The 55487-nt window shown below is 69.3% G+C and carries 59 protein-coding genes, 1 tRNA gene and 1 riboswitch (1 of these 61 only partly in view); of the genes, 42 read left to right on the top strand and 18 right to left on the bottom strand.

Annotated features, from left to right (window positions below; genetic code table 11):
* The 3 genes in view from IE307_RS34795 to rpmF are tightly spaced (each overlapping or abutting the next) and all read left to right on the top strand, a layout consistent with a single transcriptional unit that may run on beyond the window.
* A protein-coding gene (locus IE307_RS34795; RefSeq protein ID WP_191303662.1) for a GTP-binding protein crosses the window boundary here: on the top strand, positions 1 to 17 show its 3' portion. The gene continues 868 nt to the left of window position 1, outside the view; the window shows 17 of its 885 coding nt (coding positions 869–885); its start codon lies off the left edge, out of view; it ends in the stop codon at positions 15 to 17.
* Positions 14 to 265 carry a type B 50S ribosomal protein L31 gene (locus IE307_RS34790; protein ID WP_191303661.1) on the top strand — a complete coding sequence of 84 codons (252 nt, stop codon included), beginning with the start codon at positions 14 to 16 and terminating at the stop codon, positions 263 to 265. The genes IE307_RS34795 and IE307_RS34790 overlap by 4 nt, the downstream gene beginning before the upstream one ends.
* Positions 265 to 426, top strand: a complete 162-nt coding sequence (rpmF, locus tag IE307_RS34785) for a 50S ribosomal protein L32 (RefSeq protein WP_071812574.1) — start codon at positions 265 to 267, stop codon at positions 424 to 426. The genes IE307_RS34790 and rpmF overlap by 1 nt, the downstream gene beginning before the upstream one ends.
* Here the strand turns inward: rpmF and IE307_RS34780 are convergent.
* A complete protein-coding gene (locus IE307_RS34780) occupies positions 423 to 1070 on the bottom strand; it encodes a histidine phosphatase family protein (protein WP_191303660.1) in 648 nt (215 codons plus the stop codon). The two genes, rpmF and IE307_RS34780, sit on opposite strands and share 4 nt — an antisense overlap.
* Positions 1071 to 1144: 74 nt before the next feature.
* Here IE307_RS34780 and IE307_RS34775 point away from each other — a divergent pair, with 74 nt between their 5' ends.
* The 8 genes from IE307_RS34775 to lepB all read left to right on the top strand — a co-directional run bounded on the left by IE307_RS34775 (position 1145) and on the right by lepB (position 8133).
* Positions 1145 to 1462: an EthD family reductase gene (locus tag IE307_RS34775; RefSeq protein WP_191303659.1), complete on the top strand. Its 318-nt coding sequence runs from the start codon at positions 1145 to 1147 to the stop codon at positions 1460 to 1462.
* The gene (locus IE307_RS34770; RefSeq protein WP_191303658.1) at positions 1459 to 2274 is read left to right on the top strand and encodes a 3-hydroxyacyl-CoA dehydrogenase family protein; all 816 of its coding nucleotides are present in this window, start codon (positions 1459 to 1461) and stop codon (positions 2272 to 2274) included. The genes IE307_RS34775 and IE307_RS34770 overlap by 4 nt, the downstream gene beginning before the upstream one ends.
* A gap of 10 nt (positions 2275 to 2284) precedes the next feature.
* The gene (locus IE307_RS34765) at positions 2285 to 3442 is read left to right on the top strand and encodes a GNAT family N-acetyltransferase (protein ID WP_191303657.1); all 1158 of its coding nucleotides are present in this window, start codon (positions 2285 to 2287) and stop codon (positions 3440 to 3442) included.
* 55 nt (positions 3443 to 3497) lie between these two features.
* Complete coding sequence (locus tag IE307_RS34760) at positions 3498 to 4481, top strand: nucleotidyltransferase domain-containing protein (protein WP_229905378.1); 984 nt, start codon at positions 3498 to 3500, stop codon at positions 4479 to 4481.
* A 19-nt stretch (positions 4482 to 4500) separates the two neighbouring features.
* Positions 4501 to 5112 carry a trimeric intracellular cation channel family protein gene (locus IE307_RS34755; RefSeq protein WP_191303656.1) on the top strand — a complete coding sequence of 204 codons (612 nt, stop codon included), beginning with the start codon at positions 4501 to 4503 and terminating at the stop codon, positions 5110 to 5112.
* Positions 5113 to 5181: 69 nt separating this feature from the next.
* Positions 5182 to 5877 carry a response regulator transcription factor gene (locus IE307_RS34750; RefSeq protein ID WP_191303655.1) on the top strand — a complete coding sequence of 232 codons (696 nt, stop codon included), beginning with the start codon at positions 5182 to 5184 and terminating at the stop codon, positions 5875 to 5877.
* Complete coding sequence (locus tag IE307_RS34745; RefSeq protein ID WP_373306064.1) at positions 5874 to 7259, top strand: sensor histidine kinase; 1386 nt, start codon at positions 5874 to 5876, stop codon at positions 7257 to 7259. The genes IE307_RS34750 and IE307_RS34745 overlap by 4 nt, the downstream gene beginning before the upstream one ends.
* 10 nt (positions 7260 to 7269) lie before the next feature.
* Positions 7270 to 8133, top strand: coding sequence for a signal peptidase I (gene lepB, locus IE307_RS34740; protein WP_229905377.1), 864 nt, complete (start codon positions 7270 to 7272; stop codon positions 8131 to 8133).
* A gap of 225 nt (positions 8134 to 8358) precedes the next feature.
* Here the strand turns inward: lepB and IE307_RS34735 are convergent, their stop codons facing one another.
* The 3 genes from IE307_RS34735 to IE307_RS34725 are packed head-to-tail and all read right to left on the bottom strand — an operon-like array spanning position 8359 to position 11509.
* Positions 8359 to 9255: a carbohydrate ABC transporter permease gene (locus IE307_RS34735; RefSeq protein WP_229905376.1), complete on the bottom strand. Its 897-nt coding sequence runs from the start codon at positions 9253 to 9255 to the stop codon at positions 8359 to 8361.
* Positions 9252 to 10205: a carbohydrate ABC transporter permease gene (locus IE307_RS34730; protein ID WP_229905375.1), complete on the bottom strand. Its 954-nt coding sequence runs from the start codon at positions 10203 to 10205 to the stop codon at positions 9252 to 9254. The genes IE307_RS34735 and IE307_RS34730 overlap by 4 nt, the downstream gene beginning before the upstream one ends.
* Positions 10202 to 11509 (bottom strand): ABC transporter substrate-binding protein, encoded by a 1308-nt coding sequence (locus IE307_RS34725; protein WP_191303814.1) that lies wholly within the window; start codon positions 11507 to 11509, stop codon positions 10202 to 10204. Before IE307_RS34725 ends, IE307_RS34730 begins: the two co-directional genes overlap by 4 nt.
* A gap of 240 nt (positions 11510 to 11749) precedes the next feature.
* Here IE307_RS34725 and IE307_RS34720 point away from each other — a divergent pair, with 240 nt between their 5' ends.
* The 8 genes from IE307_RS34720 to IE307_RS34685 all read left to right on the top strand — a co-directional run bounded on the left by IE307_RS34720 (position 11750) and on the right by IE307_RS34685 (position 19692).
* On the top strand, positions 11750 to 13732 hold the full coding sequence (locus tag IE307_RS34720) for a beta-galactosidase (RefSeq protein WP_191303654.1): 1983 nt from the start codon (positions 11750 to 11752) through the stop codon (positions 13730 to 13732).
* A 1-nt stretch (position 13733) separates the two neighbouring features.
* A complete protein-coding gene (locus tag IE307_RS34715; RefSeq protein ID WP_065914902.1) occupies positions 13734 to 14531 on the top strand; it encodes a DeoR/GlpR family DNA-binding transcription regulator in 798 nt (265 codons plus the stop codon).
* Positions 14528 to 15616, top strand: a complete 1089-nt coding sequence (galT, locus tag IE307_RS34710) for a galactose-1-phosphate uridylyltransferase (protein ID WP_191303653.1) — start codon at positions 14528 to 14530, stop codon at positions 15614 to 15616. Before IE307_RS34715 ends, galT begins: the two co-directional genes overlap by 4 nt.
* A gap of 51 nt (positions 15617 to 15667) precedes the next feature.
* The gene (locus IE307_RS34705) at positions 15668 to 17263 is read left to right on the top strand and encodes a S1C family serine protease (protein WP_191303652.1); all 1596 of its coding nucleotides are present in this window, start codon (positions 15668 to 15670) and stop codon (positions 17261 to 17263) included.
* A 168-nt stretch (positions 17264 to 17431) separates the two neighbouring features.
* A complete protein-coding gene (locus IE307_RS34700; RefSeq protein ID WP_229905374.1) occupies positions 17432 to 18118 on the top strand; it encodes a response regulator transcription factor in 687 nt (228 codons plus the stop codon).
* A 38-nt stretch (positions 18119 to 18156) separates the two neighbouring features.
* On the top strand, positions 18157 to 19017 hold the full coding sequence (locus IE307_RS34695) for a sensor histidine kinase (RefSeq protein ID WP_191303813.1): 861 nt from the start codon (positions 18157 to 18159) through the stop codon (positions 19015 to 19017).
* A gap of 5 nt (positions 19018 to 19022) precedes the next feature.
* Positions 19023 to 19523: a MogA/MoaB family molybdenum cofactor biosynthesis protein gene (locus IE307_RS34690; protein WP_089909148.1), complete on the top strand. Its 501-nt coding sequence runs from the start codon at positions 19023 to 19025 to the stop codon at positions 19521 to 19523.
* A complete protein-coding gene (locus IE307_RS34685; RefSeq protein ID WP_191303651.1) occupies positions 19510 to 19692 on the top strand; it encodes a hypothetical protein in 183 nt (60 codons plus the stop codon). The genes IE307_RS34690 and IE307_RS34685 overlap by 14 nt, the downstream gene beginning before the upstream one ends.
* Before the next feature lie 470 nt (positions 19693 to 20162).
* Here the strand turns inward: IE307_RS34685 and mscL are convergent, their stop codons facing one another.
* The 4 genes from mscL to IE307_RS34665 form a co-directional block, all read right to left on the bottom strand.
* Complete coding sequence (gene mscL, locus IE307_RS34680) at positions 20163 to 20606, bottom strand: large-conductance mechanosensitive channel protein MscL (RefSeq protein WP_191303650.1); 444 nt, start codon at positions 20604 to 20606, stop codon at positions 20163 to 20165.
* Positions 20606 to 21160, bottom strand: a complete 555-nt coding sequence (locus IE307_RS34675; RefSeq protein WP_191303649.1) for an SAF domain-containing protein — start codon at positions 21158 to 21160, stop codon at positions 20606 to 20608. Before IE307_RS34675 ends, mscL begins: the two co-directional genes overlap by 1 nt.
* 71 nt (positions 21161 to 21231) lie before the next feature.
* Positions 21232 to 21561: an FmdB family zinc ribbon protein gene (locus IE307_RS34670; RefSeq protein ID WP_191303648.1), complete on the bottom strand. Its 330-nt coding sequence runs from the start codon at positions 21559 to 21561 to the stop codon at positions 21232 to 21234.
* A 93-nt stretch (positions 21562 to 21654) separates the two neighbouring features.
* Positions 21655 to 22221: a 5-formyltetrahydrofolate cyclo-ligase gene (locus IE307_RS34665; protein ID WP_191303647.1), complete on the bottom strand. Its 567-nt coding sequence runs from the start codon at positions 22219 to 22221 to the stop codon at positions 21655 to 21657.
* Positions 22222 to 22259: 38 nt separating this feature from the next.
* Here IE307_RS34665 and IE307_RS34660 point away from each other — a divergent pair, with 38 nt between their 5' ends.
* From IE307_RS34660 to IE307_RS34615, 10 genes are all read left to right on the top strand, one after another.
* Positions 22260 to 23144 (top strand): UTP--glucose-1-phosphate uridylyltransferase, encoded by an 885-nt coding sequence (locus IE307_RS34660; RefSeq protein WP_191303646.1) that lies wholly within the window; start codon positions 22260 to 22262, stop codon positions 23142 to 23144.
* A gap of 17 nt (positions 23145 to 23161) precedes the next feature.
* Entirely contained in the window at positions 23162 to 24385 is a 1224-nt protein-coding gene (gene glp / locus IE307_RS34655; protein WP_191303645.1) for a molybdotransferase-like divisome protein Glp, read from the top strand.
* Entirely contained in the window at positions 24382 to 25035 is a 654-nt protein-coding gene (locus tag IE307_RS34650) for a GNAT family N-acetyltransferase (protein WP_191303644.1), read from the top strand. The genes glp and IE307_RS34650 overlap by 4 nt, the downstream gene beginning before the upstream one ends.
* Positions 25036 to 25191: 156 nt before the next feature.
* Positions 25192 to 25908 (top strand): divisome protein SepX/GlpR, encoded by a 717-nt coding sequence (gene sepX / locus IE307_RS34645; RefSeq protein ID WP_191303643.1) that lies wholly within the window; start codon positions 25192 to 25194, stop codon positions 25906 to 25908.
* A 59-nt stretch (positions 25909 to 25967) separates the two neighbouring features.
* Positions 25968 to 26040: transfer RNA gene (locus IE307_RS34640), tRNA-Ala, on the top strand.
* Positions 26041 to 26139: 99 nt separating this feature from the next.
* On the top strand, positions 26140 to 26886 hold the full coding sequence (locus tag IE307_RS34635; protein WP_191303642.1) for a hypothetical protein: 747 nt from the start codon (positions 26140 to 26142) through the stop codon (positions 26884 to 26886).
* A gap of 93 nt (positions 26887 to 26979) precedes the next feature.
* Positions 26980 to 27360, top strand: a complete 381-nt coding sequence (locus IE307_RS34630) for a cupin domain-containing protein (protein ID WP_191303641.1) — start codon at positions 26980 to 26982, stop codon at positions 27358 to 27360.
* Between the two features lie 68 nt (positions 27361 to 27428).
* Complete coding sequence (locus IE307_RS34625; RefSeq protein WP_191303640.1) at positions 27429 to 27983, top strand: hypothetical protein; 555 nt, start codon at positions 27429 to 27431, stop codon at positions 27981 to 27983.
* A 255-nt stretch (positions 27984 to 28238) separates the two neighbouring features.
* Positions 28239 to 30239 carry a serine/threonine-protein kinase gene (locus IE307_RS34620; protein ID WP_229905373.1) on the top strand — a complete coding sequence of 667 codons (2001 nt, stop codon included), beginning with the start codon at positions 28239 to 28241 and terminating at the stop codon, positions 30237 to 30239.
* A 204-nt stretch (positions 30240 to 30443) separates the two neighbouring features.
* Positions 30444 to 31718, top strand: a complete 1275-nt coding sequence (locus tag IE307_RS34615; protein ID WP_229905372.1) for a hypothetical protein — start codon at positions 30444 to 30446, stop codon at positions 31716 to 31718.
* A 142-nt stretch (positions 31719 to 31860) separates the two neighbouring features.
* Here the strand turns inward: IE307_RS34615 and IE307_RS34610 are convergent, their stop codons facing one another.
* Positions 31861 to 32463: a hypothetical protein gene (locus IE307_RS34610; RefSeq protein ID WP_191303638.1), complete on the bottom strand. Its 603-nt coding sequence runs from the start codon at positions 32461 to 32463 to the stop codon at positions 31861 to 31863.
* 64 nt (positions 32464 to 32527) lie between these two features.
* On the opposite strand from IE307_RS34610, the gene IE307_RS34605 reads away from it, so the two are divergent.
* Together IE307_RS34605 and IE307_RS34600 are read left to right on the top strand one after the other, a co-directional pair.
* On the top strand, positions 32528 to 33049 hold the full coding sequence (locus IE307_RS34605; protein ID WP_229905371.1) for an RNA polymerase sigma factor: 522 nt from the start codon (positions 32528 to 32530) through the stop codon (positions 33047 to 33049).
* The gene (locus IE307_RS34600) at positions 33039 to 33695 is read left to right on the top strand and encodes a hypothetical protein (RefSeq protein ID WP_191303637.1); all 657 of its coding nucleotides are present in this window, start codon (positions 33039 to 33041) and stop codon (positions 33693 to 33695) included. The genes IE307_RS34605 and IE307_RS34600 overlap by 11 nt, the downstream gene beginning before the upstream one ends.
* Here the strand turns inward: IE307_RS34600 and IE307_RS34595 are convergent.
* Positions 33682 to 35220 carry a dolichyl-phosphate-mannose--protein mannosyltransferase gene (locus IE307_RS34595; protein WP_229905370.1) on the bottom strand — a complete coding sequence of 513 codons (1539 nt, stop codon included), beginning with the start codon at positions 35218 to 35220 and terminating at the stop codon, positions 33682 to 33684. The two genes, IE307_RS34600 and IE307_RS34595, sit on opposite strands and share 14 nt — an antisense overlap.
* Positions 35221 to 35244: 24 nt before the next feature.
* On the opposite strand from IE307_RS34595, the gene rsmI reads away from it, so the two are divergent.
* A complete protein-coding gene (gene rsmI, locus IE307_RS34590) occupies positions 35245 to 36090 on the top strand; it encodes a 16S rRNA (cytidine(1402)-2'-O)-methyltransferase (protein WP_229905369.1) in 846 nt (281 codons plus the stop codon).
* On the opposite strand, the gene IE307_RS34585 is transcribed toward rsmI, so the two are convergent.
* Genes IE307_RS34585 through IE307_RS34575 form a run of 3 tightly spaced genes read right to left on the bottom strand, consistent with a single transcriptional unit; the run spans position 36082 to position 38330 of the window.
* Positions 36082 to 36795 carry an ABC transporter permease gene (locus IE307_RS34585; protein WP_191303634.1) on the bottom strand — a complete coding sequence of 238 codons (714 nt, stop codon included), beginning with the start codon at positions 36793 to 36795 and terminating at the stop codon, positions 36082 to 36084. The two genes, rsmI and IE307_RS34585, sit on opposite strands and share 9 nt — an antisense overlap.
* Entirely contained in the window at positions 36785 to 37717 is a 933-nt protein-coding gene (locus IE307_RS34580; RefSeq protein WP_191303633.1) for an ATP-binding cassette domain-containing protein, read from the bottom strand. The genes IE307_RS34585 and IE307_RS34580 overlap by 11 nt, the downstream gene beginning before the upstream one ends.
* Before the next feature lie 58 nt (positions 37718 to 37775).
* Positions 37776 to 38330, bottom strand: coding sequence for a PadR family transcriptional regulator (locus IE307_RS34575; protein ID WP_191303632.1), 555 nt, complete (start codon positions 38328 to 38330; stop codon positions 37776 to 37778).
* 53 nt (positions 38331 to 38383) lie between these two features.
* On the opposite strand from IE307_RS34575, the gene metG reads away from it, so the two are divergent.
* From metG to IE307_RS34530, 9 genes are all read left to right on the top strand, one after another.
* Positions 38384 to 40177 (top strand): methionine--tRNA ligase, encoded by a 1794-nt coding sequence (gene metG, locus IE307_RS34570; protein ID WP_191303631.1) that lies wholly within the window; start codon positions 38384 to 38386, stop codon positions 40175 to 40177.
* Positions 40178 to 40203: 26 nt separating this feature from the next.
* Entirely contained in the window at positions 40204 to 41010 is an 807-nt protein-coding gene (locus IE307_RS34565) for a TatD family hydrolase (protein ID WP_229905368.1), read from the top strand.
* A gap of 292 nt (positions 41011 to 41302) precedes the next feature.
* Complete coding sequence (locus IE307_RS34560) at positions 41303 to 42712, top strand: resuscitation-promoting factor (protein ID WP_191303629.1); 1410 nt, start codon at positions 41303 to 41305, stop codon at positions 42710 to 42712.
* A 478-nt stretch (positions 42713 to 43190) separates the two neighbouring features.
* Positions 43191 to 44021, top strand: a complete 831-nt coding sequence (rsmA, locus tag IE307_RS34555; RefSeq protein WP_229905403.1) for a 16S rRNA (adenine(1518)-N(6)/adenine(1519)-N(6))-dimethyltransferase RsmA — start codon at positions 43191 to 43193, stop codon at positions 44019 to 44021.
* Positions 44022 to 44109: 88 nt separating this feature from the next.
* A riboswitch (SAM riboswitch) is annotated at positions 44110 to 44203 on the top strand.
* A gap of 221 nt (positions 44204 to 44424) precedes the next feature.
* Complete coding sequence (locus IE307_RS34550) at positions 44425 to 45423, top strand: methionine ABC transporter ATP-binding protein (RefSeq protein WP_191303627.1); 999 nt, start codon at positions 44425 to 44427, stop codon at positions 45421 to 45423.
* Positions 45420 to 46103: a methionine ABC transporter permease gene (locus IE307_RS34545; protein ID WP_191303626.1), complete on the top strand. Its 684-nt coding sequence runs from the start codon at positions 45420 to 45422 to the stop codon at positions 46101 to 46103. Before IE307_RS34550 ends, IE307_RS34545 begins: the two co-directional genes overlap by 4 nt.
* 72 nt (positions 46104 to 46175) lie before the next feature.
* Positions 46176 to 46937, top strand: a complete 762-nt coding sequence (locus IE307_RS34540) for a MetQ/NlpA family ABC transporter substrate-binding protein (RefSeq protein ID WP_229905367.1) — start codon at positions 46176 to 46178, stop codon at positions 46935 to 46937.
* 57 nt (positions 46938 to 46994) lie between these two features.
* The gene (locus tag IE307_RS34535; RefSeq protein WP_191303624.1) at positions 46995 to 47957 is read left to right on the top strand and encodes a 4-(cytidine 5'-diphospho)-2-C-methyl-D-erythritol kinase; all 963 of its coding nucleotides are present in this window, start codon (positions 46995 to 46997) and stop codon (positions 47955 to 47957) included.
* Positions 47958 to 48023: 66 nt separating this feature from the next.
* Complete coding sequence (locus tag IE307_RS34530) at positions 48024 to 49796, top strand: ABC-F family ATP-binding cassette domain-containing protein (protein WP_191303623.1); 1773 nt, start codon at positions 48024 to 48026, stop codon at positions 49794 to 49796.
* A gap of 16 nt (positions 49797 to 49812) precedes the next feature.
* Here the strand turns inward: IE307_RS34530 and IE307_RS47520 are convergent, their stop codons facing one another.
* Positions 49813 to 51153: a DivIVA domain-containing protein gene (locus tag IE307_RS47520; protein WP_308436428.1), complete on the bottom strand. Its 1341-nt coding sequence runs from the start codon at positions 51151 to 51153 to the stop codon at positions 49813 to 49815.
* A 100-nt stretch (positions 51154 to 51253) separates the two neighbouring features.
* Between IE307_RS47520 and IE307_RS34505 the strand changes: the two genes are divergently transcribed.
* Complete coding sequence (locus tag IE307_RS34505; RefSeq protein ID WP_191303622.1) at positions 51254 to 52867, top strand: fatty acyl-AMP ligase; 1614 nt, start codon at positions 51254 to 51256, stop codon at positions 52865 to 52867.
* A gap of 164 nt (positions 52868 to 53031) precedes the next feature.
* On the opposite strand, the gene IE307_RS34500 is transcribed toward IE307_RS34505, so the two are convergent.
* The 4 genes from IE307_RS34500 to IE307_RS34485 form a co-directional block, all read right to left on the bottom strand.
* Positions 53032 to 53394 carry a hypothetical protein gene (locus tag IE307_RS34500; RefSeq protein WP_191303621.1) on the bottom strand — a complete coding sequence of 121 codons (363 nt, stop codon included), beginning with the start codon at positions 53392 to 53394 and terminating at the stop codon, positions 53032 to 53034.
* Between the two features lie 35 nt (positions 53395 to 53429).
* Positions 53430 to 53993 carry an aminoacyl-tRNA hydrolase gene (gene pth, locus IE307_RS34495; protein ID WP_191303620.1) on the bottom strand — a complete coding sequence of 188 codons (564 nt, stop codon included), beginning with the start codon at positions 53991 to 53993 and terminating at the stop codon, positions 53430 to 53432.
* A complete protein-coding gene (locus tag IE307_RS34490) occupies positions 53983 to 54489 on the bottom strand; it encodes a DivIVA domain-containing protein (RefSeq protein ID WP_191303619.1) in 507 nt (168 codons plus the stop codon). Before IE307_RS34490 ends, pth begins: the two co-directional genes overlap by 11 nt.
* 62 nt (positions 54490 to 54551) lie before the next feature.
* Positions 54552 to 55154, bottom strand: coding sequence for a 50S ribosomal protein L25/general stress protein Ctc (locus IE307_RS34485; RefSeq protein WP_191303618.1), 603 nt, complete (start codon positions 55152 to 55154; stop codon positions 54552 to 54554).
* Positions 55155 to 55487 lie beyond the last annotated feature (333 nt).

Below are 55487 nucleotides of genomic sequence, written 5' to 3'. Positions count from 1 at the left end.
GAAAGATGGCGATATGAAACCCGGAATCCACCCCGACTACCACCCGGTCGTCTTCCAGGACGCGTCCACGGGCAAGACTTTCCTGACCCGTTCGACCGCGACCTCGAGCAAGACGATCGAGTGGGAGGACGGCAACTCCTACCCGTTGCTGATCGTCGACGTCACCGCCGACTCGCACCCGTTCTGGACGGGCACGCAGCGGGTCATGGACACCGCCGGCCGGGTCGAGAAGTTCAACCGCCGCTACGGAAAGCGAGAGCGCTGATGGCCGTTCCCAAGCGCAAGACGTCCCGCTCCAACACGCGACACCGCCGGTCGCAGTGGAAGGCGACCGCGCCGGACCTGGTGCGCGTGCGGACGTTGGACGGCAAGGAACTCCTGGTGCCGCGCCGGTTGGTCGCGGCCTACAAGCGCGGGCTGCTCTAGACCGGTCGCTGGACCGTTCCGTCCGGTGAGTCGCGCCACTGGTCGAAGGGGCGGTCCAGCTTCCAGCCCGCGCCGTCGTGGTCGATCACGCGGTTCTCGCACGTGTCCGGATTGGACAGCGACTCGAACAGCTCGACGCTCCAGTCGAAGAACCTGCGGCACAACAACCTGATCGTCAGGCCGTGCGACACGACCAGCACCGTCTTGGGGTGCTCCTCGTCCTTGTGCATCCGCACCGTCAGGCCGTCGAGGAACGCCGCGACCCGGTCGTCCACGTCCGCGCCGGACTCCCCGTTGGGCAGCCGGAAGAAGAAGTGGCCGAACGCGTGCCGCTGGTGCTTGAGCACCTCCTGCTGCACCGGGTCCTGCAGGTTGCCCCAGTCCTGCTCGCGCACCCTCGGCTCGGTGACGATCCGCTCCGCGTCGATCCCGAGCAGCTCGAACGTCCGCTTCGTCCTCTTGTACGGCGAGACGTACGCCGCGACCGGGCCGTCGCCGATCAGGTCCTTGATCACCGGACCGGCGGCGCGCGCCTGGTCCTCGCCCGTCTCGGTCAGCGGGAGGGCGTGGTCGGGGATGCGGCAGTAGGCGAGCTCGTCGACGTTGCCGAGGCTCTGTCCGTGGCGCAGCAGGATGATCCGCACTCCACCATCGTGCCTCAGCCCGGCGGGTGGTCCGGGCGTTACAGTGCTCGGCGAGTCGAGGAGGATGGCGTCACATGATCAAGTACATCGCTCTGTACAAGAAGCCCGCCGACCCCGAGGGTTTCGAGAAGAAGTACTTCGAGTCGCACCTGCCGATCGTGAACTCGGTTCCCGGCCTGCTCCGCGCCGAGGTCGCCAAGGTGCAGCACGTGTTCCTGGCGGGGTTCCTCGGTGACACCGAGCCGCACCTGATCGCGGAGATGTACTTCGAGTCGGAGGCCGCGTTCAAGGCCGTCCTGCAGTCGCCGGAGTGGGCCACGTCGGGCGCGAACCTCGCCGAGATCGGTGGGATGGAGCTCGTCGCGATGTTCAGCGCCGAGGTCGTGGCGTGAAGGCCGTCGTCATCGGCGGCGGCACGATGGGCGCGGGCATCGCGCACCTGCTGCTCGCAAACGGTCACGAGGTCACGCTCTCGGAGGCCGACGCCGACCGTGCCGAGCAGGGCAGGCTCGCCGTCAGGCGGTCGCTCGGCAAGGCGCAGGAGAAGGGCAAGCTCGCCGACGCGGAGGCGGCGTTCGCGAACCTGGGCACAGGTGAGCTGCCCGCGGATGCCGAGCTGGTCGTCGAGGCCGTGCCGGAGAACGTGCCGCTGAAGCAGAAGGTGTTGGGCTTCGCCGCGGAGAAGTGCCCGCAGGCGGTCCTCGCATCCAACACCTCGTCGTTGTCGATCTCGGAGATCGCCGCCGGCCTGCCCGGCGAACGCGTGCTGGGCATGCACTTCTTCAACCCAGTCCCCGTGCAGCAACTCGTCGAACTCGTGCACCACGAGGGCGTCGACCCCGCGAACGTGGCGAAGGCGCGGGCCTGGGCCGAAGAACTGGGCAAGACCGTAATCGAGGTGCGCGACTCGCCGGGCTTCGCGACCTCACGGCTGGGCGTCGCCGTCGGCATGGAGGCGATCCGCATGCTGGAGGAGGGCGTCGCCTCCGCGGCGGACATCGACACCGGCATGAAGCTCGGTTACCGCTGGCCGATGGGGCCGCTGGAGCTCACGGACCTCGTCGGGCTCGACGTGCGGCTGGCCATCGCCGAGCACCTCGCCGCCGAGCTCGGACCGCGGTTCGACCCGCCGCGGCTGCTGCGGGACAAGGTCGCCCGCGGTGAGCTGGGCAAGAAGACGGGCCAGGGCTTCTTCACCTGGTAGACAGGCATTCGTGCGCATCCGTGAGCTGACCGAGGACGACCTCGACGCCGTGTTCCGCCTCCGCAAGCTCGCGTTCAACGCGACCGAGCGGCCGGAACGGGTGGTGCGGCCGGGTTCGCACGGACTCGTCGCCGAGATCGACGGACGGGTCGCCGGCATGCTCGGCATCGGCTCGTACGCGCAGTTCTACGGCGGCGCCGCTGTTCCCATGGGCGGGATCGGCGGCGTCGCCGTCGACGGGGCCTACCGCGGCCGGGGCGTCGCGAACGCGTTGCTCGACGCGGCGCTGCACACCATGCGGGAGCACGGCCAGCCTCTCTCGGTGCTCTACGCGACCGTGCCGACCCTCTACCGCAAGCGCGGCTGGGAGCGCGCCGGCGTCTTCGAGTGGGTCGAGCTGCCGATGGCCAGGCTGCTCTCGGTGCCCAGGCCCGCCGAGCAGATCCCATCGCGTCCGGCGTGGGAGAGCGATCTCCCCGCGTTGCACGAGTGCTACCTGCAGGTGGCGCGGACGATCGACGGCATGGCCGACCGCCGCCCGCCGAGGATCGACGTCGCCAAGGTGCTCGAGATGGACCTGGTGAGCGTGCTGCCCGGCCCGAACGGTCTGCGGGGTTACCTGACGGCCCAGCGCGAGCCGGGCGGCGACATGGGCAGGCTCAAGGTGTACGACCTGGTCGGCGTCGACGTCGAGGCCCAGCTGAACCTCCTCGCGTCGCTGGCGTCCTGGACGGGCACACTCGAAGCCGTCGACCTGCGGATCACCGACCCGGCGACGCTCGGCTTCCTGGGCAGCACCCCGATGCGCTACTCCGTGTGGACCTCGACGTGGATGCAACGCGTCGTCGACCTGCCCGCCGCCGTGGCCGCTCGCGGCTGGCCACGCTTGGCCGACGTCGCCGTCGACCTGGAGGTCGTCGACGAGCACGCGCCGTGGCACGCGGGCCCGCAGCGCATCGTCGTCGAGGACGGCGCGGTGCGCGTCGAACCCGGCGGCACCGGCGCGGTGAGGCTGCACGCGCGGGCGCTCGGAGCGTGGTTCTCCGGCGCGCAGAACACGCATGCGTTGCGGCGCGGCGGTTTGCTGGAGGGCGATTCGGCCGGCGCGGCGGTGCTGGACCAGCTCGTCGGAGCAGCCGGAACCCCGCGTCTCGCCGACTTCTTCTGACGACGGCAGCGCGTCCTTGTTCACCCGATCGGCGTCTTCACGTAAGAATGGACGCGTGGCGGGGGACCAAGACGAGGTCAGGCATGCCTACGGCGACAACATGGGTTGGCGTCTGAAGGGCTATTCGAAGCGTCACAGCGGGCCGCCGGTCAGCGTGCGGGAGCTGTCCCGGGAGGAGTTCCTGGCGATCAGACCGCTGTTCGACGCCGAGGACAACCCGTGGCTCGTGGACCTGAACGAGGTGGTCGCGGAGATCCGTCCGTTCGTCGAAGAGGTGCTCGGCCCGCTGAGCCCCGACGAGGACTACTACGTCACCGGCCACCCGCTGGACTGGGACAAGGACCCGGTGCAGGTCGCGAGGGACCTGCTCGACACGTACTACCCGCTGGCGACCGCGGCGTTCCTCGGCGGCAGCGTGGCGACGGGGACCTACACGGCGAACTCCGACCTCGACATGATCGTGATCGTCGACGACCTCCCCGGCGCGTTCCGCGAGACGCTGCGGCACCGCGGCTGGCCGGTCGAGCTGTTCTGCCACACGATCGAGTCGTTCCAGGACTTCGTGGCACGCGACGCCGAGGGCCGACGGCCACCGTTGCTGCACATGTGCGCCGAGGGTTTCCTCATGCTCGACGCCGACGGCACGGGCCAGCGCATGCGGGCCGAGGCGCGCGCTCTGCTGGACGCCGGACCTCCACTCGCGACCATCACCGAGCTGGAAGACCGCCGCTACGGCACCACGGACCTGTTGGAAGACCTCATCGGCGCGCGGGACGAGGACGAACGGCTGTTCGTCGCGGCGCGGCTGCTGACCTGCGCGGGCGAGCTGGCGCTCGTCGTGCAGAACCGGTGGCTCGGGCACGGGAAGTGGCTGCTGCGCCGGCTCCGCGACGCCAAGGAGGACGAGCTCGTCGACTCCTACCGGGCGTTGGCGCGGGGCGAGGGCGCCGAGCGGTTCATCGCCGTCGTGGAGGCGGTGCTGGAGTCCGCGGGTGGGCGGCTGGACGCCGGTTACCGCCGCGCTGCGCCACCCCGGTGAGCAACTACGCTCTTCGTTCGTGCTGCTCATCGTCCTGGAGCTGATCGGTATCGCGGTCTTCGCCGCCTCCGGAGCGGTGGCGGCGGTCCGCGCGCGCCTCGACGTGTTCGGCGTGATCATCCTGGCGCTCACGACCGCGCTGGGCGGCGGCATCGTCCGCGACGTGCTGCTCGGCGTGCACCCGCCGACGAGCCTGCGGAACTGGCCGTACCTGCTGGTCGCGGGCGGTACGGGCCTGGTCGTGTTCTGGTTGCACCCGCAGGTCGCGAAGCTCCGCCGCAGCGTGTTGCTGCTGGACGCCGTGGGCCTGGGCCTGTTCGTCACGTCCGGCACGTCGACCGCGCTCGCACTCGGCGCCCCTCCCTACGCGGCATGCCTGATCGGAATGACCACGGGCATCGGCGGTGGTGCTCTGCGCGATCTTCTTCTCCGAGAGATTCCGTTGGTCCTGAGGAGAGAGATCTACGCCGTGGCCGCGCTGTGCGGCGCGGTCGTCGTGGCGGCGGGCGAATGGGCCGGACTGCCGAAAGGCCTGGTCTCGTTGACCGGTGCGGCGATCATCATCACCATCCGGCTGATCGCGCTGTGGCGGAAGTGGAACGCACCTGTGGCACGCGGCCTCGAAGGCTAACGCCGAACTCACATCTGCAGTTAGGGCCCTTCTCAGGCACTTCTCAGATGCCTGGGCAAGACTGCCCCCATGCGCATCCTCGTTGTCGACGACGACCGGGCGGTCAGGGAGTCACTCCGCCGCTCGCTGCAGTTCAACGGCTACCAGGTCGAGACCGCCGGGGACGGCATGCAGGCCCTGGAGTCGGTGACCGCCGCGAGGCCGGACGCGATGGTGCTCGACGTGATGATGCCCCGCCTCGACGGCCTCGAGGTGTGCCGCAGGCTGCGCAGCACCGGTGACGACCTGCCGATCCTCGTGCTCACCGCACGGGACGCCGTGAGCGACCGGGTGTCCGGTCTGGACGCCGGCGCCGACGACTACCTGCCCAAGCCGTTCGCGCTGGAGGAGTTGCTGGCCCGGTTGCGCGCGCTGCTGCGCCGCGCCGCCCACGACGACGACGCCGCCAAGCAGTCCGCCGCCGCTTTGAAGTTCTCCGACCTCGAGCTGGACCCGTCCACGCGCGACGTCCGCCGCGGAGAACGCCCGATCAGCCTCACCCGCACCGAGTTCGCGCTGCTCGAGCTCCTGCTGGCGCACCCGCGCCAGGTGCTCACCCGCAGCCGCATCCTGGAGGACGTGTGGGGATACGACTTCCCGACCTCGGGCAACGCTCTCGAGGTCTACGTGGGGTACCTGCGCCGCAAGACGGAGGCGGAGGGCGAGCCCAGGCTGATCCACACGGTGCGCGGGGTGGGCTACGTCATGAGGGAAACCCCTCCGTGATCGGAGAACCCCAGGGGCGCCTCCAGCGGGCGTCGTTGCGGGCCCGAGTCACCTGGCTCGCGGCGTTCTGCGTCGCCGGGGCAGTCGCGTTGGTGTCCCTCGGCGCGTACATGGTCGTGCGCAAGAGCACGTACGACGCGCTCGACGACGGCCTTCGTCAGCGCGCTGCCACGGTGGCGAACGGCAAGAAGGTCAGCTCTCCCGACGAACTCGCGAACTACCCGGCGGCGTTCCTCGCGGCCGGCGACGTGAAGATGGGCGTGCTCCTGTCGGACACCGGGAAGCTCACCTACCCGAGGGAGTCCGACCCGCCGCCGACGGTCCCGGAGGCCTGGGACGTCGCGGACGGCGAGCGCCCGGAGTTCATCTGGACCGACCACAAGACCGAGACGCGCGTGATCGCGGTCCGCTACCAGCCCGACCAGGCGATCATCATCGCCCAGTCGATGGCGCCCCAGCGCACCACGCTCGCGAAGCTCAGCGTCGTCCTGCTGCTGATCGGCGGTGCGGGCGTGCTGCTCGCGGCCATCGCGGGCACGGCCGTCGCCCGCACGAGCCTGCGACCGGTCCAGAGGCTCACCGAAGCCACCGAACGCGTCGCGAACACCGGCGACCTGACCCCGATCCCGGTGTCGGGCGACGACGAGCTGGCTCGGCTGACGCACAGCTTCAACGCGATGCTCGGCGCCGTCGCCGAGTCGCAGGAACGGCAACGCCGCCTGGTCGCCGACGCGGGCCACGAGCTGCGCACGCCGCTGACCTCGATGCGCACGAACCTGGAACTGCTGCTCGCCTCAGAACGCCCGGACGCCCCGAACTTGTCGCAAGAGGACAAGACGGAGATCCAGGCGGACGTGCGCGCCCAGATCGACGAGCTGACCACGTTGATCGGCGACCTGGTCGAACTCGCCCGCGAGGACGCCCCGCAGGTCATCCACGAGCCGGTCGACCTGCACGAGGTGGTGGAACGGTCCCTGGACCGCGCCCGCCGCCGCGCCACGGACGTCAGGTTCGACGTGCAGCTGCAACCGTGGACACTTCTGGGTGATTCCAGCGCCCTCGAACGCGCCGTGCTGAACCTCCTCGACAACGCGGTGAAGTTCAGCCCCTCCGGCTCGTCGGTGCGGCTGCACCTCCGCCAGGTGGGCGACGGCAGCGCCGTGGTCGAGGTGGCGGACGCGGGCCCCGGCATCGCGGACGCCGATCTACCTCACGTTTTCGAGCGGTTCTACCGTTCGTCCGAGGCGCGGACCCTGCCGGGTTCCGGCCTCGGACTCGCCATCGTCAAACAGGTGGCGCAACGGCACGGCGGCACGGCCACGGCGGGCAGAGCCCCCGAGGGTGGAGCCCTGTTCACGTTGCGCCTACCCGGACGTCCGTAAGGTGGGGCGTGTGAGTCATCGCGTGAACGACGATTCTTCGTCGACCTGGGAGACGACCCCCTCCTCAGGAGACGGCCCCGCCGAACCCACGACGCGCTTCTCGACGTCCGGTTCGCGGTCTTCGTCCTCTTCTTCTTCGTACGAGGGCCGCTCCTCCTACGACGAGGACGGTGCGCCGAGGTTCTCCAAGAAGAAGGCGAAGAAGAAGCAGCCGTTCTGGAAAGAACTGCTGGTCATCTTCAGCGTCGCGCTGCTGCTGACCGTCGTGATCCAGACGTTCGTCGCACGCGTGTTCGTCATCCCGTCGGCCTCGATGGAGACGACCCTGCACGGCTGCACGGGCTGCGTGAACGACAAGGTGCTGGTCGAGAAGATCACCTACCTGTTCAACGACCCGCGCCCCGGCGACGTCATCGTCTTCCGCGGCCCGCCGAACTGGACCGGCGGCAAGGAGCCCCCGAACTTCGTGGTCGGCACCCTGCAGGACCTCGGCTCCATGGTGAACCTCTCCGAGCCCAGCGGCACGGACTTCATCAAGCGCGTCATCGCCGTGGGCGGCCAGACCGTCGAGTGCTGCGACGACCAGGGCCGCGTCATGGTCGACGGCAAGCCCCTCGACGAGCCCTACCTCAACTTCGGCGGCGGCCCCCGCCAGCAGGACGCCTTCGAGAAGGTCACCGTCCCCGCGGGCAAGCTCTGGGTGATGGGCGACAACCGCAACAACTCCTCGGACTCGCGCAAGCACGGCGACCCGACGCCGGCGGACGGCGCCATCCCGGTGGACAACGTGGTGGGCAAGGCCCGCGTCATCGTGATCCCCGTGGGGCGTTGGGGCGGCATTTCGGACTTCAACCCGCAGACCGGCGGGAAGTAGGCGTTTCAGACGAGGAGGGGCGGGGACCGCGTGGTTCCCGCCCCTCCTCGCGTAGCGGTGCCGGACAGCGCGTCTGTGTCGGAGCATGAGCTTCCTGCGTGCGAAGCTGCGGACCCGAGGTCGACGGTCAGGCAGCGCTGCCGTCATGACCGCGGCGTTCCGGACCGGCCAAGACGAGGAAGGGGCGGGGACCACACGTGGTCCCCGCCCCTTCCTCGTCGGTCCTCAGCCCTTCGTCGATCCCAGCGTCAGTCCGCCCACGAACTGCCGCTGCAACACGAAGAACACGACCAGGGTGGGCAGCGCGACCAGGAGAGAGCCCGCTGCGATGAGGTTGTTGTCGGTGAAGAACGTGCCCTTCAGGTTCTGCAGGGCCGAGGTCACCGGCATCTTGTCGCCGTCCTGGATCAGCACCAACGCCCACAGGAAGTCGTTGTAGATCCAGGTGAACTCCAGCGTGGCCAGTGCCGCGAGCACCGGCCGGCACAGCGGCAGGGTGAGCTGCCAGTACTGCCGGAACACCGAGGCGCCGTCCACGCGGGCGGCCTCGGTCAACTCGTACGGGATGGTCTTCATGTAGTTCGACAGCACGAACGTGCAGAAGCCCATCTGGAACGCGATGTGGATCAGGATCACGCCGAGCGGGGAGTCGATCAGCGACTCGCTCTCCGACATCCACGCCGGCAGCTCGATCAGCCGGTACAGGCGCCACAGCGGCGTCACGATCACCTGCTGCGGCAACAGGTTGCCGGCGGTGAACAGCATCAGCAACGCGATGTTGAACTTGAAGCTGAACCGCGACACCGCGAACGCCACCATGGAGCTCAACACCAGCGTGATCACCAACGCCGGCACGGTGATCAGGAACGTGTTCCAGTAGAAGTGCGGCAGGTCGCCGATCTCCCACGCCTTGGCGAAGTTCTCGAACGTCAACGACTTCGCCACCGAGAAGTAGCCGTTGACCGACGTGTCCTCGTACGTCCGCAGCGACGCGTAAACCGCCCACAGCAACGGGGTCAGCGTCATCAGGCACGTCAGCACGAGGAACACGTGCAGCGCGATGCGAGCCGGCCTGATCGGCGCCTTCTTGGCCGGGACCGGCCGTTCCAAGGTGGCCGTCACGTCCGGTTCTCCTTGCTGAACACCTGGTACAGGTAGGGGATGATGACGCCGAGTGAGATCGTCAGCAGGATCACGGCGACCGCGGAGCCGCGGCCGATGCGCGAAGCCTCACCGATGATGTTGTCGGTCACCAGCACCGACAGCAGCTCGAGTCCGTTGCGCCCCTTGTTGATGACGTACACGATGTCGAACGCGCGCAGCGCCTCGATCACCGTCACCACGGCGACCACGATGTTCACCGGCTTCATCACCGGGAAGGTGACGCGGAAGAACGTCTGCGAGGCGGAGGCGCCGTCGAGCGACGCCGCTTCCTTCAACGCGGGGTCGACGGACTTCAGGCCCGCCAGGTACAGCAGCATGATGTAGCCGGTGTGCCGCCACGCGGCCGCGACGAGCACCGCGTAGAGGTTGATGTCCGAGTCGCCGATCCAGTCGACCGGTTTGTCGAGGCCCAGCACCGAGTTCAGCAGGCCGCCGTCCGGCGTGTAGATCAGCTGCCAGATGAAGCCGACCAGGGCGAGCGACAGCACCATCGGCATGTACAGCGCGCTCTGGTAGATCCGGCTGAACCGGAGTTCGCGGTCGAGCAGCACGGCGAGCAGCAGGCCCGCCGCGGTCGGCACGACGAGCAGGAAGGCCAGCCAGATCAGGTTGTGCTGCACCGCCGGCCAGAACCGGGGGTACTCGCTGAAGATCTCGACGTAGTTGCCGACACCGATCCACTCGATGTCCTCGAAGCCGCCGATGCCGTTCCACCTGCTGAACGACAGTGCGACCGAGCCCAGCGTCGGGATCCACACGAACAGCAGGTGCACGACCGTGGGGATGCCGAGCATGAGCGCCAGCACGAGCTTGTCCGTGCCGGCGAGGGCCGTGGCACGCTTTCCACGCCGACGAGGCGGCGGCCCGCTGGGGGCCACCGCCTTCGGCTTCTCCTGCACCGCGGTCACTTGAAGATGTTCTTCGCCTGGTCAGCCATGCCCTTGAGCACGGAGTCGACGCTGTTCGGGTCCTTGATGAACGCGATGAGGCCGTTGGTGGCGGCCTCGCTCGCGAACGCCGGGTCGGTGTCGCGGTCGAGGAACTGCGTGATGTGCTTGGCGCCCTTGATGACCTCGGCCGCCTTCTTCTGCAGCGAGTTGTAACCCGAGGTGTCGGCCTTCTGGTTCGTCGCGACCACGGACGAGTCGGACTTCAGGTAGGTGAGCTGCGGCTCGGCCGTCGACAGGTACTCGAGCAGCTTGAGCGCACCGTCGGAGTTGCCGGGCTTCTTCGCCATCATGTAGCCGTCGATCGGCGCCTCGACCGTGTCGGTGCCGTGCTCCGGGTTGATCTCCGGGAACGGGAAGAAGTCCAGGTCGTCCTTCTCCGCGTCCGGGAACTGCTGGCCGAGGAACGAGCCCAGCAGGTACATGCCGGACTTCTTCTGCTGCAACGACTGCGCGGCTTCCTGCCACTCGCGGCCGAGCGCGTTCTCCTGGTGGAACGGCAGCAGCCGCTTCCAGGTGTCGAACACGTCCTTGACCCGCTTGTCCTGCCAGTCCTCCTTGCCCGCCAGCAGGTCCACGTGGAACTGGTAGCCGTTGGTGCGGAAGTTGAGCTGGTCGAACGTGCCCATGGCCGGCCAGCCCTGCTTCTCCGCGAAGGCGATCGGGTTCAGGCCGTCGGACTGCATCTTCGTGGAGAGCGCGACGAGCTCGTCGAGCGTCTTCGGGATCGCGTAACCGCGCTCCTGCCACAGGCTCTTGCGGTAGAACATGCCCCACGGGTACTGCGTGAACGGCACGAAGTACTGCTTGCCGTCCGAGCCCGTCGACGCCTGCTTGAGCGCGTCGGAGTAGTTGCCGCCGACCTTGCCCCACAGGTCGCTCAGGTCGCCGGTGAGGCCCTGGTCCGCGAAGAACCGCATGCGGTAGCCGGCGAACCACGCGAGCACGTCGTCCGGCTTGCCCTGCAGGTAGTTGTTGATCTGTTCCTGGTACTGCTCGTGCTGCTTGGTGTTGATCGTGACCGACAGGCCGCCGGACTGACCCTCGAAGCCCTTGAGCGCGGCCGTGATCGCGTCCTTCGGCACCTGGTCGGACAGGTTGTTGCCGAACGTGACGACCTTGGAGTCGCCACCCGTGCTCGAACCGCTGCCGCACGCCGCGAGACCACCGGTCGCGGCGACGCCCGCACCGGCCAGCATGATCCGCAGCATCGCGCGCCGACCGAAGTGCGGTAACGGAGTGGAACCAGGCGTGTGCAGAACCATCATCGCTCCTACAGGTGACGCTCGCTCGTGTGAACCGAACAGGACTCCAACAAAGTTGCGCATAATGTGGTCCCAGGCACACAGCCTGTCAAGTCCCGTTACGGAGCTGTTAAACCGCAGCACAGTCGGTATCTGGCCAGTTCCCGGTACTTTTCCCGGTCAACCGCCGAACAGACCCGAACGCGGAGTTGTGTTTGCTTGTGTTGACGTTGGGGGTTGTTGTCGGCCACGCTTGCGCCCGTGACGACATGGCCAACGGACCTGCCAGGGCTCGGCTGGGGAGCTGACTACAACCCCGAGCAGTGGCCCGAACACGTCTGGGCCGAGGACGTCGAGCTCATGCGCCGCGCCGGCGTCACCATGGTCAGCCTGGGCATCTTCAGCTGGGCGAAGATCGAGGTCAGCAAGGGCGAGTACCGGTTCGAGTGGCTCGACCGCGTGATGGACCTGCTGCACGCCGGCGGGATCCGCGTCGACCTCGCGACCGCGACCGCCGCGCCCCCGCCGTGGCTGACGACCGAGTACCCCGAGATGCTGCCCGTCCGCGCGGACGGCGTGCGGCTCTCGCACGGCTCACGGCAGGCCTACTGCCCCTCGTCACCGATCTACCGCGACCGCGCGACGGCGCTCGCCGCCGAGATGGCCTCGCACTACCGCGACCACCCCGCGCTCGCCGCCTGGCACGTCGGCAACGAGTACGCCTGCCACGTGAAGCGGTGCTACTGCGACACCTGCGCCGCCTCGTTCCGCGAGTGGCTGGCCAGCCGCTACACGCTCGACCAGCTCAACGACGCGTGGTCGACGGCGTTCTGGAGCCAGGGCTACACCGACCTCGCGCAGGTCCTGCCGCCGCGCGTCACGCCGACGTTCTCCAACCCGGCGCACGTGCTCGACTACGACCGGTTCTCCGACGACGCGATCCTGGAGCTGTACAAGGCCGAGCGGGACGTGCTGCGCATGATCACGCCCGACGTGCCGGTCACCACGAACTTCATGGTCAACTGGACGTTCGGCGACCTCGACTACTGGAAGTGGGCGCGCGAGGTCGACTTCGTCTCCAACGACCACTACACCGAGGGTCAGTCGCCGGACAAGCACATCGAACTCGCCATGTCCGCGGACCTCGTGCGCGGCCTCGCCGGCGGCAAGCCGTGGCTTCTCATGGAGGCCTCGACGTCCGCGGTGAACTGGCAGCGGCGCAACATCGCCAAGCTGCCGGGGGAGCAGCGGCGGAACTCGTTCCAGAACATCGCCCGCGGCGCGGACGGCACGTTGTTCTTCCAGTGGCGGCAGTCGCGCGGTGGCAGCGAGCGCTACCACTCGGCGATGGTTCCGCACGCGGGCCCGGACACCAAGGTGTACCGCGAGGTCTGCGAAGTCGGCGCCGAGTACGCGAAGCTCACCGAAGTCCTGGGCTCCACTGTGGACGCGAAGGTCGCGGTCCTGTTCGACTTCCAGTCCGGCTGGGCGCTGCGGCAGGACGCCCACCCGACCAACGACTTCGACTACTGGCAGCACGTCCTCGGGTACTACAAGGCGCTCTGGCAGGCGGGTGTCACGGTCGACTTCGTGGCGCCGGGCACGAACCTCTCGAAGTACTCGCTGGTGGTCGTGCCGGCGTTCTACGCGGTGTCCGACGCGCACGCCGCCGTGGTCGCGGACTACGTGGCGGGCGGCGGGCACGTCGTCGTCACGTACCTGTCCGGTGTCGCCGACCAGTACACGCGAGTGCGACTGGGCGGGTACCCCGGAGCGTTCCGCGACGTGCTGGGCGTGTGGTCGGAGGAGTTCTTCCCGCTCCGTGAGAACGACACCGTCTCGCTGAGCGACGGGTCGACCGCCTCGTTGTGGACGGAGCACCTGCACGCCCGCACCGCTGACACCGTTGTCTCCTACGTGGACGGCCCGTTGCCGGGGGTGCCGGCGGTGACGCGCAACGCGTTCGGCAACGGTGTCGCGTGGTACGTGGCGTGTGATCTTGACGAGGGCGGTCTCGGCCGAACGGTGGAAAACGCGCTTTCCGGTGCGGGCGTTGCGGTGTCGCGTTCGCCGATTGAGCTCGTGCGGCGCAGGGGCGACGTATCGTTCCTCTTCGCCGTCAACCACACCGACACCGACGCGCAGATCGAGGCGTCCGGTGTCGACGTGTTGTCCGGCACGCAGGTCTCCGGACGCCTCACCGTGCGCGCCGGGGACGTAGTCGTCCTCAGGGAAGAGGTGTGAGGTGCTGGCACGTCAGCGGCAAGCGGTAATCATCGAAGAGGTCCGTCGTACGGGAGCGGTGCGCGTCAGCGACCTCGTCGTGCGGCTCGGCGTCTCGGACATGACCGTGCGCCGCGATCTCGACGTGCTCGCCGCACGTGGCCTGGTGGAGAAGGTCTACGGCGGTGCGACGTCCGTCGTCGGGCGCTCGACCGACGAGCCCGGGTTCGAGGCCAAGTCGGTCCGGCAGCTGCCCGAGAAGGAGGCGATCGCGGCGGCCGCCGCGGGCCTCGTGCGTCCCGGCACCGCCATCGGTCTGTCCGCCGGCACGACGACGTGGACGTTAGCTCGTTTCCTCGACGACATCCCCGACCTGACCGTCGTCACGAACTCCATCCGCGTCGCCGACGTGCTGCAGCAGAGCGGGCGCACCGACCGCACGGTCGTGCTGACCGGTGGCGTGCGCACGCCGTCCGACGCGCTGGTGGGCCCCGTGGCCGTGCAGGCGTTGCGGTCGCTGCACCTGGACGTGGTGTTCCTGGGCGTGCATGGCATGGCCGAGCGCTCCGGCTTCACCACCCCGAACCTCAACGAGAGCGAGACGGACCGCGCGCTCGTCGACGCCGCCGGACGTGTGGTGGTGGTCGCGGACCACGAGAAGTGGGGCACCGTGGGCATTTCCACGATCGCCGACCTCGACGAGGCGCACGTCCTGGTGACGGACGAAGGTTTGCCGGACGACGCGCGGGCGATCCTCAGCGAGCAGGTCGGCGAGTTGGTGTTGGCACATGTACCGGGAAGTGGCGAGGAGCTGGCGTGAGGCGTACCGCGGGAAAGCTGGCGGACGGCCGGGAGATCATCTACTTCGACGACAGCGCTGAGGCGCCGCCGCGGGTCGCGGTGGACACTCGGGACCTCCCCGAGACCCAGCCGATGTCCGAAGTCCGGCTGGACCCGTTGACCCGCGAGTGGGTCGCCATGGCGGCCCATCGCCAGACGCGGACGTACAAGCCGCCGGCGGACCTCTGCCCGCTGTGCCCGTCGACACCGGGCCGCCCCACCGAGGTCCCCGAGGCCGACTACGACGTCGTCGTGTTCGAGAACAGGTTCCCCTCGCTGGCGCAGAACGTGCCGGACGTGCCGTCCACTGTGGATGGTGAGGAGCTGTTCGCGCGGGCGCCGGGGCGCGGGCGTTGTGAGGTCGTGTGCTTCACCTCGGACCACAACAAGTCGTTCGGCGAGCTCTCGCAGTCGCGCGTGCGCACCGTCGTGGACGCGTGGGCGGACCGTGTCGCCTTCTTGTCAACGTTGCCAGGGGTCGAGCAGGTCTTCCCGTTCGAGAACCGCGGTGAAGAGATCGGCGTGACGCTCTCGCACCCGCACGGCCAGATCTACGCCTACCCGTTCGTGACGCCCCGCACCGAGCGCATGCTCAACGCGGCGGTGGACTACTACGCCGAGCACGGGCGCCCGTTGTTCGGCGACGTGCTGGAGGCCGAGCTCCGCGCGGGCGCGCGCGTCGTGGACGAGTCCGAGCACTGGGTCGCCTTCGTGCCCGCCGCCGCCCGCTGGCCCGTCGAGGTCGTGCTGGCCCCTCGGCGCCAGGTGCCCGACATCGCCGCACTGTCCTCTGTGGAGCGTGATGACTTCGCGGCGCTCTACCTGTTGGTGCTGCACCGCCTCGACGCGCTGTACGACAGGCCGTTGCCCTACATCGCCGCCTGGCACCAGGCGCCGGTGAACGCGGGCCGCGAGGAGATGTGGCTTCACCTGCAGGTCTTCTCGGTGCTCAGGACGAAGGACAAGCTCAAGTACCTCGCGGGCTCCGAGTCCGGTGAGGCCGTCTGGATCAACGACGTGACGCCCGAGCAGATCGCGGAACGGCTCCGCGGAACACACAACTAGCTCCCAGGCTGGTTTAAGGGTTCTCTCAGGACCACACCCGAGACTATGGGCATGACCGAGAGCAACCAGCCAGCGCAGCAGCCGGGACAGCCAGACTCCGTGCCGCCGAGCGCCGGTCAGACAGACTCCGGCGCGCGGGAGCAGGGCCCGTCGCTGCCGGAACCCGGCCAGCCGGATCCTTTGCAGGGGGGATCCGGCCAGGCTGGGGCATCGAGCGCCTCTCCTGGCAGTGCTCCTGCCGGCGGCACTCCCCACGGGCTGGGCGACGTGCCCGCCTCGTTCTCCTCGACTTCGGCCCAGCCGCAGGTGTCCTCACCTGACGCGGGCCAGACGCAGCTCGGCGGGTCCGGACCCGGCCAGCAGCTTCCACCGTCAGGGTCCGGCCAACCTCACCCGCTCGGCCTCGGCGCCACGACCGCGCAGTTCGGCGCGGAACCGGCCGCTGGACCGCACTCGGGCTCGTTCGCGCAGCAGCACGGCGGGGCGCCCCACAACCCGTTCGCGGCACCGCAGCAGGGCCTTCAGACGGGTCAGTACTACCTCCCGCCCGGTTACCAGCCCCCGAACGTCCCACCGCGCCCCAAGGGCCGCGGGAAGGTCGTGGCGGGCGTCGCCGCCCTCGTGCTGATCGTCGGAGGGTTCTCCGGCGGCCTCGGCGGCTACCTGGGCTACAACTTCGCGAACGACTCGTCGTCCGTGAGCTCGCTCGACTCGCCCCGCCCGGCCTCGCAGACCAGCAACGCCCCGGCGGGCTCGGTCGAGGACGTGGCGAACAAGCTGCTGCCGTCCGTCGTCCAGATCCAGGTCACGACGCGGGCCGGCGCCGGCGAGGGCTCGGGCTTCATCATCTCCGGCAACGGCCAGATCGTGACGAACAACCACGTCATCGAGGGCGCCGCCTCCGGCGGTGACATCAAGGTCGTGTTCCAGGACGGCCGGACGGCCTCCGCCAAGATCCTCGGCCGCGACCCGAGCTCCGACATCGCCGTCATCCAGGCCGACGGCGTCTCGAACCTCCCCGTCGTGCAGCTCGGCAACTCCGGCGACATGAGGACCGGCCAGGCCGTCGTCGCGATCGGCTCGCCGTTCGAGCTCTCCGGCACCGTCACCTCCGGCATCGTCAGCTCGGTGAACCGCCCGGTCTCCGCCGGCGGCGACCGCAACTCGCAGGCCACGGTGCTCAACGCCATCCAGACCGACGCGGCGATCAACCCCGGCAACTCGGGCGGCCCGCTGGTCAACATGCAGGGCCAGGTCGTCGGCATCAACTCGGCGATCTACAGCCCGAGCCAGGGTCAGGGCCAGGCCGGTTCCGTCGGCATCGGCTTCGCGATCCCGATGGACCAGGCACGCCGCACGATCGACGAGATCGTGAAGAACGGCAAGCCGAAGCAGACCGTCCTGGGAGTGAAGGTCGAGTCGACCGAGCAGGGCGCCCGGATCTCGGAGATCACCGGCGGTGGCGCGGCGGAGAAGGCCGGGCTCAAGGCCGGTGACGTGATCACGAAGTTCGGCGACCGCCGCATCGACGAGTCGGACACGCTGGTGGCCGCCGTCCGGTCCAAGGCGCCCGGCGACAAGGTCACGATCACGTTGTCCGACAACAGGACCGTGGAAGCCACCCTCGACGGCGTCGAGGTGGGATAGGTCGGGGGACGGCCTGTTCCCGGCATCCGCCGCCCGCCGGGAACAGGCCGTGACGACCCCGGAGAGGCCCGAGCCTGTGCGCACCTGCCCCGCACACAGGTCCGGGCCTCTTCTTACGTCCGTGTGACGATGCGGGCCGGGCAGGCGTTCTTGGCTTAGCGTGGTGACGTGGTGGAAAGGGTCCTGGTCGTCGACGACGACACGACGGTGCGCGACGTGGTGCGCCGCTACCTCGAACACGCCGGGTACGAGGTCGAGCTCGCCGGTGACGGGGAGCAGGCGCTGGAGCTGATGGCCGCGCACGAGCCGGACATCGTGGTGCTGGACCTGATGCTGCCCGGCATCGACGGCCTCGAGGTGTGCCGGCGGATCCGGGAGCGCGGCAGCACGCCCGTCGTCATGCTGACGGCGCTGGGCGAGGAGGAAGACCGCATCGCCGGGCTGCAGATCGGCGCGGACGACTACGTCACGAAGCCCTTCAGCCCACGTGAGCTGGCGTTGCGCGTCTCGTCGGTGCTGCGGCGGGCGCACCGGGCGTTCGAGCCGCGGGTGGTGCGCGACGGGAACCTCGTGCTGGACGTCGCCGCGCACACCGCGACGCTGGACGGGCGGCCGTTGCAGCTGACGACCCGCGAGTTCGACCTCCTGGCGTTCTTCATCGGCAACGCCGGCAAGGCGTTCGGCCGGGCCGAGCTGCTGGAACGGGTGTGGGGCTGGCAGTTCGGCGACCAGTCGACGGTGACCGTCCACGTGCGACGGTTGCGGGAGAAGATCGAGGAGGACCCGGCGAAGCCCCGCAGGCTGAGCACGGTGTGGGGCGTCGGCTACCGGTACGACCCGTGGTCAGCCCTGTGAGCCCGGGCTGGCTGAGCCGCGTCTCGCTGACCACCGCGATGACCGTCATGGTCATCGTGCCGGTGGTGGCGACCATCGCCGGTGTGCTCGTGGTCAGCGGGTTCATGTTCACGCCGATGCTCAACGCCGCGCTCGCCGCGTGCGCGCTGGTCGGGGTGGTCACCGTGCCGTTCTCGATCATGCTGGGCCGTGCGATCGCCCGGCGGACCATGTGGGAGCGCGAGGCGGAGGCGGCCCGGCGGCAGCTCGTGGCGTGGATCAGCCACGACCTGCGGACGCCGCTGGCCGGCATCCGGGCGATGACCGAGGCGCTGGAGGACGGCGTCGTCTCCGAACCCGGCGAGGTCGCCGTCTACGCCAAGCAGATCGCGCTGGAGGCAGACCACCTGTCGAAGCTGGTGGACGACCTCTTCCAGCTCTCCCGGATCACCGCGGGCGCGCTGAACCTGCCGATGCACGACGTCGCCCTGGCCGACGTGGTCAGCGACGTGGTCGCCGCGTCCCGCCCGGTCGCCTCGCGCGAAGGCGTCGAGCTGCGTGCGGACGCCCGCGCCTGGCCGGTCGTGCGGGGCTCCGATCCGGAACTGATGCGTGTCGTGCGCAACCTCGTGGCCAACGCCATCCGCCACACGCCGGAGGGCGGCACGGTCGCCGTCCAGGTCGATGTGGACGGACCCGAGGCGGTGGTGCGAGTGGACGACGCGTGCGGCGGCATACCCGATGACGTGCTGCCACAGGTCTTCGACGTGGGCTTCCGCGGCTCGTCCGCCCGCAATCCGTCGGGCGCCGGACTGGGCCTTTCCATCGCGAGAGGCCTCGCCGACGCGCACCACGGGCGCATCAGCGTCCAGAACCACGGTCCTGGCTGCCGCTTCGAAGTCCGACTCCCGCTACGGTGATCGGTATGGAACGCAGCGCGCAGCGCCTTGGCCGCGCTTTGGTCGTGATCGTGGACGACCGGGTGGCGCACGGCGAGCAGGACGACAACTCCGGGCCTCTCGTCACCGAACTCCTCGAAGAAGTGGGCTTCATCGTCGACGGCACCGTCGCGGTCGAGGGTGAGGTGGTCGACATCCGGGCCGCTCTCAACACGGCCGTCATCGGTGGCGTCGACCTGGTGGTCACCGTGGGCGGCACAGGCGTGTCCCCGCGCGACGTCACCCCCGACGCCACGCAGGGCGTGCTCGACCGCCCCATCCACGGCATCGCCGAGGCGCTCCGCGCCTCCGGTCTTGCCGCGGGCGCGGTCGACGCGGGCATCTCGCGCGGCCTCGCCGGCGTCTCGGGCAGCACCTTGGTCGTCAACCTCGCCGGGTCGCGCTCCGCGGTCCGCGACGGCATGGCGACCCTGTCCGCCCTGGTGCCCTACGTGATCGAGCAGCTGAGCGGTCTTGACGAAGAGTGATTCACCGAAGCCGGCCGACGACGACGCCGCCGCGCGTCGTCGCCGGTTGGCCGAGGTGTTCGGCGACGTGCTCCCGGAGACGACGTCGGACGAGCGCGGTGGCGGGGGCTCGGCGGACGACCGCGAGGCCTGGTACCGCGACAACCGGCCGCCGCACCACGGCGGCTGACACGGGCGCTGCCCGTGCCTTCGGGCTCCTGGTGGGGCTTGGACGCGCTGCTGGTGGTGACTTGCCGCCGGGCGGGCGGCTGTGACAAGGCTGGGTTCGGGGACGCGCCGAAGGTCGGGTCGCGCCGCTGTGGCCGCGGGTCTGTGGCGGACACCGGGTGTGTTGAGCGGCGGGAGTTCGCTGCCGCATGTCTGGCGGGAGTCCACCGCCGAGCTGGTGGCGTCGTTGCGGCGCGAAGCGCTGACCCACCCCGCAGGCGGAACTCGTGTTGCTGCCGCACAACTCGGGCCAGCCGCGATGTCTGGTGGCGTGAACGCGGGAACGTGCGCGTCGCGCGGCGCAGCCGCGTTGTGGTGACCCCACGATCCCAGCGGGTGCCAGGCGGCGTCCCGCCAGTGCCAGGGACAAAGCGCGCGGGACCGCGGTGGAGCCACGGCTGCGCGCTTCGTCTCGGCGGGGACGGGCGGAGGTCAGATCGCGGGGCCGCGGCGCTCGGGTGCCACCACGGTGGTCTGCGGCTGGGTGTTCTGCTGGGCCGCGAGCAGGTCGCGGATCTCGATCAGCAACTCGACGTTCGTCGGCTCGGCCGGGCCGGCCTCCTCGCCCCTCTTGCGGCGCTCCTGGATCTTCTGGATCGGGAGCACCAGGACGAAGTAGACGACAGCGGCGACGATGACGAAGTTGATCGCCGCGTTGATGACGTTGCTGAAGTCGAGGTACGTGTCCTCCTTGCCGGAGCGGATGTAGAAGCCCAGACCCTTCGTCTCGGTGCTGCCGAGCGAAGCGATGAGCGGCTTGATGAGGCTCGTGGTGAACGCGGTGACGATCGCGGTGAAGGCCGTGCCGATGACCACGGCCACGGCCAGGTCGACGACGTTTCCGCGCATCAGAAAGTCTTTGAATCCCTTCAGCATCAGCGGAGAGTAACGGCTAATGCATGATCCAGTGACATCGCTGCCACACGAGTTGCATTAAGTCTCGGCAACGTGAGGACGACGACCTGGCCGCGCGTCTCGCGCACCGCGGCGTTCTCCGCGACGACCTCGCCGGAGGCGGACACCACGTCGACCCGGCCGCCCGGCCGCACCACGGCGGCCAAGCCCTGGTCAGCCACCCGGACGGCCACCGACGCCTGGTCCGGGGCCACGTCGGACAGGTCGAAGTCGGTCAGCGGGACGCCCGCCCGCGCGGGCGACGACAGGGCGCGGCCCACCACAGCGTCGGAACCGGGGAACGAGCCTGGCAACGGCGCGGCGAGCGACACGACCCGGACGTCGGAGGACGTGAGCGGCGCTCCGGCCGGCAGGTCGCGGGAGGCGACGACGGCGGGATGGCCCACGTCGGGCCAGAAGAACGTCGACAGGGCCAGCAAGGCGAGGCCCAGGGCCAGGAACCGGCGCCACGCGGGAGACGGGCGGCGGCGCGACAGGGAGCGGACTCGGTCGAGGGCTGAGGTGGAAAGGGTCATGCCTCCGACCGTAGGGCGGTCGGAGGCATGTCGAGTGGGGTCGGTCGCAAGTTGTGGACAACTCGCGATCTTCAGGAGGCCGCGGCCGCCGGAGCGCTCTTCGAGGACTTCGAGGAGTCCGAAGAGGACGACGAAGAGGACGATGAAGAAGTCGAAGTGGACTTCGTGTCCGAGGACTTCTTCTCCGGCGTGGACGTCGTGGAGGCAGACGCGCTCGACGAGCCCGAACGGCTGTCCGTCCGGTAGAAACCGCTGCCCTTGAAGACGACGCCGACGGCGCCGAACAGCTTGCGCAGCTTGCCCGAGCACTCCGGGCACTCGGTGAGGGAGGCGTCGCTGAACGACTGCACAGCCTCGAACCGGTGCTCACACGCGGTGCAGGCGTACTGGTACGTAGGCACTGGGTTGCTCCTAGCTCTGGCACTCGACCGTTGTGAGTGCCAACACGATTTTCGCTCAGGACCTTCCCGGAGCGCAAACACCCCCGGCCAAAGTCACAGCCACCGCAGCCCGCCGGACGGGGTCAGCACCCCGTTCATCCGCACGTCGTGGGGCTCGCCGGGCACCTCCGCCAGCACCTCGTCATCCCGCACGACGCCCACCAGAGGCGCGTTGACCAGCGGCAACGAGCGGTCGTAGTGCCCCTGGCCCTTCCCGATCCGCACCCCGGACACCGACACGGCCAGCGCCGGCACGAGCACCAGCGAGGCTCCAGCGATCGCCGAGGCGCCGAGCCGGGGACCGGTCGGCTCCAGCAGCTTGAACCCGGCGGGCGCGAGAGCGGAGGGCCCGTCGTAGACCGCCCAGTCCAACGGCGAGTCGCCCGTCACGACCGGAAGCAGCACCCGGCACCGCAGCCCGTCGAGCCACGACCCGTCTCCGGGCTCCGATCCGACCGGCAGGAAGGCGCACACCGTCTGATCAGGCGCAACGTCCAGAGCGGCGACGTGCGACGCGAGCGCGACGGCTTCGAGGTTGCGAACTTCGGCCGGCAAAGCCCGCCGCGCGGCCAGCAACCGTGAACGCAGTGCGACCTTCCGGTCACGAAGATCGGACGTCATGGTGGGTACCCCCAGGTATGTCGTTAGCATCGCAGCCCATGAGCAGCGCCTTCCACACCGCTATCGTGCCCGCGGCCGGTCTGGGCACCCGTTTCCTCCCCACGACAAAAGCCGTGCCGAAGGAACTGCTGCCCCTGGTCGACACCCCCGCCATCGAGTACGTGGCGCGCGAGGCAGCGGAGGCCGGCGCGAAGAAGCTGGTCATCGTGACGTCGCCGACCAAGGCGTCGGTCGCGAACTACTTCGACGAGAACCCCGACCTCGAGCAGTCGCTGACCGACAAGGGCAAGACCGACCTGGTCGAGAAGATCCAGCGGGCCCCGAAGCTGATCAAGGCCGAGACCGCGATCCAGGACCAGGCGCTCGGCCTGGGCCACGCCGTCGGCTGCGCCGAGGGCAACCTGACCGGTGAGGACGAGGCCGTCGCGGTGCTGCTGCCCGACGACATCATCCTGCCGACCGGTGCGCTCAAGAAGATGGCGGAGGTCCGCCAGGAGAAGGGCGGCAGCGTCCTGCTGGCGTTCGACATCCCGCGCGAGCAGATCTCCGCTTACGGCGTGTTCGACGTCCGCGACACCGGCAGCGACGACGTCAAGCAGGTCGTCGGCATGGTCGAGAAGCCGAAGCCGGAGGACGCGCCGTCGACGTTCGCGGCGGCTGGCCGGTACCTCCTCGACCGGGCGATCTTCGACGCGCTCAAGCGCATCACCCCCGGCGCGGGCGGTGAGCTGCAGCTCACCGACGCCATCGCGCTGCTGATCAACGAGGGTCACCCCGTGCACGTCGTCGTCCACCGCGGCGGGCGACACGACCTCGGCAATCCCGCCGGATTCCTGCGTGCTGCGGTTGACTTCGCACTCAACACCCCGGAGTACGGACCCGATCTGCGCGAGTGGTTGCGGGAACGCCTCGACAACTCCTGAGCGCGAGGACCAATCACATGAGGTCAGTGGACGAGCAGCTCGCTCGGGTGATCGCGGCCGCGGTGCGGCCGGCACCCGTGCGAGTCGCGATCTCCGAGTCGCAGGGCCTGCTCTGCGCTGAGGAGGTCGTCGCGGAACGCGCGTTGCCCGGCTTCGACCAGGCGGCCGTGGACGGCTACGCGGTGCGCAGCGTCGACGTGTCCGGCGCGAACGCGAGCCCGGTGCAGCTGCCGGTCGTGGGCGAGATCCCGGCCGGCTCCCGGCAGCCCCGGCGGCTGCAGCCCGGCCAGGCGGTGCGGATCGCGACCGGCGCGCCGCTGCCGACCCTGGCCGACGCGGTCGTGCCGCTCGGTTACACCGACGGCCACCAGGCCAAGGTGACGGTCAACCGCAGCGTGCCGTCCGCCGGGTTCGTCCGCCGCACCGGTGAGGACGTGCAGACGGGCGACGTGGCCGTGCGCAGGGGCGCGTCCATCGGCGCTGCCCAGGTGGGTCTTCTGGCCGCCGTCGGGCGCAACAAGGTGCTCGTGCACCCGAGGCCGCGCGTGTCGGTCATCTCGCTCGGCGAGGAGCTCGTCGACGTCGACCGCACGCCCGGCCAGGGCCAGGTCTACGACGTGAACTCGTACGCGCTGGCCGCCGCCGCACGGGACGCGGGCGCCGAGGTCAGCCGGGTCGGCATCATGTCGGCCGACCCGCGCCGGCTGCGCGAGGTGATCGAGGGCAGGCTGCTGCTGTCCGAGATCGTCGTGATCGCCGGTGGCGTGGGCGGCACGATCGGCGACGAGGTCAAGGCCGCGATCACGGACCTGGGCGACATGGACGTCACCCGCGTCGGCATGCACCCCGGCTCCGCGCAGGGCTTCGGCAGGCTGGGCCCCGACGCCGTGCCGACGTTCCTGCTGCCCGCGAACCCGATGAGCGCGCTCGTGGTGTTCGAGGTGCTGGTCAGGCCCCTGATCAGGGCCGCGCTGGGCAAGAAGAACCCGTACCGCCGCGCCGTCAGCGCACGCCTGCTGTCGCCGCTGCAGTCGACGAAGGGCCGCCGGGGCTTCCTGCGCGGCCAGCTGCTGCGCGACGCGGACAACGGCGAGTACCTGGTGCAGCCCCTCGGCACGTCCGGGTCGCACCTGCTCGCGTCGCTGGCGGAGGCGAACTGCCTGATCATGGTCGACGAGGACGTCACCGAGGTCTCCGTCGGCGAAGAGGTGCTGGTCAGCTTCCTAGCGCAGCGTGGATGAGCGTTTTCGCCGATCTGGGCAGGCACCCCGGCTGGCCGGTCCGGCTGGGGCCTCTCCAGGTGCGCGCGGGAACCGTCGAGCTGCGCGGACCGCGGCTCTTCGACGGGTCGACCTGGTCGAAGCTCCGCATCCGTGACCGCGCGTACCTCGAGCAGTGGGAGCCCACCGCGCAGGAGGGCTGGGACCAGCGCAACGCGACGATGTCCTGGCCCGCGCAGTGGTCGTCGTTGCGCGGCATGGCCCGGCGCGGCACCACGCTGCCGTTCATGATCCTGGTGGACGGCGAGGTCGCCGGTCAGATCACCATCGGCAACATCGTGCGCGGCTCGCTGCTGTCCGCGTGGATCGGCTACTGGGTGGCCGCCGACCGCGCCGGGGGCGGCGTCGCGACGGCGGCCGTCGCGCTGCTCACGGACCACGCCTTCCGCGACGCCGGGCTGCACCGGCTCGAGGCCACCGTGCGTCCCGAGAACGGCCCCTCGATCCGTGTGCTCACGAAGTCCGGCTACCGCGAAGAAGGTCTCTTCAAGCGTTATCTGGATGTTGCCGGACAGTGGCGCGACCACCTCTGCTTCGCGCTCACGACCGAAGAGGTCCCGGATGGCCTAGTGCGCCGTTTGGTCGCACGCGGAGAGGCCCGTTTTCCCTGACGATTGCTTCCGTTTGTCCTAATCGCTTCACCCAAAAGTGGGTGATAGACCACACTTTCGTACGTACGGCAGTCGGCGAGCCTCCGAGACAGGTGTGACTGTTGTGACTAGCGTGGTTGACAGCACCACGCGTGGGCCGGGGGAGGTGTACGGGGAATGCCGAGTTCGCTGATCATCGTTGCGCTGGTCATCGCCTGGCTGGTGGTCCTCGTCCCCATGATGGCCCGCAAGCGCCAGGAGAGCGCGCGCAGCGTGGGGGAGGAGTACGACGCCATGCCGGACGCCGAGTACGACGACATCCACGACATCGACGACGACTACTTCGACGAGGAGGAGTACGTCGAGCGCCCGTTCCGGCGTGGCCGTGGTGGCTACGACCCGGAGACCGCCGCGCTGGTCGCGCAGGCGAAGTACGCCTTCCGCCGCAGGGTGGTGGCATTCCTGCTGGTCGCCGCGGTGGCGTCCGGAATCGTCGCCGGAGTCTTCCTCGCGAAGCTCTGGTACGCCCACGCCGCCCTCGACCTGCTGCTCGTCGGCTACCTCACCTATCTGCGCCGGCAGGTGCGGATCGAGGAGGAGATCCGCGCACGCCGTCTCGCCCGCCTGCAGCAGGTGCGCCGCCGCCGTGCGACGGGCCCGCAGCAGCAGCAGGAGGCCCCGGCCGTCGCCGAGATCCCGCAGCAGGCCGCCGAGGAGCCCGAGACCACCCAGGTCGAGGTCGTCGACGACAGGCCGGCGCTGCCACCGCTGCCGCGCTTCGAGCACCACGTGCGTCCGGGCACCATCCCGGTCGACTCCGACGACGAGGACCCGGTCTTCGTCGAGCTCGACGGAGTCGAGTCGCTGCGGTACCGAGGTGCTGTCGGGGCATAGGTGGGGGTGGTGAAAACACCCCCTCCGGGACTGCTATAGTTCTCCCCGTAAGACGGCAAGGGGCTGTAGCACAGTTGGTAGCGCGTCTCGTTCGCATCGAGAAGGTCAGGGGTTCGATTCCCCTCAGCTCCACGTAAGAAGAGAGCCGGTGGTCATTGACCACCGGCTCTCTTCTTTTGCGTCTGGTGAAACACATTCGGCTGAAGTCGTGCTGACGGATACCTTGTGCGCGTGAACATCCTTGGGGGATTGAAAGCTCTGTTCGTAGTGGGGGCGGCACTCGCCGCCGTCAGTTGTTCGCCGGGCTCGGAAGACCAGCCGCCGGCGACGCAGGAGAAGAAGCACTTCGACGTCACGGGCTGGGGAAAGCTGAAGCCCGGCATGTCCAAACAGGACGCTCTCGCGACCGGCGAACTCGCGTCCACCGGCGCGGGCAAGATCGGTACCTGCGAGGACTTCCGCTACCAGGGCGCACCGGCACCGGACCCGAAGCAGATCGCCGAGGGCGACGAGCTGGACCAGAAGATCGCCGCCGCGCAGAAGGCCGCGGACGAGGCGAAAGCGGCGATCGGGCCCGAGCCGGGACCGAACGCGGGGGCCGCGGACTACGCCGCGTCGGCGGAGCGGCTCGCGGCGTCCGCCGAGGCGAGCAACAAGGTGGTGCAGCTGACCGTGGAGTCCACGAAGCGCATCGCCGACCAGGCCGAGGCGCGGGAGGCCCACGGTGGCGTGTTGTTCGCCGGGGACGAGATCCGCATGATCCTGCCGCCGCCGGGCGCCACGGCCGCGAAGGACGTCGGCAAGGGGGCCACCGTCGAGCAGGTCAAGGCGGCCTACCCGAACGCCGTGGAGAAGGAGGCCGGCCAGAGCTTCGAGGTGCCGGTGCCCGATCAGCGGGGTGTGGTGCTGAGCTTCCACTTCACCGACGGGAAGCTCACGACGTTCCTGCTGTTCAACGGAGAGGCCACGTGCGGCTGAGCTGAGCGATTCCAGGCCGCTCGTCGTAATGCGGGCGGCACTTTCGGCTATATAACGGCCGTAAGCTCGTTCGGCTCCCGAAAGGCTGTACCCATGAGCGACGCGCCGCAGGACAAGGTCACGGTCCTGTCCGCTGAAGCCCTAGCCCAGCTGAAGTCGTTCCCGCTGCACGGCGACGAACGGCTGCAGAACAAGCTCCTGTGGAAGTCGCCCAACGGCGACACGATCGTCGGGCTGATCCAGATGGCGCCGGGTGCGCGCGACGTCGGGCACAACCACCCGTCGGCGACTCAGCACACGTGGGTCGTCGACGGCACGGTGAGCATCGGTGGCGTGGAGGCGACGGCGGGTTCGTACGCGTTCGTGCCGCCGGGTGTGGACCACGAAACGGTCGCGGGCGATGAGCCCGTCACGATGTTCTACATCTACCAGCCGTTCGCGGCGGAGCACGACCACGACCACGGGGATCACTGAATTCGCGCTCACCCATCTATGGGGTGAAGTTGAGTGAAGAACGCGGCGTCCACAAATAGTTTTCTCCTATGAGATCTGTGGTCGCCGCGTTATTACTCGTGGCCGTCACCTCCAGTGGTGCAGCGGCGTCGACCGAACCCCCTGCTGCCCGGTGCACGGCCGCCCGTCCCGTCGTCTCCAGCACGGGGACAGTTGTAGAAGCGCGCGTTCTCACCGGCTGCACGGCCGGTGAGCTCGTCGTCTTCCGGGCGTCGATGACCCTGCGCGCGCACGGCTCGTCCTGCGCCGCGGTCTCCGAGGAGCTCGAAGCGGACCCGGCCACGGAGCCGCAGTGGGTCCGCGCCCGTCTGGAACTGGAATGCGCGCCCGGTGAGAAGGGCCTGCTCGGCTCGCGGATCACCGTCGAGATGCGCGACCAGTCGAACGCCCGCGTCGCCACCTACGGCCTCGGCGACTCCTTCGCGGAGCGCGATCCGGCCGCGCGGCACCGGTGGACCGTCGAGTTCCTCGCGGGCCTGGGTGACCTGCCCGTGGTGTCCGATCCTGCTGTGGGATTTTCCGGCGGATCGGCCGGTCAGGGCAGTTCGCGCACCGTTTCCGAACACCGGGTCCTGGCCGGTTGACGCCGATTTTCCACCCGTTCGCCAGGTGTCCGTTCGTGCCGCCTTCGATAACGAATCGTGCAGTCGCGGCGACATCGGTCAACGGAGCCGTCCATCGCAACGTGTAAGAGCCAAGAGGCCCAACGCGTGCCGGACGGAGGTGTGACGCGGTGATCAAGAAAAGGGTTGCTGTGGCATCCGCCGCAAACCGAACGCACGTCGCAGGGTGACAGGTCGCCTAGGCTGGGGGTGATCTCGGAAGGGGTGGTGTGAGTCGTGGGGCTCGCTGAGTCCTTGCTCACGTGGCTGCACGGCTTCGTGGGTGCCAGTGTCTGCCCCGGTGACTGGGTGTGGACCACCACGGCGCTCGGTGCGGTGCTCGGGTTGTTCCCGACGATCGGGGCGCTGCTGTCCATCGCGGTGCGCCGGGTGGTCGGCAACTCCTACGGACCGGTGACCGGCGCCATCTTCACCGTGCTCGGCGTCGCCAGCTGTCTGGTGCTGCCGTGGCTCATCATGCGCGGATCCGTGCAGGGGCTGTCCACCCGGTCGATCATCGGGTCCGAGTCGCTCGCCGCGGAGACCTGCTTCGGCACGTTCTCGCAGGGCAGCTACCTGATCCAGGCGCCGTCGATCCTGGGCGTGATCCGGCAGCCGACGGCGCAGCCGTTGTTCCTGGCGGCCGCCGGCATCACCGCCGCGCTCGCGCTGCTGTGCCTGTTGTTCGTGATGCTGCAGTCGGGTTCGGCGTTCCGGCTCGGGCCGAACTGGCCGCGCCGCGTGTTCTGGCCCATGTTCCTGGTACTGCTGGTGACGACGTCGGCATTCCCCGTGACGCTCGTCGGCCACGTACTCCTCGGGTTCCTGCCGATTGCGATAATCGGCTCAATCGTCGTTCGGATTTTCGGGTTGACTACCGCCATGCTGAACCGCCCCGGCCGCGACCGGTCCCAGGACCGGAACTCGCAGAACTCGCCGCCACCGCAGCCGGTGGCGCGCAAGCCGCAACCCCAGAACAACCAGCTCCCGCAGGGGCAGCCGCAGAAGAAGGCGGCCACCAAGCCCATCAACGCGTCGGCTCACCAGCCGCCGCAGAACTCGTCGCACAACTCACCGCAGAACCCGCCGCCCTATCAGCCGGCGCAGGTGCCGAAGTACCAGCCGGCGCCGATGAACCGGCCGATGCGCCCGGTGACGCAGCCGCAACCGCAGCCGTCGAACCACCCGCAGAACCCGCCGCCGAGGCAGTACCCGCCGACCCGCGTCGCCGAGGTGCTGCCCCAGCCGAAGGCCCCGCAGCAGCCGTCGAACCCGGCGGTGCTCGCGGACACGCCGGGCCCGCTGCCGTTCGGTCCGGGTGCGGCGAACGCCGAGGCGCCCGCGCCGGTGCAGAAGTCGGGCAAGGTCTGGAACCCCGGCAACGGCAGGTTCCGCCGCGTCCGCCAGCTCGGGTCCGGCGGCTTCGGCACGGTCTGGCTGGCCACCGACGAGCAGCTGGACCGCATGGTCGCGGTGAAGCTCGCACACGCCCCGGACAACGAGACCGAGGCGCGCATGCTCCGCGAGGCCCGCGCGCTCGCGGCGGTCCGGCACCCGAACTGCGTGCGCGTGTTCGACATCGTCCAGGACCCGGACGGCCTGGCCCTGGTGATGGAGTACATCGAGGGCGCCTCGCTGTCCGAGACCGTGCTGAAGAACGGCCTGATCGACGACAAGCTCGCCGCCCGCCTGTGGCTGAACATGGCCGACGCGCTGGCAGCGGCCCACGACCGAGGCGTCCTGCACCGCGACGTGAAGCCGTCCAACGTCATCGTGGACGGCCAGGGCACCGCGCACCTGATCGACTTCGGCATCGCCCGCTCCAAGGGCGACAGCACCCTCACGGCCACCGGCATGATGGTCGGCACCCCGGACTTCCTCGCGCCCGAAACGGCCCGCGGCGAAACGGCATCACCGGCGTCCGACTCCTGGCAGCTGGCCGCGACGGTCTCCTACGCCCTGACCGGCCACCCGCCGCGCGGCTCCCGCGAGAACCCGATCTCCTCGCTGATGGCCGCCGCCCAGGGCGAACCGATCACCAAGCTGCCGCAGAACAGCAAGCACGCCCGCCTGCTCCTCGCGGCGATGGACCCAGAACCGGGGCGCCGCCCGTCGCTGGCCCAGGTGCGCGGGCAGCTGTCGCAGTTCCTCGACCAGGAGGGCATGAGCAAGGAGGGGCCGGTGACGAAGATGATCAGCAAGCCGACGCCGCCGCCCACGAGGCACATGCCGATGTAGGCGAACCGGGTGAACACCTCGCACGGCGGGTAACGGTCGTAAAGAGCTCAACGACGACAGCGTTGTTTCCTGACCGCAAAGCCGCCATGCGAGGGAACCATGACCGCTGAAGAGAGTTGGCATGCCGCACGCCTGATTCCGACTTCGGGCATCAACGGTGCTGAAGAACAAGAGCGACGGGCGACATCGGCCCTGCTGGCTGTCATGTCGGCGGTGCGCGAGTTCGGCAGGGCGCTGACCCAGCCGCTGGGAGCCCCCGCGGCCGCGGTGCAGACCTTCATCGAGGTCCCGTTCGAACTGGACGGCCGCAAGCTCATCCCGGACGGGTTGATCAGGGTGACCCGCGGCCAGAAGTCGTGGACCGCGCTGGTCGAGGTGAAGACCGGGTCCAACGAACTCCAGACGGAGCAGCTGGAGAACTACCTCGACATCGCGAGCAAGTTCGGTTTCGACGCCGTCATCACCATCTCGAACGAGATCTCGCCGCTTCCCGGCCAGCACCCGACCTCCGTGGACCGCAAGAAGCTCAAGAAGGTGGCGTTCCACCACTGGTCGTGGAGCGAGGTGCTCTGCGAGGCCGTGATGCAGAAGGAGCACCGCGGGGTGGCCGACCCGGACCAGGCGTGGGTCCTCGGCGAACTGATCAGGTACCTCGAACATCCCCGCTCAGGGGCGATGGCGTTCGAGGACATGGGAAGCTCTTGGGTCCCGCTGCGCGACGCGGTGGAGGCTCGCACGCTGCGGGCGACGGACAAGACCGCACCCGACGTGGTGCTCCGCTTCGAGGCGTTGCTCCGCTTCGCCGGGCTGCAGCTCGGCCGCCGCCTCGGCACGGACGTCACCCCCGCCCTGTCCCGCAAGGACCTCGCCGAGCCGCAGGTCCGCCTTTCCCGCCAGGTCACGCAGTTGGTGGCGGACGGGAGGCTGGCCGGGGGGATCCGCATTCCCGACACGGTCGGGACGCTGCACGTCACGGCCGATCTGCGAGCCGGCCGGGTGATCTGCGGCATCGACGTGGAAGGGCCGAGGGAAGGACGTCCGGCGACGCGGATCAACTGGCTCCTCAGGCAGTTGAAGAACGCGCCCGACTCCGTACGTCTGGAGGCGTTCGTCGCGCACGCCAGGGGAGCGGGCGCGTCGGAGTTGCTGGGTGCGGTCCGGGCGAACCCAGCGCTGCTGATCGCCGATCCGCAGAAGGAGATCCGCGGATTCCGGGTGGAGATCTCGGCTCCGATGGGCTCGAAGCGCGGCACCGGGCGCAACTCGTTCATCGACTCGGTGCTGAACGCGGTGTCCTCGTTCTACGAGGAGGTCGTGCAGAACCTCAAGCCGTGGGCCGCCACGCCGCCGAAGATCCGGGCGGAGGTCGCTTTCGCGCCGCCTGCGGACGTCCCGGTGGCGCTCGTGTCGACGGCTCCGTCGTCGCAGGACGGACCTGAGCTGAAGTCGCCGGAGCCGGTGATCCCGGTCGACGCCTAGGCGATCCGGGTGAACGTCGGACCGGTCCGTAACGGTGATCCACCGTTCACCGACCTACGTCGTGGTCCACCCGGAAGCCTCGGCATCTCACGGGATGCCACGCGAAGAGTGGTGAGGCGGTTTCCGCCGATCGCCTCACCACTCACCTTCGGCCGAACGGCCGCAACCTCTTGCGCAGCAGCAGGAACACGCCGGCCGCGCCGACGACGACCAGCCCCGCGATCCACACCGGTAAGGGCTTTCCCGACGGCTCGTCCGGCGCCACCGCGGCCGCCGGGGCGGGTGAGGCGGAGACCGCGGTTCTCGGCAGTGGCGGTGCGATCTCCTGCCACGGCGACGGGCCGTCCGCCGGTCCCCGCACCATCTGCGGGTCCACCGGCTTGAGCAGCAACGTGCCCGGCACCGTCAGCGTGCCGAGCAGGTGGTCGGGGAAGATGCCCTGCACGCCGAACACCTCGTAGGTGCCCGCGGGCAGGACGAACGTCACGGCGTAGTGCGCGGGTTCGCCGAGCCTGAAGCCGACGAACACGCGTTCGTCCGCGCCGTTGCGGAAGCGCAGGCCGGTCTTGTCCAGGTCGCCGGCGAACGGGTGCGTGCCGTGTTGCAGCACCCAGTAGCCGACCGTGTGGGTCACGGAGGGCTGGATCGACGGCACCGGGTCGACGTAGGTGACGGCCCAGGCGCCGGCGACAGCGCTCGGGGCGCTGATCAGCATGAAAGCGCACAACAAGGCGAGAATCCTCATGGCGCGAATACACCGGGAACCAACGTGAGGTTCCCGGTGTAGAGAGGGCATCACGGACGACGCGGTGGCACGGGCGATCGCAGGTGACCAGGCGGCCTACGGCGAGCTGGTCGCCCGGTACACCGCGCTCGCGCACCGGACGGCGTACCTGCTCGGGGCGGGTGCGGACGCCGGTGACGTGGTGCAGGAGGCGTTCGTGAAGGCCTACCGGAAGCTCCACACGTTCAAAGAGGGCCTCGACTTCAAGCCGTGGCTGCTCAAGATCGTCGCCAACGAGACCAAGAACCTGCACCGCGGCAGGCGCAGGCGGAATCTGATGGAGCTCAGGCTCGCGGCCGTCACCGAGACCGTCGACCACGACGATCCCGGCACGCTCGTGGACGACTCCCGGGCGAAGCTCCTGAAGGCCGTCCAGAGCCTGAACGAGCACGACCGCCAGGTCGTCACGTGCCGGTACCTGCTCGACCTGAGCGAGGCCGAGACCGCGCAGACCCTCAACCTCGCCAAGGGAACCGTGAAGTCGCGGTTGTCCCGCGCGCTCGCCAAGCTGCGCCCGATGCTGGAGGAGGTGGCCCATGACCGATGACCGGGCGGAAGCCCTCCGCGACCTCGGCCGCCACCTCCACGTGCCGGAGCCGCCGGACGTCACGGCAGCGGTTCTCACCAGGATCAACGCCCCGCGCAGGAGAAACCGGTGGCTCAAGGCGCTGGCGGCGGCCATCACGGCCTTCGCCATCGCCTTCGCGGTGTCGCCGGCGGTCAGGGCGGGCGTGCAGCAGCTGCTGGAGTTCGCGGGTGTCGAGTTCCGCACGGAAGCGCCGCGGAGCACCGCTGCACCCCTGCCCAGCCAGGACGTGTCGCTCGAAGCAGCGAGAACGCAGATGCCGTTCGAGATCCACCTGCCGCAGGAGCTGGGCGAGCCGGACGAGGTGACCGTCCACGAAGGACGATTCGTCACGCTGCACTACGGGGACCTAAGGCTCGACCAGTTCGACGGCACCATCAGCTCGACCGTCGGCAAGCTCGTCCACGGCGAAGGCGTCGAGCAGGTCGGCGACAAGATCTGGATCCCGTACCCGCACGTGTTCTTCTACATCGATCGCCAGGGCGGCTGGCACACCGAGGAACCGCGGACGGCCGGGCAAACCCTGCTCTGGCAACGAGGTCAGGTCACCATGCGACTCGAGGGCGACCTGACCAGGGAGCGGGCGCTGGAGATCAGCGCCAGCTAGGCAGCCAGAGCTGCTGCTGCCACATCTCCGGTGTGATCGGGTTGCCGTTGAGAATGGGCCACAGCCACACGAAGTTCGCCACCACGATGCCCACGTACAGCGCGACGACGAGCAGTCCGGTGCCACGGCGTTCGGAACCCGCCGTCCGCTTGCCGAGGACCTCGCCCATCGCCAGCACGATCAGCAGCACCAGGAACGGCGCCATCGGCGTGACGTAGAAGAAGTACATCTGCCGGTCGAGGTTGAGGAACCAGGGCAGCAGGCCCGCGGCGTAGCCGACCAGGACGCCCGCGTAGCGCCAGTCCATGCGGCCGATCGTGCGGAACAGGGCCCAGCCGATCACCGGGAACGCGAGCCACCACATGGCGGGCGTGCCGATGAGCATGATCGCGCCGAGGCACGACGCCGCGCCGCAGCCCGTCACGGAGTTGTCGTAGTAGTAGAGCATCGGACGCAGGCCCATCGGCCACGTCCACGGCTTCGACTCCCACGGGTGCCGGTTGGTCTCCGAGGTCACCAGCTCGACGTGGAACTTGTAGACGTTCTTCGCGTTGTACCAGAGCGACTGCAGGACGTCCGGGATGTACGAGACGTCCTGGACCTTGCCGCCGACCACGTGCCGGTCGATGCCGGTCTCGCTCGCCATCCACGGGAACCACGTCGCGACGTAGACGAGCACGGGGATCGCGACGAGGCCGCCCAGCGACGGCAGCACGTCCTTCGCCAGCGCGCCCAGCCACGGCTCCTCGACGCCCGCGGCACGACGGGCCAGCGCGCTCCAGACGACCGTCAGCAGACCGAACGCGGCGATGTACCAGATGCCCGACCACTTGATGCCGCACGCCGCACCGAGCATCACGCCCGCGCCGAAGCGCCACCAGCGGAAGCCCAGCCACGGCCCGAACGCCGAGCTGTTGATGAATCCTTCGCGCACGGCCTCGGCGAGTCGTGCCCGCACCTGTTCGCGGTCGACGACCAGACAGCCGAACGCGGCGACGACGAACAGCGCCAGGAAGATGTCGAGCATGCCCATCCGCGACTGGACGTGCGAGACGCCGTCCGCGATGAGCAGGACGCCGGCGAGCGCGCCCAGCAGGTCGGAACGGGTCAGGCGGCGGGCGATCCGGACGATCAGCAGGATCGTGATCGCGCCGGCGAGAGCGGAGGCGAACCGCCAGCCGATGCCGTCGTAGCCGAAGAGCTCCTGGCCGATCGCCATCAGCTGCTTCGCGAGCGGCGGGTGGACAATCAGCTCGTAGCCCGGGTTGTCCTCGTAGCCGCCGTTGCGCAGCACCTGCGCCGTCTGCGGCACGTAATGCTTCTCGTCGAAGATCGGCGTGCCCTTGTCCGTCGGATACCCGACGTTCCAGAAGCGCACGACGGCACCGATCAGCGTCACGACGGCCGTCATGAGCCACCCGCGCAACCGGTCTCCGGACGGAGGCGGGTCGAGCGCGGCCGCACGATCCGTGCGCGGCTCCTCGACGACGACGGGCGCCTCTCCTGGCTGCACGAGGACTGTCACGCCGCCGATCGTAGGGTGAAGCTTGTGAGTCCTGTATCCGGTTCAGGCCGTCTGGTCCTGGCAGCTACCCCACTCGGGGACGTTCGCGACGCTTCCGCACGCCTGATCGAGGCGTTGGAGACCGCCGACGTGATCGCCGCCGAGGACACCCGGCGGCTGCACGGCTTGGCCATGGCGTTGCAGGTCAAGCCCACCGGGCGGGTGATCAGCTTCTACGACCAGAACGAGGTCGGGCGCCTTCCCGGGCTGCTCGAATCGATCCGCAACGGCGAGACCGTGCTGCTCGTGACGGACGCCGGAATGCCGTCCGTGTCGGACCCCGGCTACCGGCTCGTCGCCGCGTGCGTCGAGCAGGACCTCACGGTCACGTGCCTGCCAGGGCCGTCCGCGGTGACGACGGCGCTCGCGCTGTCCGGCCTGCCGAGCGACAGGTTCGCGTTCGACGGGTTCCCGCCGCGCAAGTCCGGTGAGCGCAAGCGCTGGTTCGCCCCTCTGGCCACCGAGCAGCGGACCGTCGTCTTCTTCGAGGCCCCGCACCGGCTCGCGGACACGCTCGCGGACGCCGTGGAGGTGCTCGGGCCGGACCGCCGCGCCGCCGTGTGCCGCGAGCTGACGAAGAAGTACGAAGAGGTCGTGCGGGGGAGTCTGGCCGAACTCGCCGAGTGGGCCGTGGAAGGCGCACGCGGCGAGATCACCGTGGTGCTCGGGCCCGCTCCCGTCGCGGACACGCCCGACCTCGACACGCTCGTCGCCGAGGTGAAGCAGCGCGTCGCCGACGGGGAGCGGATGAAGTCGGCCGCCGCCGAGGTCGCGGAGGCGGCCGGGATCAGCAAGAAGACCCTCTACGACGCCGCGATCAAGTCAAGCTGACTCGCGGTTGAACGTCCGCACGCCGTAGAACACGCCGACCAGCACCAACGCCACGACCGAGATCAACCCGTAGAGCACCGAGCCGGGGTTGAAGATCGACCGCTCGGCGTCGACCACGTGCGCCAGCGGGTTGACCCGCGACAGCCAGTAGAGCCACCGCGGGCCGTTCGACATGGGCAGCAGCACGCCGCTCAAGAGCATCAACGGCACGATGGTCGCCGACAGCACGGACGCGAAGACGTACTCCAGCTTCACCTTCAGCGCGATCGCGTACGACACCGAGCCGATAGCGACGCCCAGCAACGCCACCAGGCCGAGGCCGAGCAGCATCTGCCCGGCCGTGGCCCGGAAGCCGAACAGCATCGCCGCCAGCATGATCAACAGACCCTGCACGACCAGCAGCAACACGTCCTTGCCGACCCTGCCGACGAGCAGCGCGACCCGGCTGACCGGGGTGACCCGCAGCCGTTCCATCACGCCTGTGCGGACCTCGGGCAGCAGCGAGAAGCCCGCGTATGCGGTGCCGAACAACGCCATCTGCACCAGCAGGCCCGGCACGAACCACTGCCAGCCGGTGTCGCCGAGCAGCGGTCCGAACAGCCCGAGGTAGAGCAACGGCTGGGCGAGCCCGAACACGACCGCGACCGGGTTGCGCACCACCGGCAGCATCACTCGGGAGAACACGAGCCAGGTGTCACGCAGCATTGGCTTCCTCCCGCAACGAGCGGCCGGTCATGGTCAGGAACACGTCGTCGAGCGTCGGCCGGTGCACCTGGACGCTGTGCAGCTCCACGCCGATGTTGTCGAGGTCGCGCAGCAGGCCCGGCAGCGCGCGGTCGCCGTTCGGGATGCGGAAGCTGACCTTCTCGCCCTCGGTCACGGCATCGGCGAACTTCGACGCGACGATCGAGGCTTGCGGTGTGCCGAGCACGACCAGGTCGCCGGACACGCGGTGTTTGAGCTCGTCCGGTGAGCCCTCGCCGACGATCGAGCCGTGGTCGATCACCAGCAGCCGGTCGCTCAGGAAGTCGGCCTCGTCGAGGTAGTGCGTGGTCAGGAAGACGGTGACGCCGTCGTCCTTGAGCTGCCTGATGTGCTCCCACAGGTTGCGGCGGCTCTGCGGGTCGAGCGCCGTGGACGGCTCGTCCAGGAACAGCAGGCGCGGGTCGTGCAGCATGCCCATCGCGATGTCGAGCCGGCGCTGCTGGCCGCCCGAGAGCGTGACGATCGCGCGCTTCTCCAGACCTGCCAGGTCGAACCGTTCGAGCAGGTCGGCAATCTTTCTGCGCGAGCCCTGCCTGGAGAGGCCGTAGAAGCGGGCCTGGAACTCCAGCTCGTCAGCGACGCGCTGGTCCAGGCCGCCGCCGCCCTTCTGGCCGACGTAGCCGATGTTGCGGCGCACACCCGCCGGGTCGGTCAGCAGGTCGTGCCCTGCGACGACCGCCTTGCCCGCCGTCGGCTGCAGCAGCGTGGTGAGCATGCGCAACGTCGTGGACTTGCCCGCGCCGTTCGGGCCGAGGAACCCGACGAGTTCCCCCTCGGCGACGTCGAAGTCCACCCCGCGGACGGCGTCCACGGGGCCGGTCTTGGTCGTGAACCGGCGCGCGAGGCCTCGTGCCTCGATCATGACTGAACCCCCTCTAGTCAACTTTGACTAGAGGCTAGCGAGAACTAATCAAGTTTGACTAGTCCCTCAGCTCGTACTCACCGGCCTCCAGGCGGTCGATCAGCTCCCGGGTCCAGCGCACCTGGCCCTCGAGGTGGACGAGCCACAGCCGGAACAGCTCGCTGACGTGCGCGGGCTTGCCCATCTCCGGCATCGACGCGATGCCGTGCCGCGTCGGCGTGAGCTGCCCTTCGAGACCTGCCAGCCGGTTCCTGAGCAGCACCACCGCCTGCTTGCGCGGCACGAGGTTGAGCATGGCCACGCCCGCGGAGACCTCGTCGTTGCCGGCGGTCGCGTCGGCCAGGGCGTGGGCGAGCAGGTCGTCCAGCTCGTGCTCGCCGGCCGCGGTGATCCGGTAGGTGGTGCGGGCGGGGCCCTCGTCGGACTCCTCGGTGCCGACCGGCTCCAGGAGTCCGTCCTTGGCCAGCGACTTCAGCGCGTGGTAGATCGAGCCGGGCTGCACGTTCGCCCAGCTGTCCGCCGACCACGACTTCAGCTCGCGGCGCACCACGTAACCGTGCGCCTCGCCGACGAGCTTGACCACGCCGAGCACCAGCATCCTGGTCGCGGACAACCGACCTCCCATGCAGTGAAAAGCGGCTGGCACCGCCTCCGTAGGCTATTGCCATGAGTGCCTCCGTACTGACCGCGGTGGCCTGGCCTTATGCCAACGGCCCCAGGCACATCGGTCACGTCTCCGGTTTCGGTGTCCCGTCCGACGTCTTCTCCCGCTACATGCGAATGTCCGGACACCGGGTGCTCATGGTCAGCGGCACGGACGAGCACGGCACACCCATCCAGGTGCAGGCCGAGAAGGAGGGCCTGACGGCCCGCGAGCTCGCGGACAAGTACAACCGCGTCATCGCCGGTGACCTGCAGGGCCTCGGCCTGTCCTACGACCTCTTCACCCGCACCACCACCGGCAACCACTACCAGGTGGTGCAGGACCTGTTCTCCGCGCTGTGGAAGAACGGCTACGTCGTCCCCAAGACGGAGATGGGCGCCATCAGCCCGTCGACCGGCCGCACGTTGCCCGACCGCTACATCGAGGGCACCTGCCCGATCTGCGGCTACGAGGGCGCGCGCGGCGACCAGTGCGACAACTGCGGCAACCAGCTCGACCCGTCGGAACTGATCAACCCGCGTTCGAAGATCAACGGCGAGACGCCGAAGTTCGTCGAGACCGAGCACCTGTTCCTCGACCTGTCCGCGTTCATCGACTCGCTGGGCAGCTGGATGGGGACGCGGTCGGACTGGCGTCCGAACGTGCTCAAGTTCTCGCAGAACCTGATCAAGGACCTGCGGCCGCGCGCCATCACCCGCGACCTCGACTGGGGTGTGCCGATCCCGCTCGACGGGTGGAGCGACCAGCCGATGAAGCGGTTCTACGTGTGGTTCGACGCCGTCATCGGGTACCTGAGCGCGTCCGTCGAGTGGGCGCGGCGCACCGGGAACCCGGATGCCTGGAAGGAGTTCTGGACGGGCGACGCCCAGGGCTACTACTTCATGGGCAAGGACAACATCGTCTTCCACTCGCTCATCTGGCCGTCGCTGCTGCTCGGGCAGAACGGCGCGGGCGACAAGGGCGGTGAGGCCGGCCGGTTCGGCACGCTGAACCTGCCGACCGAGGTCGTGTCGTCGGAGTACCTGACGATGAGCGGCTCGAAGTTCTCGACCTCGCGCGGCACCGTGATCTACGTCGGCGACTTCCTGAAGGAGTTCGGGCCGGACGCGCTGCGGTACTTCATCTCCGTCGCAGGCCCCGAGAACCAGGACACCGACTTCACCTGGGAGGAGTTCGTCCGCCGGACGAACTTCGAGCTGGCGAACGAGTGGGGCAACCTGGTCAACCGCTCGATCTCGATGGCGCACAAGAACGTCGGCGCGATCCCGAAGGCCACGGCGCTGACCCCGGCCGACCACGAGCTGCTCGCGCAGTCCAAGGCGGCGTTCGAGACGGTCGGCGCGCACCTGCGCCGCTCGCGGTTCAAGCAGGCCTCCGGCGAGGCCATGCGCGTGATCTCCCTGGCGAACAAGTACCTGTCCGACCAGGAGCCGTGGAAGCTCAAGGACGACCTGGACCGCCGCGACTCGGTGCTGCACACGGCGCTGCAGGTCGTTCAGGACGCGAACACGCTCATGACGCCGTTCCTGCCGCACTCGGCGCAGAAGGTGCACGAGGCGTTGGGCGGCACGGGCGTGTGGGCCGCACAGCCGGAGATGACCGAGGTCGACGACCTGGACATCCCCGAGCGCTCGTACCCGGTGCTGACCGGTGACTACGCCGGTGAGCAGGCCAAGTGGGAGTCCACGCCCCTCGAGGTCGGCCGCCCGCTGCAGAAGCCGTCGCCGCTGTTCTCGAAGCTCGAGCCGAAGCTGGGCGAGACCGGGCCCGAGTGGGCTCCGATCGTCACCGACTAGTGGCGGACAAGCGTGAACGACCGCCGGTGCCGGAGACTCTTCCGGCACCGGTGATCGACGCCCACACGCATCTCGACGCGTGCGGGGCCGTCGACGCCGCGGACGTGGCAGTCCTGCTCGATCGGGCGGAGGCCGCCGGCGTCTCGCACGTGATCACCGTGGCGGACGACCTCGCGGCCGCGCGATGGGCCGCCGAGGCGTCCACTTGGGACTCCCGGGTCTACGCGGCGGTGGCCGTGCACCCGACGCGCACCTCCTCGTTCGGTGACGTGGAGAAGGCGGAGCTGGAGCGGCTGGCCGTCCTGCCCCGTGTGGTGGCGATCGGCGAGACCGGTCTGGACTATTACTGGGACTACTCGCCGCCCGCTGCCCAGCACGAGGCTTTCCGTTGGCACATCGACCTTTCCAAGCGCGTCGGGAAGCCGTTGATGATCCACGACCGGGACGCGCACGAGGACATCCTCAAAGTCCTGGACTCCGAGGGCGCACCGTCCACTGTGGTGTTCCACTGCTTCTCCGGTGACGCGGACTTCGCTCGCCGGTGCGTCGACGCGGGGTACGTGCTGTCGTTCGCGGGCCCGGTGACGTTCAAGAACGCCCGCGCGCTGCGCGAGGCGGCACAGCTCGTGCCGCAAGATCAGCTGCTGGTGGAGACGGACGCGCCGTTCCTGACGCCCCATCCGTTCCGGGGCCGTCCAAACGAACCCTATTGTGTGAATTACACAATTCGGGACCTCGCTACCCTGCGTGGCGAAGATCTTTCTGAACTCTGCGCCGCCGTCACCCGTACTGCTCAACGAGTGTTCGGGCTTGACCACCCAAATGCGACGTAGAGCGAACGGAGTACAGGGTTCCTCCCCCCACGGGGTGACTGACGTCACAACATTGGTGGGGGTGTTTGCGCAACGTGCTTTGCCCCGTTACGGTCCCGTGACTGTGCCACCTGAGCCGACGTTGTCGGTTCGGAGCACGCCCGCAGTCGGGGCGGGACCAAAGCCAGAAGCGCGAAGAAGCGAGACCACGTAGGAGGAGTTGCCGGGAACCTTCGAGCTCCAACTCGAATGATCTTGTCAACGCCAACTGTGCGGTGGCCTCACAGCTTCCGCAATGGAGGTATCGACCCTGATGTCCGGTAGCGACAGAACTGCCGCGCCTTACGACTTCGACGACGACACGGACTGGTTCACGCCGGTCGGTGGCACGGCGGTCGGCGTCGTCGACCCCCACCCGAGCTTTCCCGCCGGTGCGCTGACCATCACGCCCGCGGACGTGCTCGAGGTTCTCGGCCCGGACGCGGACGACCTCCTCGCGTCGGCCAACGTCGACGTCGACGAGCTGATCCGTCTCATCAACGCCGAGACGACGATCATGCCGCCCCTCGTCCTCCCGTCGGAGGAAGAGGAGCAGCGCGACCCGCAGGTCCTCGTCAAGGCCGCCTCGACGTGGAAGCGCCGCTTCCTCAAGGGCGCGGTCGCCGCGGTCCTCGTGTCGATCTCCGGCGGCGGCGTGACCGCGATGGCGATGGACAAGTCGCTGACCGTCGAGGTCGACGGCGCGCTGCAGACCGTCCACTCCTACGAGGGCACGGTCGGCGACGTCCTGGCGGAGGAAGGCATCGTCGTCGGTGAGCACGACGCCCTGTCCCCGTCGCTGAACGCCCCGATCTCCGACGGCGGCAAGATCAGCCTCGACCGCGGCCGCCTGCTCAAGATGAGCGTCGACGGCCAGGCCCGCGAGGACTGGGTCCGCTCCGTCACCGTCGAGGAGGCCGCCAAGCAGTTCGGCGTCCCGCTCGAAGGCGCGTGGATGTCCGCGCCCGGCTCGCAGGACATCCCCCTCGAGGGCATGAACCTCGAGGTCAAGACCAGCAAGACCATCAAGCTGTTCGACGGCGCGAACCCGGTCCGCGAGGTCAAGACCACCGCACTGACCGTCGACGAGCTCCTCAAGGGCGAGAACCTCACCCTCGGCGCCGAGGACTCCGTCGCGTCCGGCATGGACGTCCGCTTGGCCACCGGCGCCGAGGTCTACATCTCCCGCACCGGCGTCACGGTCATCAACGTGAACGAGCCGGTCGCCCCTCCGGTCGAGAAGACCAACGACCCGAACATGAACGCGGGCGAGCAGAAGGTCACCGACCCCGGCACCCCGGGCGAGCAGACCTCGCAGTACCGCGTGACGGTGAAGAACGGCAAGGAGATCAGCCGCGAGAAGATCAGCGGCAAGGTCACCAAGGAGCCGAAGCCCAAGAAGATCACCGTGGGCACCAAGCCCCTCCCCGACGGCGACGTCTGGGACAGGCTCGCCAAGTGCGAGGCGGGCGGCAACTGGGCCATCAACACCGGCAACGGCTACTACGGCGGCCTCCAGTTCTCGGCCAGCACCTGGGCGGCCCACGGCGGCACCGCCTTCGCCCAGCTCCCGCACCAGGCCAGCCGCGAACAGCAGATCGCCATCGCCACCAAGCTCCGCGACCGCGCAGGCGGCACCTACGGCGCCTGGCCGGGCTGCCGCGCGAAGCTCGGCCTGCCGTAAACCGCACTCCTCTCTCCGTCCCCAGACCGAGGCCGCCCTGGTTCGCCAGGGCGGCCTCCGTCGTTCCCGGCCGCCTTCAGGGCTGCTGTGGGCGGCTGGGTGTGGCTGGCGGCGGTCCTGGGGCTGGGGGAGTGCACCCGCCACGGGAGAGACGGGGCGGCGTGTCGACACCCCGGCCGGCTGTGCCGAACGCGGCGAAGCTGCGGCGAGCGAGGTTGCAGCAGCGAGGTGGGGCGAGGCTGCTGCGGGCGAGGCTGCGAAGGGCGTGGCGTGGCTGCGGCTGGCGGCGGTCCTGAGGCCGGGCTGGGGGAGCGCACCCGCCACGGGAGAGGCGGGGTGGCGCGTCGGCATCCCGCCAGCTGTCCCAAACGGGGGCAAAGCTGCAGCGGCGCGAGGCAGGGCGTGGCTCCCCAAGCCAGACCCGCGAGGTACCAACCACCCTTCCCGCCACCGAGCCTGCGAGAATGCCTGGGTGAGCCTGTTGGGACCTGCCGAAGTCCGCCGTCTAGCCGCAGAACTGGACATCCGCCCGACCAAGAAACTGGGCCAGAACTTCGTCCACGACCCCAACACCGTCCGCAAGATCGTCACCGCGGCCGAACTCGCACCCGACGACATCGTCCTGGAAGTAGGCCCGGGCCTGGGCTCCCTGACCCTCGCCCTGCTCCCCAACGCCAGCCAGGTCGTGGCGGTGGAAATCGACCCGCCCCTGGCGAACCGCCTCCCGCAGACCGTCACCGAGATGGACCCGGACAACGCGAACAAGCTCCACGTGGTCCTCAAAGACGCCATGAAGGTCACCCAGCAGGACCTCCCGGCCCAACCGACCGCGATCGTCGCCAACCTGCCGTACAACATCGCCGTCCCGGTGGTGCTGCACCTCATGGCCGAGCTGCCGACCCTCCACAAAGGTCTGGTGATGGTCCAGGCCGAGGTGGCCGACCGCATGGCGGCCAAGCCGGGCAACAAGATCTACGGCGTGCCCAGTGTGAAGCTCGCCTGGTACGCCGAGGCGAAGAAGGCCGGCTCCATCGGCAAGAACGTGTTCTGGCCCGCGCCCAACGTCGACTCGGGGCTGGTGTGGTTTCAGCGCCACGAGAATCCGCTGTCCACAGTGGACCGCAAGCGCCTCTTCCAGATCGTCGACGCCGCTTTCGCGCAGCGTCGCAAGACGCTGCGGGCCGCGCTCAAGGGCTGGGCCGGCGGTACGGACGAGGTCGACGAACTGCTCCGGAAGGCGGGCGTGGATCCGCAGGCCAGGGGTGAGCAGTTGAGCGTGATCGACTTCATCCGGATCGCGGAGGTCTAGGCCGGGGATCCTTCGGCCATCAGTGTGATCTGTCGAACGAATCGGGTTTTGGCTTGCGCAACCGAACGTCCGTCCGGTTGACTGCTACTTGCCATCCGGAGCGACTGAGAGACCTGGCTCTACGACGTCGCAGCAACCACCCGCTGGATGCGGGCAGGTGCTAACGCCAGGACCGATGGAGGATCACCATGGGTACCACGCGAATGCTGACGCGCCGTCGAGTCATCGACCAGTGCCGTCGCTCGTCTTCTGCATGTCGTCGCCACCTCGTCTAAGGCGCATTCTCACAGTCCTTTGACGCGCACTCGTCTGATGAGTGGCGCACATACCTGAGCAGCAACTTCGACCGCGCACGTCCGCCACGAGCGGGCGAGGTGCCGTCGCGCGCAGCCGTGGAGCAGACGTGATCACTGTCGAAAACCTCACCAAGTCCTTCCAGGGCGTCAGTGCCCTCAACGGCGTGACCCTCGACGTCGAGGCCGGCACCGTGCTCGGTGTCGTCGGACCGAGCGGTGCCGGCAAGTCCACTCTCGCCCGCTGCGTCGCGCTGCTCGAGCGTCCCGACTCCGGGGCGATCCGCGTCGACGGCACGGACATCACCAGCCTCGACGGGTCGGCGCTGCGGGCCGCTCGTCGTCAGATCGGCGTTGTGCCGCAAGGGGATTCGCTTCTCCGGCAGCGCACGGCGGCCGGCAACATCGCGCTTCCGCTGGAGTCCGCCGGCGTGCCCGGGCCGCAGCGGCGGACGAGGGTCGGCGAGCTGCTCGACCTCGTCGGGCTCACCGACAAGGCCGCCGCGTACCCCGACCAGCTGTCGGGCGGGCAGCGTCAGCGCATCGCCGTGGCGCGTGCGCTCGCCGCGAACCCGTCGGTGCTGCTCGCCGACGAGCCCACCAGCGCGCTGGACCCGGAGACGACCGGTTCCGTGCTGACGGTGCTCGACCGTGCGCGCGCTGAGCTGGGTGTGACGGTTCTCGTCGTCACGCACGACATGAACGTGGTCCGGAAGATCTGCGACGACGTCGCCGTGCTCGAGCAGGGGCGCGTCGTCGAACACGGCAAGGTCCTCGACCTGGTCGGCAACCCGGTCAGCCGCACGAGCAGTGCGCTGCTGCCCGCCGTCGACCTGAACCCGATCAACGAGAGCAGCTACGACCGCGTCGCGGACGTCGTGCTCGTCGGGTTCGCCGCGGTCGGGGCGTTGCTGCCCGAGGCCGCGCACCGGTTCGGGGTGGAACTCAACATCGTCGGCGGTGGCCTGACGCGCCTGGGTGAGACCCCGGTCGCGCGCTTCCGCCTGGGGCTGAACGGCGAACGCTCCGACTCCGCTCTCGAGTGGATCGGCGAGGCCGGCGGCGCTGTGCAGAGGTCCTTGAAGGGGCCACAGGGAGTAGCTGCGTGAGGTCTGCAACACCCTGGTCCGACGTCATCACCTATCTCGTCGAAGCCACTGGCGAGACGCTGTACATGGTCGGCGTTTCCACCGTCATCGCAACAGTTCTCGGTGTTCCCGTAGGAGTCTGGCTGCAGCTCACCGCCAAGGGCGGGCTGCGGCCGAACACCGCGGTGCACCGGGTCCTGAGCTTCGTCACCGACCTGGGCCGCTCGATGCCGTTCATCGTGCTGCTCGTCGCTCTCACATCGGTCACCCGCCTCATCGTGGGCGGGTCGATCGGCAGCACGGCGGTCATCGTGCCGCTCGCCGTGGGAGCGATCCCATTCGTGGGAAGACTGGTGCAGAACATCCTGTCCGAGGTGCACGTGACCGTGGTCGAGGCCGCGATCACCACGGGCGCCTCGACGTTGAAGATCGTGCGCAGCGTGCTGATCCGCGAGTCGCTGCCCGCGCTGATCAACGCCATCGGCGTCACCGTGATCGCCCTCATCGGGTACTCGGCGATGGCCGGCGTGATCGGTGGCGGCGGCCTCGGGGACCTGGCGATCCGCGAGGGCTACCAGCGCTTCAACGACCGGATCCTGTGGAGCACCGTGGCGTGGCTCGCCGTGCTCACCACCGTGATCCAGCTCGGTTTCACCCGTGCCGCCCGTGCGTTCGACCGGCGCCGGCACGCCTCCGTCTGACCCGTAGCAAGTTTTCTCAAAAGGAACGTCATGCGTATTCGTGCTGCCCTGATCGCAGTCACTTTGACCGGTTTGACCGCTCTGTCCGCCTGCTCGTCGGGTGGCGCGAGCAGCTCCTCCGACACGCTGAAGGTCGGCGTCTCACCGGTTCCGCACGCCCAGATCCTCAAGTACGTGGCGGACAACCTCGCCTCGTCGAAGGGTCTCAAGATCGAGGTCGTCGAGTTCACCGACTACGTGCAGCCGAACACGGCGCTGGTCGACGGGTCGCTCGACGCCAACTACTTCCAGACCGTCCCGTACCTGGAGACGTTCACCAAGGAGTCCGGCGCCAAGGTCGAGTGGGTCGGGCCCGTCCACGTCGAGCCGCTCGGCCTGTACTCCAAGAAGGTCAAGAAGCTCGACGAGCTGCCCAGCGGCGCCAAGATCGCCGTCGCCAACGACGCCACCAACGAGGCCCGCGGCCTGAAGCTGCTGGAGGCGAACGGCCTCATCAAGCTCAAGGCCGTCGACCAGCCGACCGTGCGCGACCTGGCGGAGAATCCCAAGAACCTGCAGTTCGTGCCCCTGGAGGCCGCTCAGCTGCCGCGTTCGCTGGAGGACACCGACGCGTCGGTCATCAACGGCAACTACGCCATCGACGCGGGCCTCAAGCCGGCCACCGACTCGCTCGCGCTGGAGAAGGCGGAGGGCAACCCGAACGCGAACGGCCTGGTCACCCGCACCGAGCTCAAGGACGACAAGCGCGTGAAGGACCTGGCGGAGCTGCTCGCGTCGCAGCAGGTCAAGGACTACATCAAGCAGACCTTCGACGGCTCCGTCATCCCGGTCTGACGATGACTGCGACCGGGGGAGGAGTCCGGGACCCCAGAACGCCCGTAGGCTGACGTGGTGCTCGCAGTCGTTCCTCCCCCGGTCACAGTTCGCGTTCCGGCCAAGGTCAACCTGCACCTGGCCGTGGGTGACGTGCGCCCGGACGGTTACCACGACCTGGTGACGGTCTTCCAGGCGCTGTCGCTGGTAGACGAGGTCACGGTCGCGGTCGCCGACGAGCCGGGCGTCGAGGTCCACGGAGAGGGCGCCGACCAGGTGCCCACCGGAGCCTCGAACCTCGCCTGGCGCGCGGTGCAGCTGCTCGCCACGCACGTCGGCAAGGACCCGGACGACCCGAAGGTCCGCGTCGTCATCCGCAAGGCCATCCCGGTCGCGGGCGGCATGGCGGGCGGCAGCGCCGACGCGGCGGCGACGCTGGTCGGCCTGTCGGCGTTGTGGCGCCTCGAGATCAGCCGCGACGAGCTGGCCGAACTGGCCGGGAAGCTCGGCGCGGACGTCCCCTTCGCCCTCTACGGCGCGACCGCCCTCGGCACCGGCCGCGGCGAACGGATCGTGCCCGTGCTGGGCCGCCACCAGTTCCACTGGGTGCTGGCGTTCGACCGCCGCGGACTGTCCACTCCGGACGTCTTCGACGAGCTGGACCGCCTGCGCGCGGAGGGCGACCCGCCGCGCGTCGGCCAGGTCGAGACGGTGCTCGAAGGCCTGTCCTCCGGCGACCCGCGCCAGCTCGCCCTGCTCCTCGGCAACGACCTGCAGGCCGCCGCCGTCTCGCTGCGCCCGAACCTGCGTCGCACGCTGCGCGCGGGCGTCGACGCGGGTGCGCTGGCCGGCATCGTGTCCGGTTCCGGCCCCACGACGGCGTTCCTGTGCGAGGACGGCGACGCGGCGGTCCGCGTTGCCGCTGAGCTCGCCGGTGCCGGTGTGTGCCGCACGGTCCGCGTGGCGCACGGCCCGGTGCCCGGAGCGCGCGTGATCACGACTGAAGAGCCGAAGCCGACGCCGCCCGAAGTGCACGCGTAGCCGTCGGCGATTTGGCCCGCCTGGGTAGCCTGCACCGGGCAGTTTCTTACTAGTCGTGAGGTTTTGATGGCCAACCTGGTCAACCTGGAGTCCGTGTCGAAGTCGTTCGGCGTCCGGCCGCTGCTCGACCGCGTGTCGCTCGGCGTCAACGACGGCGACCGCATCGGTGTCGTCGGCCTGAACGGCGGCGGCAAGACGACGCTGCTCGAGGTGCTGGCCGGGGTGGAGCCCGCCGACGACGGCCGCGTGTCGCGGTCGCGCGACCTGCGCATGGCCGTCGTGACGCAGCGGACCGAGCTCCCGGACGGCTCGACCGTGCGCAACGCGGTGATCGACCCGCTCGGGTTCGACGCCGAGCACGAGTGGGCGTCCGACGCCCGCGTCCGGTCCATTTTGGACGGACTGGGGATCACGGCGCTGGGCCTGGACTCCGTGGTGTCGAGGATGTCCGGTGGTGAACGGCGCCGCGTCGTGCTGGCGGCCGCGCTGATCCAGGACCTCGAGCTGCTGGTCCTGGACGAGCCGACGAACCACCTCGACGTCGAGGGCGTGCGGTGGCTCGCGGAGCACCTGCTCGCCCGCAGGTGCGCGCTCGTCGTCGTCACCCACGACAGGTGGTTCCTCGACACCGTCTGCAACCGCACGTGGGAAGTGGTGAACGGCAAGGTCGAGCAGTACGAGGGCGGCTACGCCGACTGGATCTTCGCGCGCGCCGAGCGGCAGCGGCTCGCGGACACGCTGGAGGAGAAGCGGCAGAACCTGGCGCGCAAGGAGCTCGCGTGGCTGCGCCGCGGCGCGCCGGCCCGCACCTCGAAGCCGCGCTACCGGATCGAGGCCGCCGAGGCCCTGATCGCGGACGTGCCGCCGTTGCGCGACAACGTGGAGCTGCTCGCGTTCGCCAAGAAGCGCCTGGGCCGCACGGTGATCGAGGTCGAGGACGCCACACTGTCCATTCCGGACCGCGTACTGGTGCGCGACCTGACGTGGCGCATCGGCCCCGGTGAGCGGATCGGGCTCGTCGGCGTCAACGGGTCGGGCAAGACGACGCTGCTGAAGCTGCTGGCGGGCGAACGCGAACCCGAGACGGGCAAGCGGATCCAGGGTTCGACGGTGAAGATCGCGCACCTCTCGCAGGAGCTGCTCGACCTCAACGGGTCGATGCGCGTGCTGGAGGCCATCGAGGAGGTCGCGCGCCGCGTCGTCCTCGGCAAGTACGAGATGTCGGCCTCCCAGCTGGGCGAGCGCTTCGGGTTCTCGTCGCAGAAGCAGTGGACGCCGGTGTCGGACCTGTCCGGTGGTGAGCGGCGGCGGTTGCAGCTGTGCCGGCTGCTGATGGCCGAGCCGAACGTGCTGCTGCTCGACGAGCCGACCAACGACCTCGACATCGACACGTTGCAGCAGCTGGAAGACCTGCTCGACTCGTGGGCCGGCACGCTCGTCGTGATCTCGCACGACCGCTACCTGGTCGAGCGCGTGTGCGACAAGGTCGTCGCGCTGTTCGGCGACGGCGGGCTGACCGAACTGCCCGGCGGCATCGAGGAGTACCTGAAGCGCCGCGACTCGCTGCGCGACAGGGAGTCCGCCGCGCCCGCGCCCTCCTCCGGCAAGGCGCCGTCGAACGCCGCCGACCAGCGCGCCGCCCGCAAGGACCTGGCACGGCTGGAGCGGCGCCTCGAGGTGCTGCACAAGAAGGAGGCCGAGCTGCACGCCGCGCTCGCCGAGGCCTCGACCGAGCCCGACCGGCTGCTCAAGCTCGACGCCGAGCTCCGCGCCGTGCTGGCGGAGGAGTCCGAAGTGGAGACCGCCTGGATGCTCGCGGCCGAGGTCGTCGAAGGCTGATCGGGTGCCGCGGGGGCTACTTGCCCTTGCGGCGCAGTTCGTCGGCGAGCTGGGGCAGCAGCTCGTCGATGAACGACGTGTCGTAGCCCTGGCCGGAGAGCAGCGCGTAGCTGAAGCGCGCCTTCATGACCTCTTCCGAGGTCGCCCCGAGCATGCCGTCGAGCGCGACGCCGATCTCCTCCAGCATCCTGTCGACCTGCGCGGTGCGGTAACCGCGCTGGCCAGACGCCGCCTGGGGGATCCGCAGCTGGCGCAGGTCCTTCCACGACTTGACCGACGGCATGCTGCTGCGCACCGGGCCGGAGAGCTGCTGCTCGATCTGGCCCAGGAACGCGTCGACCTCGGTCTCGTCGTAGCCGCGCCTGCCGATCAGCGGCCGGGAGAACCGGATGTCGCGGACGTCCTTGCCGGTCAGGTTGTCCTGGCCGAGCAGCGTCGCCTCGATGCGGTCGAGGAACGCGTCCACCTGGGTCTCCTGGTAGCCGCGGCGGCCGCGCGGAGGACGGTGGAACGCGATGTTGCGGATGTCCGCCGCCGTGAACTTCGCCGCCTCGACGGACTGCTGCGACGCGGGCTGCTGCGCGGGCGTCCGCTTCTGAGGCATGGGCTGACGGGGGCGCTGCTGAGGCTTCTGGGGACGCGGATCCGGCTGTGCGCTGCGCTGCTGCGGCCGTTGCTGCTGCTGCGGGAGGGGCGGGATCTGCGTGGTCGGCGGACCGGCGTCGCGCGGGGGCGGTGCGGTCTCGAACATCAGCACCACGAGGTCGAGGAACGTGTCGACGTCTTCGGAGTCGTAGCCGAACGTGCCGGGCGCGGTCTCGCCGAACACGGCGTCCTGCACCTGCTGGGCGGTCAGGTTGTCCCTGCCGCGCAGGGTCTGCTCGATGCGGTCGAGGAACGCGTCGATCTGCCCCTCGTGGTAACCGCGGGTCCCCGGTCTTGGCTTGTGGAAGCGCACAGCGGCCACGTCGTCGGGGGACAACCGGACCGCGGGTCTCATCGCCTGCGACGTGGCGTGCGCGCCCTGGGCGGGTGCTGAGGCCTGCTGGCGTTGCGGAGTGGACCGCAGCGTGTCCGCCACGAGTTCCATGAAGACGTTGACCTCGTTCACGTCGTAGCCCGGATCCCGGGTCGCCGTGCTGAACTTGACGCCCAGCACGTCCTCGCGCGTGAGGATGTCCTTGCTCTTCATGGTGCCCTCGACCCTGTCGAGGAACGCGTCCACCTCAGCCGCGTCGTACCCGCGCTGACCACGCGGGGGACGGTGGAACGCGACCAGGGCCACGTCCTGCGCGGAGAGCAGAGGTGCCGGATGCGCGGGCAGGGAATGCTGCGCTCCGGGGCCGCCCCGATCCACCAATGACCTCCTCCTGCGTACCTGTACTGGGGAGTATCGCGTTTCGCGTGGCATAACGTTTCGCCCTGATGGACCAAAGGCCGCCACTACGATCGCGAACATGAGTCAGTTCGTGGATGTGATGCTGGCGACGGCCTCCAACGGCAGCGACAGGGGCATGACGACGGGGGAACCCGCCGCGCCGGTCCGCCGGACCTGGGCCGAGGTGCACGAACGCGCCCGGCGGATGGCCGGTGCGCTCGACGTGGCGCCGGGCACCGCGATCGCCGTGCTCGCCGCCGAACCAGCCGTGATCGCCCCAGCCGTGCAAGCCGCATGGCTGTGTGGTGGCAGCGTCACGATGTTGCATCAACCCACACCGCGCACCGACCTGGCCGAGTGGGCCGAGGACACGTTGCGGGTGCTCGCCATGATCGATTCGCACCTGGTCCTGCTCGGCAGCCCCTTCGACGCCCTGGCTGCCGTTCTGGACCAGCACGGAGTGCCCTACAAACTGCTCTCCGAACTCGATGCGGAACCGATCGCTGCTCCTGTTCCCACCCCCGAGGATGCCACGGCACTGCTGCAGTTGACGAGTGGGTCGACCGCTGATCCCAAGGCGGTGCGAATCACGCACCGCAACCTGATGGCGAACGCCGAGGGAATGCGCATCGCGGCGGCGCTGGATCCCACGTCAGACGTCATGGTGTCGTGGCTGCCGCTCTTCCACGACATGGGCATGGTGGGCTTCCTCACCGTCCCCATGCTGTTCGGCCTGGAACTGGTGAAGGTCACCCCGGTCGACTTCCTGTCGCGCCCGACGCTGTGGGCCGACCTGATCACCCGGCACCGCGGCACCATCACCGCCGCGCCGAACTTCGCCTACGCGATCGTGGCGCGCCGCCTGGCTTCGTCGTCCGACGCGTTCGACCTGTCCTCCCTGCGCCTGGCGCTCAACGGAGCCGAGCCGATCGACCCGGCGGCGGTGAAGTCGTTCGTGGACGCCGGCGCGCGCTTCGGACTGCGCCCCGAGTCGATCCTCGCGGCCTACGGCATGGCGGAGACCACTCTGGGTGTGGCTTTCGCGCCCCTGTTCACCGGTTTGTCGGTGGACGTCGTGGACGCGGACGCGTTGGAGGCCAAGCACCGCGCGGTGCCCACGGAGGGTGGGCGTGCGTTCCCGTTGCTCGGACCGCCGCTGGAGGGCCTGGAACTGCGGGTGGTGTCGGACGAGGGCGCGGTCCTGGGCGTCCGGGACGTCGGTGAGCTGCAGATCCGCGGCGAGGCCGTGACACCCGGCTACCTGACCGTGGACGGCCCACTGGCCACTCAGGACGCCGAGGGCTGGCTGTCCACCGGGGACGTCGGGTACATCGTGGAGGACGGCCAGGTCGTCGTCTGCGGGCGCCGCAAGGACGTCATCATCATGGGCGGGCGGAACATCTACCCGACCGATGTGGAGCGTGCCGCCTGCTCGGTCGAGGGCGTGCGACCCGGTAACGCCGTCGCGGTGCGACTGGACGCCGGGACGCAGCGCGAGCGGTTCGCCGTGGTGCTGGAGTCGAAGCTCGCCGGTGACGCCGAGGCCGAGAAGGACCTCGTGAAGCAGGTCACCGCTCGCGTTGTGGACGCCGTGGGGCTGCGACCGTTCGCCGTGGTGGTGCAGCCGCCGGGGACGCTGCCCAAGACGCCCTCGGGCAAGCTGAGGCGGTCCGCGGCGGCCGGGTTGGTCTGAGCCCGGGCTTGTGCCGTCGGCGCGGCTTCTTCACGCTCTTGTGGGGGAGCCGCACCGAGGACTTTGCGGGAGCCGAACGGGTGAGGTGGAGGCAGCAGCCGGCGACGAGACCGAGGAGCAGGCCGGAGAAGCTCCTCATCGTGTCCGGGCGGCGGTGGGAGCGGTTACGCGGCATGGCGTTCGGCTGTCCTCGCCACGAACCGGCGCAGCTCCTTCGAGGTGGGAGCGGGGAGCTTGTTCGCCACTCTCCTGAGCACGTGGCGTGCTTCGAGCGGGTTGCCGCAGCACTCGTAGACCCCGCACCGGGTGCCGCCGTCGAAGTCGCGCAGGTGGCGGTACGGGTCGTGGAGGTGCTCGGTCCAGAGGCGGAGCGACGACTCGACCGCGCCCTGCCAGAGGGCGGGGTCGCCGTCCTCGAGCACGCGGATGTCGGCGAGCAGGCGGGACGACATGCCCCGGACGACGGAATACCGGTACACCGGGAGCTGGAGCAGCTGCCGGGCCTTGCGCGGGCGCCTAGGCGGCATGGCCCTTTCGGTTGGTCATGCCGACCATTGTGCCGCTAGTGGAAAGCGTTTTGCGCGGCTTCCAGGCCCTTGGTGACCAGTGCCTCCGCCGCGTCGGCCGCCCGGTCGATCTCCAGGGCGAGCTGCTTGCGTTCGACGGTGGAGAAGTCCTTGAGGACGTAGTCCGCGGGGTCCTGGCGGCCGGACGGGCGGTCCACGCCGAAACGCAGGCGGTGGTAGTCCTTGGTGCCCAGGGACTTCGTGATGGAGCGGAGTCCGTTGTGGCCGTTGTCGCCGCCGCCGAGCTTCATGCGCAGCTGGGCGAACGGGAGGTCCAGCTCGTCGTGCACCACGAGGATCGTGGTGGGCTTGAAGAACTTCACGGCGCTCGCGACGGGGCCGCCGGAGAGGTTCATGAAGCTGCGGGGCTTCGCGAGGACGACGCGGTGGCCGGACAGGCGGCCCTCGACGACCTCGGCACCGGACTTGTGGGCCTTGAACTTGCCGCTCATGCGCGCCGCCAGCTCGTCGAGGACCAGGAAGCCGATGTTGTGGCGGTTGCCTTCGTACTTGGGGCCGGGATTGCCCAGTCCGACAACGAGGGCGAGGTCAGCGTCCACGGAACCGCAACTCCTGCTCGAGATCGTCCAGCAACGTGTCGACGGCCTGCACCTGGTACCCCTTGCCCAGCAGGCCGGACGTGGTGCTGAACCGGGTGTTGCGGACCTCGGTGGAGGTCATGGAGCCGCGACCGTCCAGGTTGGCCGCGGCACGGGCGACGAAGGCGTCGACTTCGGCGCGATCGTAGCCGGTGCCGGCCTTCGGGAGCTTGCGCTCGCGCAGTGCCTCGCCGGAGTCCAGACCCGTCGGCGGCACGATGCCGTTGCGGACCTGGAACTCCAGCAGGTGCAGGACGCCGTCGACGCTCAGCGGGTCGTAGCCGTTCGGGACCGCCGCGAACCTCACGGTGCGGATGTGGTCCGGGTTCAGCCGGAGACGGCCCGCGAGGGCGTCGGCGATGATCTGCAGGAACTCGTTGACCTGGCCCGGGTCGTACCCCTGCCGCTTGCGGCGGAAGGTCTTCGACCGGACGTCGGCCGGGCGCAGGTACTGCAACGGCGCGCCGCCCCCCTCGTGAGGAGGCGACGCGCCGTCGTTTCTGCCCGACGTGATGGGGCTCAGCTTTCCTCGGTGGCCTCAGCCGCCGGAGCAGCCTCGTCACCCTCGAGCTGCGCGGCGGACGGCGCCTCGTTGACGGCGACGACGAGAGCGTCGGCGTCGGTGATCAGCACCGCGCCTTCCGGCAGGGCCAGGTCGGAAGCGTGGATCTGGGTGCCGGCCTCGACGCCCGCGATCGACAGCTCGATCTGGTCCGGGATGTTCATCGCGTCGGACTCGATCTGGATCGTGCTGAGGTCCTGCGTCAGCAGCGTGCCCGACGCGGGCTCGCCGGAGATGACCAGCGGAACCTCGACGGTGACCTTCTCGCCGCGCTTCACGAGCAGCAGGTCGACGTGCTCGATGTAGTTCTTGATCGGGTGCGTGGTGACGGTCTTGGTGAGCGCCAGCTCGCTCTCGCCACCGAGGGCGAGGGTGAGGACGGCGTTCTGGCCGTGCTCGCGGATGACACGGGCGAACTCAAGCGCCGGCAGAGCCAGGTGCTTCGGGTCGGAACCGTGGCCGTAGAGCACCGCGGGGATCTTGCCGGCGCGACGGGTGCGGCGGGCTGCGCCCTTGCCGAATTCAGAGCGCTGCTCAGCGGCGAGACGGACCTCGGACACGGTGGGGTACTCCTTACAAGTCTGACCTTGTACGTCGGGGCGGTGCACAAGTCTTCGGCGGTTGAGGCTTGGTGGTGGCCAGCGGCGGCGAGCAGCGCGGAACGGGGGTCAACACGCGCGGCATCAAGCCACCGCGTCGATCACGCCGAGCTGGGGAGCTCGCCCTCGCCGAGGCAACCCGACCAGTGTAGGTGAGTGGGGGTGGGGGGTGCTAATCGGGGGTGGGTTGGGTTGCGGCTTCGCGGGTGGGTCGCCTTGTGGGTTGCGGCTTGGTGAGTGGGTTGGGTTGCGTGCGGCCTGTTGCCTTGCGTGCTTCCCCGGGGGGGGGGGGGG

It is taken from the genome of Lentzea cavernae, assembly GCF_014653695.1.
Taxonomy (GTDB): domain Bacteria; phylum Actinomycetota; class Actinomycetes; order Mycobacteriales; family Pseudonocardiaceae; genus Lentzea; species Lentzea cavernae.
The sequence above is the reverse complement of the archived record's forward strand: the minus strand, read 5'-3'. Positions and strand labels throughout refer to the sequence as shown.

What these genes read in the sequence shown, in the direction of transcription:
- IE307_RS34790 (WP_191303661.1), top strand. Translation starts at nt 14, where the DNA reads ATGAAACCCGGAATCCACCCCGACTACCACCCGGTCGTCTTCCAGGAC.
- rpmF (WP_071812574.1), top strand. Translation starts at nt 265, where the DNA reads ATGGCCGTTCCCAAGCGCAAGACGTCCCGCTCCAACACGCGACACCGC.
- IE307_RS34775 (WP_191303659.1), top strand. Translation starts at nt 1,145, where the DNA reads ATGATCAAGTACATCGCTCTGTACAAGAAGCCCGCCGACCCCGAGGGT.
- IE307_RS34750 (WP_191303655.1), top strand. Translation starts at nt 5,182, where the DNA reads ATGCGCATCCTCGTTGTCGACGACGACCGGGCGGTCAGGGAGTCACTC.
- IE307_RS34725 (WP_191303814.1), bottom strand. Translation starts at nt 11,509, where the DNA reads ATGGTTCTGCACACGCCTGGTTCCACTCCGTTACCGCACTTCGGTCGG.
- IE307_RS34705 (WP_191303652.1), top strand. Translation starts at nt 15,668, where the DNA reads ATGACCGAGAGCAACCAGCCAGCGCAGCAGCCGGGACAGCCAGACTCC.
- IE307_RS34695 (WP_191303813.1), top strand. Translation starts at nt 18,157, where the DNA reads ATGACCGTCATGGTCATCGTGCCGGTGGTGGCGACCATCGCCGGTGTG.
- IE307_RS34690 (WP_089909148.1), top strand. Translation starts at nt 19,023, where the DNA reads ATGGAACGCAGCGCGCAGCGCCTTGGCCGCGCTTTGGTCGTGATCGTG.
- mscL (WP_191303650.1), bottom strand. Translation starts at nt 20,606, where the DNA reads ATGCTGAAGGGATTCAAAGACTTTCTGATGCGCGGAAACGTCGTCGAC.
- IE307_RS34675 (WP_191303649.1), bottom strand. Translation starts at nt 21,160, where the DNA reads ATGACCCTTTCCACCTCAGCCCTCGACCGAGTCCGCTCCCTGTCGCGC.
- IE307_RS34665 (WP_191303647.1), bottom strand. Translation starts at nt 22,221, where the DNA reads ATGACGTCCGATCTTCGTGACCGGAAGGTCGCACTGCGTTCACGGTTG.
- IE307_RS34660 (WP_191303646.1), top strand. Translation starts at nt 22,260, where the DNA reads ATGAGCAGCGCCTTCCACACCGCTATCGTGCCCGCGGCCGGTCTGGGC.
- glp (WP_191303645.1), top strand. Translation starts at nt 23,162, where the DNA reads ATGAGGTCAGTGGACGAGCAGCTCGCTCGGGTGATCGCGGCCGCGGTG.
- IE307_RS34650 (WP_191303644.1), top strand. Translation starts at nt 24,382, where the DNA reads ATGAGCGTTTTCGCCGATCTGGGCAGGCACCCCGGCTGGCCGGTCCGG.
- sepX (WP_191303643.1), top strand. Translation starts at nt 25,192, where the DNA reads ATGCCGAGTTCGCTGATCATCGTTGCGCTGGTCATCGCCTGGCTGGTG.
- IE307_RS34630 (WP_191303641.1), top strand. Translation starts at nt 26,980, where the DNA reads ATGAGCGACGCGCCGCAGGACAAGGTCACGGTCCTGTCCGCTGAAGCC.
- IE307_RS34625 (WP_191303640.1), top strand. Translation starts at nt 27,429, where the DNA reads ATGAGATCTGTGGTCGCCGCGTTATTACTCGTGGCCGTCACCTCCAGT.
- IE307_RS34615 (WP_229905372.1), top strand. Translation starts at nt 30,444, where the DNA reads ATGTCGGCGGTGCGCGAGTTCGGCAGGGCGCTGACCCAGCCGCTGGGA.
- IE307_RS34610 (WP_191303638.1), bottom strand. Translation starts at nt 32,463, where the DNA reads ATGAGGATTCTCGCCTTGTTGTGCGCTTTCATGCTGATCAGCGCCCCG.
- IE307_RS34600 (WP_191303637.1), top strand. Translation starts at nt 33,039, where the DNA reads ATGACCGATGACCGGGCGGAAGCCCTCCGCGACCTCGGCCGCCACCTC.
- IE307_RS34585 (WP_191303634.1), bottom strand. Translation starts at nt 36,795, where the DNA reads ATGCTGCGTGACACCTGGCTCGTGTTCTCCCGAGTGATGCTGCCGGTG.
- IE307_RS34580 (WP_191303633.1), bottom strand. Translation starts at nt 37,717, where the DNA reads ATGATCGAGGCACGAGGCCTCGCGCGCCGGTTCACGACCAAGACCGGC.
- metG (WP_191303631.1), top strand. Translation starts at nt 38,384, where the DNA reads ATGAGTGCCTCCGTACTGACCGCGGTGGCCTGGCCTTATGCCAACGGC.
- IE307_RS34560 (WP_191303629.1), top strand. Translation starts at nt 41,303, where the DNA reads ATGTCCGGTAGCGACAGAACTGCCGCGCCTTACGACTTCGACGACGAC.
- IE307_RS34530 (WP_191303623.1), top strand. Translation starts at nt 48,024, where the DNA reads ATGGCCAACCTGGTCAACCTGGAGTCCGTGTCGAAGTCGTTCGGCGTC.
- IE307_RS34505 (WP_191303622.1), top strand. Translation starts at nt 51,254, where the DNA reads ATGAGTCAGTTCGTGGATGTGATGCTGGCGACGGCCTCCAACGGCAGC.
- IE307_RS34500 (WP_191303621.1), bottom strand. Translation starts at nt 53,394, where the DNA reads ATGCCGCCTAGGCGCCCGCGCAAGGCCCGGCAGCTGCTCCAGCTCCCG.